This is a genomic window from Tepidanaerobacter acetatoxydans Re1, assembly GCF_000328765.2.
GTDB lineage: Bacteria > Bacillota > Thermosediminibacteria > Thermosediminibacterales > Tepidanaerobacteraceae > Tepidanaerobacter > Tepidanaerobacter acetatoxydans.
The window spans coordinates 57672-115342 of the sequence record NC_019954.2 but is presented as its reverse complement, the minus strand read 5'-3'; the positions used below and the strand labels follow the sequence as shown (position 1 = coordinate 115342).

The following is a 57671-nucleotide window of genomic DNA, read 5'->3' as shown; positions in this document are numbered from 1 at the left end:
TGGGTACTATCAGAACAAATTTATTTTTCTTATTAGCATCTTGTAGAAATATCCGGATAAAATCTTCAGGGTGATAGCGCTTGCCCTCAAGGTAAATATCATTAACATCACTTTTCCCCCTACCTAACTTTATATCCTTGACTTTTCCGGATTTTGCTAAGGATAATTTCTCTAGATTAAAGCAATTTTCTCCCTGTTTTTTTCCTAACTTGACAAGTTTCTTTTCTTCCATCTTTTTTATAAGCTTTGCAAGTTCTCCATTTTCTAGATCATTTTTTGATAAACTTATATAGAGTTCATTAAAAGTTCTGGTTAGTAAGTATCTTAGGGATTTGCTATCTCTTGTAAGATAATACTGCGCACCTGAACCTGAATTATTGCCAAAGTAGTAATACTCATTTACCGAGTCTTCGGTTAGTTTCTTATTTAGCTTAAAATAAATTTCTTCTTTTGCTAAATCCATAACCAGAAAAACTATATAAGGCGTTTCATCATCTTTGACTTTTTTAATGCTCTTCATTAGAGGGGTAAATTCATCTTGGAATCTTTCGGAAGCACTTTCCCCTATTAATGCAGTCAGTTTTGGAATACTCATTTTTAGCACTTCCTTTTAATATGTTTTTATTGTTATCTTAATATGTATTTTATACTTTATATCAAGAATTGTCAATAATTTTTAATAAGCTTTAATTTTTTTTATTAGTATTATATAATATGTATAATTAATTGCCCTAAAGGGAATTGAAATATATGATTTTATTGTTACAATTCTAGTATACCTATAAGGGTTTAAGAAGGGAGAGCTTAATTAAGCTCTTCACTTCTTTTTTAACAGAAACTATTTTAATACCTATTTAATACCTATCCTTCCACCTCCACGCACCCGAATCCTTGGCTGTTTTTGCTGCCTAGACCGCTTTCTACTGCTATTTGTAGGAGAGGAGCGGGACCTGAAAGGATAAATCTTCCTGAGTAGCCTTTTATTATTGTGTTTTTGTATTTTATTATCGAAAGTTTTGGCTGTCTTAGAGGTTCTAATTTTACATTCCCTTCAGGAGGCTCTGTTTTATGAAATGCTATGTATTTTTTCCGAAGATTTTTTTCCATGATTTCATCAAAATCTTTTTCTCCAGGTTCAAAATAGCAGGTATATTTCCTGCCATCTGGCCTCATCAAAGTGCTATAGACGACAATAGGCGATAGTGTGCTTATTTGTATTTTATCTTGGTAAATCATATCCTTTGCAAAAGAGACATTCGTAACTTGCATATTTGTATTTCCCAACCTTACAGTCGATTTGAGCAAGAGGCCGTTGGCAAGTGATGTGCAAAAATTTCTGTAAGGCGATGTTACTACTAGCGATACCGGCTTCTGCAATATGATTTTTTCCTTTCCCTTATCTATTTCATAGGTGCCCATAAGTCTGGAAAAGGCGAACATTTTAAAGGATCTTTTTTCATAAGAAAAGCCTTTCTCATGCAGAAAATTACTGATATCTTCATCCAGTGAATCATATATCACGGCCTGCACTATATGATTATAGTGAATAGGCAATGTTAGGTACTGACCGTTTTCTGGCCAAAAGTAAATTTGTTGTCTCAACTTTTAACCTCCATTATTTTTGTATTTTAAAATCGACAATAATTGTGTTTTATTTTCTCCGTGCTAAAATAATTAATAACTTTATCAAACATTGTGATTTTTTGTCTTTTATATATATTCCACCTTTTCCAAAAAACTCCTCCTTAAAAAAGGACTTTTATCTGAGTTATTAGTTAATTTTGGTATGGGAGATTTTATGGTCTAAGTTTTAACTTGGAATCTTGGCTTTGGTGTTAAAATCTGTTCTTGCGGATATGGGCAACTGATATTTGATTCTTATAAAAATAAGCCATGCATATAAGCAAGATAGCTTTTTGCTTATATGCATGGCTTTGGGTTTTTGTTATGCTGGGCTTTTATGTAACATTTAATAGCCCTTTACTTTTTGCCCTGAATTTTAATGTTCAACTTAAGAATTGGAATGTTTTTATAATTTTATCGAATAGTTCTTGTTCTTCTGAATCTAACTCCAGCGCGTAAAAGCTCATAATAAATACTTGTTTGCCGTCGGTAAGGTAGTAGGTATGCGGATACCACATCTCGATATCTCCGCCGTATGGATAAGACTTCAGTATTATTTTTACGCCGGTCAGATCCCCGACTTTTATGTTTTCACGAGATATCAATTCACACTCGCTGTTTGGCTCCCAATTATCCAACAGGCTTTGACCTTCTTTCATAATTATCGTGGGCAGCAGTTCAGCTACTTTTGCACCGTTTTCGTCGGTAAAAATGCTGTAATCCACATTCCAGTTGCCGGGAAAGTTCAGCGAATATGAGATAATCGGACTATTTTCGCGAAAGGAATATGATTCCCAATCTTCGGTAGTATAAGCATAATCTTTAACTATGAGTTCTTTCCATCCTTGAATTTGCTTTGAGTCTTGCACTTTAAACATTGTTTCACTGTCTGCATTTTCATCAGTCAAATTGCTATTTGTATCACCGATATTTTCATCGGGGGATGCTGCTTGATTGGGCACAGGTTCGTTTTCATTACCGACGGAAGAGGTATCTGGCGGTTGAGATACTACCGGTTTGCTGTCATTTTCTTTAGCACAGCCGGCAAGTATTAAAATCGTAACCAGCATAAGTATCAGAAGTCTTTTTATGAGCCGGTTCATTGTGTAATACCTCCTTTACTCCTTTATTTTTTTACTGCATTTGTTGCAATAGCCGTAAATCTCAAATCGATGTTCCGTCGGGGTAAAGCCTTTACGGCTAAGTTCCTTTTCTATATTTCCCATCGGACAGTAGTCAAGGGGAATTGACGCTCCACATTTTTTACAAATTACATGGTGGTGGTGCCCTTCCTCGCGACGAAGTTCGTATAGAATTCCACCGCTTTCCGGAGTAATTCGACACAAAATTCCTCTTTCAAGCAGCAAATCAAGATTTCGATATATTGTTGAAAAATTAATGTTTGGCAGTATTTTGATAACTTCAGTGAAAATATCTTGGGCACTTAAAACACCATCAGAGCTTTCAAGCACATTGATGATAGCCTTGCGCTGCGGAGTCACCTTTAACCGCTGTTTTTTTAAAAGTTCTTCTACATCCATTGCTTTACAGCCCCCTTTACACAAAGTACAATCATTAGTATGGCTGTAGCAATCAAAACTATGGTTCCGCCAGGGGCCAAATCGAATATGAAAGATGTATAAAGACCGGATACAACAGAAAAAATCGCTACCCCAACGGCTATAATAAAAGTCGATTTGAAGCTTTTTGCTAGTTGCATGCCAACAGCAGCCGGTATGACCATTAAGGCCGATATCAGCAAGGCTCCTACCACTCGAATGGATAAGGCTACTACCAGAGCTGTCATAAGGGTGAAATACATGTTGACCGCTTTAACCGGTATGCCGGAAAGCCTTGCTGCTTCTTCATCGAATGTAATGGAAAAAAGTTCCCTATATAATAATATCATAGAAAACATTATGATGAAACCTAATATTGCAATAAGTAGAAGATCCTGGGATGAAACAGCCACTAAGCTGCCGAATAAATATGACATCAGGTCGGCATTAAAGGATTTTCCAATACTTATGAACACTACCGCAAGGCCCATCCCTCCGGATAATACCACTGCCAAAGCCACCTCTGCGTATTTACTGAAGGCCGACCTTATAATTTCTATTAAAACGGCGGCAGCACCCGAGAAAATCAAAGCACCGTAAAACGGATAAATCCCTACAAGCATGCCGCCAGCTACTCCTGCCAATGCTGCGTGAGATAGGCTGTCGCCTACCATGGACATGCGCCTTAACACAATAAAAACGCCCATAACTGATGCCAGCAGTGCTGTAATGATTCCAGCCATAAAGGCTCTTTGCATAAAATCAAAACTAAGGATATACATCATATTCTTCCCCTTGCACCTTCCCCTATTAATCTAGACGCTAAAATTCCGGAAAGGTTCCCATTATTTTCATAAATATTTATGTTGCCATCTTCCATATAGCCAACCTTTGTAGCTCTTTTTATGGCTGCGTCAATATCATGGGTTATCATGACAATTGTCATGCGGTTTTTATGAAGTTTGGCAAGCATTTCGTAAAATTCCTGCTGCGAGACTGCATCAATGCCGGTTGTAGGTTCATCGAGAAAAAGAGCCTCCGGTTTTTTAACCAGCGCCCTTGCTAAAAATACTTTCTGTCTTTGTCCGCCTGAAAGCTGACCAATTAGTCTATTGGAAAGGTCTGTGATTTTTACCGCAGCAAGGGCTTCGCCGGTGGCTGCTTTTCTCTCGGCTTTATCAAACAACCTGCCGAATCCTGTGTAATATCCCGATGAAACTATTTCCTCCACCGTGGCAGGAAAGGATGTATTCGTATTTGCAGCTTGCTGAGATATATAGCCAATCTTGCTCCACTCCTTAAAATGCCGGACATTTTGTCCGAATATCTTAACTTCTCCGGCTTTAGGAGTAAGCAATCCCAGCATAATCTTAAGTAAGGTCGACTTTGACGAACCGTTTGGGCCGAGAATCGCTATAAAGTCGCCTTTTTCAACTGTAATATTTATATTTGTTAAGACTAAAGTACCATTGTATGAAAAATCGACATTTTTAAGGCTTATGACCTCATTGTCTTTGATTTTAGATGTATCAATGATATCCTCCATATCATCACCGGCTTCACCGTCATATACCCTTCCAAAACCCGCACATAAACTATTACTGCTCATAGCTCAACACTCGCTTTAATACTTCTAAATTTTTTTCCATAACAGAAAAATAGTCTTCTCCGGCTTTTACCTCATTCGGTTGAAGGGTTCCCAAGGGATTTATAATTAAAATTTCTGCTCCGATTTCATCGGCAAGTGTTTGTGAAAGCTTGGAAACTTCCCCCGGTTCATCCAGTATATACTTTATTTTCTTAGCCTTGCAAAACTCTACCAGCTCTGCCATCTTCTTCGGCGATGGCTCTTCCTGCGGCGAAAGGCCGGTAATAGCTGTCTGCTCAAGCCCATAGCGGCGAGCCACATAACCTAAAAAGGAATGTGATGTTACTATGTTTTTTTCAGAACTGCTTGATATTATTTCATTTAAGTTTTTATCAAGCTCATCGAATTTTTGCATAAGGTTGTTAAGATTTTCCTGATATACTTCACTGTGCTCCGGGTCTTTTGCGACAACTCCGTCAAAAATCTTTTGTGCCATCTCCTTGGCCATTACAGGGTCGAGCCAGATATGCGGATCATTGTTCTCTATGAGGCCTTTACCGGCTTCTACAACAGCAACACCCTTTTTATCCAAATCTCCTGCCATTTTTTTTGCCCATAGCTCCATGCTTTCACCTAAAAAGATAAATATATCACCATCATAAATCATCGCCGTCTGTTTGGGCGAAGGTTCAAAGTCATGAGGTTCGACTCCTGCCGGCATGAGATTTTCCACCTGAGCATTATCGCCCACAATCTTCTTGGTGAAATCATACAGCGGATAAAATGTGGTGTAGATTTTAAGACTGTTTTGCTGATCATTAGGCTGGTTGGGTAGCACCACCTGACTATTGTTAGAACAAGCTGTGGTAAGAACTGATATAGATAAGATTAATAATAACACTAAAAATGATTTTGCTATTTTCATTTTAATTCCTCCAATTGCAAAAGGTTTGCATTTGCGTTTTATATTATATATTCTTTCACATGCTTATGTCAATTATTCTTTAAAAATTTTAATATAGCAAAATGCATTGTATAAATCTCCCCTTTGCTATATCTATATATACGGGCTCTATATAGAGAAGGGATATTTTTATTTCAAATATGCTTTATGTTTTGAACCTATAAAAATAACTCCCTTAATGTACAGACAGTTTTATCGTTCTCAGCTGTCTGCCATAAAGGGAGTAGGTTATTCACATTTTGAATTTTATAGCCCGATTTCAGCTACTAGTTCCTGTTTAGGTCTAAAGCCAACCAATTTTTTTGCTACTTTGCCATTTTCAAAAAGGATGAGTGTGGGAATACTCATGACGCCATAGTTGGATGCAGTTTTGGGGTTTTCGTCTACATTGAGTTTGCCTACTTTCAAGCTGTCGCTATACTCAGCAGCTATTTCATCAATGACCGGTCCCATCATCCGGCAAGGTCCGCACCATGGTGCCCAAAAATCCACAAGTACCTTTCCTTCTGCTTGAAGTACTTCCTGAGCAAAGTTATCATCTGTAATAGTCAATGGTTTCATTTGAATTTCCTCCTCGTATAATAAAGTCATAGTTTAAAAACTATATTTCTTTTCTATCTCACTATTCTTGTGAGATAATAATTGTACAGATAGAGGTCGTAGTTTTCCTCCTTGAAGCCTAGTCTTCCTTTTCAAGGGTTACGCCTCTTCTTTACATCCATATGCGAATGAGCTGGATAGTACAAAAGTTACTGAATATCTAACGAGGTTGCATCATGTAAAGTAGAGAGGTCCTAGACTTTATCTGTAAATATATTAAAAGCTGGTGATTTTATGTTTTATGTTGGTATTGATATTGCTAAACAAAACCACGAAGCTTCTATTATTGATTCTAATGGTAAGCTTCTTGATAAAAGTATATCCTTTTCAAATTCTCAAGTAGGTTGCAATAAATTAATTGCCTTGCTTGAAAGATTTGAAGCTGATACTTCCAACACTGTTATTGGTATGGAAGCTACTGGTCATTATTGGGTTAGCCTTTATTCATATCTAATTGATCTAGGGTTTACTGTAAATGTTATTAACCCTATTCAATCAGATGCATTTAGAAAGATGTATATTAGGCAAACTAAGAACGACTCTAAGGATTCCTTTATCATTGCTCAAATTATGCGTTTCGGTGAATTTTCCACTACTTCTTTAGCTGATGAAGATGTTATGGCCTTACGCCAATTATCCAGATACCGTCTCGCTTTAGTAGATGAATGCTCTGATTGGAAACGCAAGTGTATTGCTCTTTTGGATCAAGTTTTCCCTGAATACTCTAAGCTTTTTTCTGATACCTTTGGAGTAACTTCTAGGGAGCTGCTCTCTAAATATCCTACTCCAGAGGATATGTTATCCATAGATACAGGGACTCTTTCCAAACTTCTATCCGAAGCTAGTAGAGGACGTTTTGGTATTTCAAAAGCTTCTGAAATTCAAGAGTCTGCTACTAATACTTTTGGTATTAACTTTGCAAAAGATGCATTTGCATTTCAAATTAAGCAAATTATTGCCCAAATTAATTTTATCGAAGAACAGCTAAAAGAACTTGAAACTGAAATTTCTACACTCCTTCACCAAACCAATTCAGTTATTACTACTATTACAGGTATTGGTGATGTTCTTGGTGCTATTATTATCGGAGAAATTGGTGATATTTCCCGTTTTGAAGCTGCACCCCAACTTGTTGCCTATGCAGGTCTTGATGTAGCCGTAAAACAATCTGGTGATTTTGTGGGGACACAGACTAAAATTTCTAAACGTGGTTCTCCATATCTTCGTAGGGCAATTTGGTTAGCTGCTACTGTTGCAGCCTTCAAAGACCCAGCTCTGTCAGTCTATTATCAATCACTTAGGGCAAGAGGGAAACATCATTTAACTGCCATTGGGGCTGTCGCTAGAAAGATGTGTAATATTATCTTTGCAGTCCTTCGTGATAACAAACCCTATGTGCCTGATATTAAATAGGATTGGTAAAAACTAACCTGCTTTTACAACCTAAATTTTTTATTCTATATTTAGGTTTATTTGTTTTGCCTAATTTTACATAAGTATTTATGGCAGGTTCTGTCAAGGGATGCTTTTTCCCTTGACGGGTTCTGACAGAAATTTTATAATCACAAAGGCAAAATAAATTAAATTATCTCTTGACTTTTAATAGCTGGTCTTATAAAATATGTTTTCAGTTTTTCTTGACCGTTTTTTGTGATTATACTATACTACTATTATAGTATAGTTTACATTTTGCGAAAAATATATTTTTAGATTTATTATAAATTTATCAAACCAGTATGGAAGGATGTAGCTCTCATGATAGACCATAAACTCATTCGCAGCCTTCGCCAAAAGCGGAATATGACCTTGCAGGATTTGGCACAGCAAGCGGGTCTTTCGGTTTCATATCTTAGCGAAATTGAGCTGGGCAAAAAGCAGCCTTCTTTGGAGACTATCGACAAACTTGCACAAGCCCTAAACATATCGCGCGAGGGTCTTATTTCCTCAAGCAGCGCCGGGGCCGGTGGAATTGGCGCAAAGATTGCACTCATCCGGCAGGAAAAAAATCTATCCCTTTCTGAGCTTGCGGAAAAAGTGGGTATTTCGCCCAGTTATCTTTGTCAAATTGAAAGCGGAAGGGCAATGCCCGCTTTATCTACGCTAAAGAGTATCGCCAAGGCTTTGGATGTAAAGCCCGAAAACCTCATGGCCGCTGCAAGTTTCGTAGGCTATAAGATAAAAAAGATACGTTGTGAGCGTAAAATCACTCAGGCAGAGCTTGCAGAAAAAGCCGGGGTATCTACTGGCCTTATCGGTCAGATTGAAAGCGGTAAAGTAGAGCCTTCGATTAAAACATTGGAGAAAATCGCCGCAGCATTATCACTTTCACCCTGCTTTTTCGTTTCGGAAGATGAAGAACTTTCATCAATCCTAAAACCTATGAACCCTAAGGTTAGGGAATTGCTAAATGATCCCAAGGTGCGGTCCGCTCTCGAGCTTTTGGCCGACTGCAGTGCCGAAGAGTTTAGTTTTATCTTGAAGTTTATTCAGCTTTATAAAGAGCATCGAGAAAGCTAATCTTTTGCTTTTGACTTGCAGTTGATGAAAATAGTTTCATCCTTTCTGCTTATACCTATTTTACCCTTGTATTAATCTTTTATTTGCATTTTTATTATACTATTATACTATTTCGCTGTCAATGAGTATTTTATAGTAAACTCTAAAATAAATCAATAGGGAGAAATGGATATGTCTAAAATAGATCCATTAAAAATATATGTAGTTGGCGGAGGAGCTTCAGGTATGATGGCAGCCCTTTCCGCTCGATATAGCGGTGCTGATGTGACCATCCTAGAGCGAAATCCTCGGGTGGGCAAGAAAATTCTGGCTACCGGTAATGGAAGGTGTAATTTTACTAATATCAACGCTGATGTAAAATATTATCACGGGCAAAACCCCGAATTCATATATGGTGCCCTGTCAGCCTTTGATGTATCTAGGACTATGGGTTTTTTCGAAAAACTAGGTATTGTTCCGCGAGTGGAAGACGCAGGTAAGGTGTTTCCCATGTCTGATCAAGCTTCGAGTGTTTTAGATGTGCTTTTGTACGAGCTAAATCGCATCGGCGTAAATATCATCTGTAATGCTTTTGTGAAAGAAATAAGGAAAACTAAAAATGAATTTACGCTGGTGCTTGAAGATGGCAGAATCTTCGAGGGTAATCGGGTGATTTTAGCCTGTGGCGGCAAAGCCATGCCATCCTCCGGTTCTGATGGCAGCGGTTTTGATTTGGCTAAAAATCTGGGCCATAAAATAGTGGATATTTCCCCTGCCCTTGTTCAGCTAAAACTTGCGGGGGATTTCTTCAAGCAGATTGAGGGTGTCAAGTTCGTAGGCACTGCCGAGGTTTTATCTGGTAAAAAAGTCTTGGCCAAAGATAAGGGGGATATACTTTTTGCAAATTATGGTGTGTCCGGTCCGCCCATATTGCAGATTAGCCGCAAGGCAGTGGAGTTGCTGAAGGCAAATAAGGAGGCTGTTTTAAAAATCTCTGTCATAGATAATATGACTCAAAAAGAGCTGGAGAGATTCTTGGAAAAGCGCTTTAAAAATATGCAGGAAAAAAGTTTGGATTTTAGTATGGTGGGCTTTGTAAATAAGCGGCTTATACCGGTTTTGCTTAAGCAGGCAGGCATAAAAGATATAAGAAAACCTGTCCGAGAACTTTCCTCTGCAGACAGGCAAAAGATTGCAAATATCTTAACAGATTGGAGATTTAAAATAACCGGAACTAAATCTTGGCCCAGTGCTCAAGTAACTGCAGGTGGTGTTGATACTAGTCAGATTGACCCTTTGACAATGGAGTCAGCATTAGTAAAGGGCCTGTATTTCTGCGGTGAAATCCTAGATATCGATGGGGCTTGCGGAGGCTTTAACCTCCAATGGGCTTGGTCCTCAGGATATTTAGCCGGTAAATCCTCTTCGATGTAATTTCACGATGACTATTATTTGATTTTGCTGTAAAAAGTCGATTTTAACCTAAAAATATCAATATGTTGTTTTTGTTTTGATTATAGTAGTTGCAGTGTATATTTCTGAAATATTGCTGTATGCAATAGGTTTAAAAAAAGACTATTTTGGTTTGCACGGAAAATGAGTTGATTGGCGAGGGTATTAAACTGTTTTAAATTGCCTTAGCAAGGATTATGAGCTAATCGGCGAAAGACTTCGTCACCTTTCGGCTTTCGTCAAGCCTTAAGAAATGGGCTATTAAGGAGGAAAAAATCATATGGATAAAAAAGAACTCATTGCAAAATATAAGGAGAGGCCTATTACCGGAGGAGTATTTAGGATAACAAATACCAAAAACGGTAAGTATTTGCTAGGCAGTGGTATCGATATGAAGGGTTCTAAAAACCTATTTGACTTTTCTGTTTCCACCAATTCCTGTTTCCATTTGAAGCTAAAGAAGGACTGGGATTTGTATGGAGCAAAGGCTTTTGAGTTTGATGTGCTAGATGAGATTGAAAAAGAACCTGACCAGGAAACAAAAAGCTTTGCCGAGGATTTAAAAATACTTGAACAGATGTGGCGGGAAAGGCTGGGCGGAGATGAGTATTAATTAGCGGTATTGGCGGCATGTGAATAATTCGGAACCGTTCTTAAATATTCAAAAAAAAATGCCCTGAGTGCGTGACAGAGGGCATTTAAGTGTTTAAGTGAATAATTTGGAACCGTCCCTAAATATTCGCTAAATATTCCCATTCTTTAATTGATTTATTTCGTTTTGAAGTTTATTGACCATTTCTTGAAGTGTATTTATTTTGTTTGAGATTATATCATTGTGGATTTTAACCTGGCCTAGGGAAGTATCTATTGTCATGTCGTTTAGTTCGTTTTCGCAGCGAGATTTGTAATTTTCGATAGTTTGCTTTCCTTTTTCGGCCATATTCTTGATATTGTCCATGCCCTTGTTTACAACCGGTTTTGCCATCTTTCTCATTTTAGGCACTACAACATAGGTGAGGGTTGCAGCTCCCAAGCCCCAAAAAATGCGTTTAAACATTGACATGGTTGTGCTTTTACCTCCTTGCTTAGGTCCTGCAATCTTTAATCCTTTCATCTTACATCGCTCCCAGTTGAATTTTTTGCTGAAGTCTTATGCTGTTTATTTGCAACCGATTTTGATTATGAATTTAGTTTTGCATTTATATTTTCCTCGATTTTGTTTTTATTATTCATAAAATCACAGCAGTCATTTGTCTATTTATTAATCAAAAAAAAGAAGGGTATACTAAATATACACTTCTTTTTTATATTTATACTATGCTTCAAACCCATTGTACATATTCATTGCTTGTTCAACACCATCAGATACTATGCAAAGAGCTGCCTTTGCTGCCGCTTCTATGGCAGCTTTGATTTTTTCAATTTCATCACCGTAAAACCTGCCTAAAACATGACCAACCGGGTCTTTTTGTTCATCAGGCCTGCCTATTCCTATGCGGATTCGGCAAATTTTGTCAGAAGCCAGTTGGTATATTATTGAATCCATGCCTCGATGACCGCCGCTGCCGCCCTCAGGCTTTATGCGCAAACGGCCTACTGGCAAGTCCATATCATCATAAATCACTATGAGCTGCTCTAAAGAAATTTTATAAAAATTTAAAGCATCGGCAACGCTCTGACCTGACAGATTCATAAACGTAAGTGGCTTTAGCAGTAAAATCTTCTCTTTGTTATACACAGTTTCACCCAGCAGCCCTTTAAATTTTACTTTATTTATTTTTACGTCTAGTTTTTCTGCTATGACATCAAGAGTCATGAAGCCTACATTGTGTCGGGTATTTTCGTATTCTTTCCCCGGATTTCCTAAGCCGGCTATCAAAAACAAGTCAAATCCCCCTCAACGGAAAAAAATAAGGGCGCTTCGCCCTTATTCTTCTTCCTGCTCTTCTTTATCTTCTCCAACAAGCTCCGGTTCCTCGCCTTCTTCCGGAGTTTCAATTTCTTCTTCTTCAAGTCTTGGTGCAAGCACTGAAACAATAACTTCGTCCGGGTCGTCAAGAACAGTATTCTTGTCTCCGATTTTTAAATCTGCCACTGTCAGCGTATCACCGATATCCATATCGGAAATGTCGATTTCTATGTTGTCCAACATATCATTAGGCAGCGACTTTACGGCGACTTCTCGTTTCTGATGCTGCAGTACACCGCCTTCTTTGACACCCTTTGCATCACCTTTAAGGACGATAGGTAGATTGTATTCAACTTCCTCATCCATTGATACTTTAAAAAAGTCTACATGTTCCATAGAATTTTTTAAAACATTCCTCTGAACTTCCTTTATCAGCACCGGAAATGCTTCACCGTTAAGTTCAAGATTTATAAGGGAGCTTTCACCCCTGCTTTTCAAAATTCTGGACAGTTCCTTGTCGTCAACGCTAATACTCGTGGTTTCGTATCCTTTACCATATACTACGGCGGGAACTTTGCCTTCTCTCTTGAGTTTTTTATTTTCACTCTTTGCAGCTTGGCGAACTGCCGCAGTTAAAACCGGATGTTCCATAATAGTATCCCTCCTCACTCTCTCTATTTTAGCCATATCCTCTTTTGTATCCATCAAATATTAAGGCATGGTCATCCTTCGTCCTTTGTCGGTATCCTCTATATTATACTCGTCATTTACTTCTAAGGCAAGTTTTTAATAGAAAAACGCTTCATAGTAAATACCCGTTGACTTTATAATCCTCAGTCGTCAAATAAGGTGCTGAGCGACTTATTTTCGTGAATTCTCAATATTGCTTCGGCGAAAAGAGGTGCTACCGAAAGCACTTTTATTTTGTCTAATTTTTGACTCTCACGCAGTGGTATTGTATTCGTCACAACCACTTCCTCTATAGGAGCTGCTTTCAATCTTTCTATAGCAGGGCCTGACAGTACCGGATGTGTGCAGCAGGCATAGACGGCTTTGGCTCCCCGTTCAATAAGAGCTTGAGCCCCCAAAGTAAGGGTGCCCGCCGTATCTATCATATCATCCACTATAATTACAGTTTTACCGGAAACTTTTCCTATTATGTTCATAACTTCGGCTACATTCGGCTCAGGGCGGCGCTTATCGATGATTGCAAGGGGAGTAACCAAACGGTCTGCCAACTCTCTGGCCCGAGTTACACCACCAACATCAGGGGATACAACTACTATATCTGTTAGGCCTTTACTTTTGAAATAATCCGCCAAAATAGGCATAGCTTTTAGGTGGTCTACGGGGAAATTGAAAAATCCTTGGATTTGTCCGGCATGTAAATCCATCGTGAGCACACGGTTTGCTCCGGCAGCAGTAAGTATATCTGCAAGCATCTTAGCCGTAATGGGATCACGTGAACGGGCTTTGCGATCTTGTCTGGCATAGCCATAGTATGGTATAACGGCAGTTATACGGCCTGCGGATGCCCTCATCAGTGCATCAATCATTATAAGCATTTCCATGATACTGTCATTCACCGGGTAAGAAAAGGGCTGTACCACAAACACATCTGCCCCTCTTACCGTTTCTTTTATTCTTACTTGTATTTCCCCATCACTAAAGGTACCGACCCAAGAGTCACCCAAAGATATGCCTAAGTGTTTTGCGATTTCTCTGGCAAGGTTTGGGTTGGCATTGCCCGTAAAAACCTCTAGCCTACTTTCCATCGACTTCTACTCCTCCTTTTAAATTGTTATTTCGTGTTGCAGCCCATCCTATTTTATTTTCCTGTCTTGCACGAGCTATGGCTAGGGAGTCCTCCGGCACTTCTTTGGTAATGGTGGACCCTGCCGCTACATAAGAACCGGCTTTTACGGTAACCGGTGCTACCAGGTTTGAATTGCATCCGATAAAGGCATTGTCCTGCACCACGGTCTGATGTTTTTTGTATCCATCGTAATTTACAAAAATCACACCTGCACCGATATTTATATGTTTTCCTAAAACTGCATCCCCTACATAGGAAAGATGCGGTATTTTAGTGCCTTCACCGACTTTTGAATTCTTAAGCTCTACAAAATCCCCCACTTTTACCTTCGATGAAAGTTTGCATCCCGGACGAAGATTGGAATAAGGACCAATCTTGACACCTTCTTCTAGAATACATTCATCGATTTGGCTCATGCTTATCTCGCAGCAATCCCCGACAACAGTATCTTTTATTCGGCTGGGGCCTATGATAGTACAGCCTTCTCCTATCCTGGTTTTGCCTTCTAATATAACTCCCGGATAAATGGTAGTGTCTCTCCCGATTTTGACTTCGCAATCCACCATGCATGTACCTGGGTTGATAAAAGTTACGCCTTCATCCATCCAGCCATCAATGATTTTTTTCTGCATGATACTCTGTACTTCGGCTAATTGGCGGCGGTTATTAATTCCATGGAGCTCCTCAGGATTTTCAAGCTCAAAAGCAACTACTTTTTTGCCTTCTTGATTTAAAATTTTTACAACATCAGTAAGGTAATATTCACCTTGGCGATTATTATTTCCCACCTTTGAAAGAGCGGAAAATACCGATGATGTATCAAAACAGTAAAAACCAGCATTTATCTCATTGATTGCCATTTCCTGTCTATTGGCATCTTTATGCTCTCGAATATCAAGGACTCTGCCGCCTTCCCTTATTATCCTGCCATAGCCTGTGGGATCGGCAACTTTCGCTGTCATCACCGTGGCATTAGCGTTTTGTTCTCGATGAAAGCATGCCATTTTTTCTATATTTTCTGCTGTAATCATCGGCATATCCCCGTATAAAACAACAAAATGTGTGCTGCCTTTAACAGCACTTTGTGCTTGCATTAATGCATGGCCGGTGCCTTTTTGTTCTTTTTGAACTATAAACTCAACATCCTTATTTGCGTAGGTTTCCTTTATCTTCTCGGCATCCTTGCCGACTACTACGATTATTTTGTTTGCTCCCGCATGTCTGGCTGCATTTATCACATGTGTCAATATAGGCAGCCCGCAGACTTTGTGCAGCACTTTAGGCAAATCGGATTTCATGCGGGTTCCCTCACCTGCAGCGAGAATTACAGCCGTAAAATCCTCCATCATAACCCTCCTAAGCTTTCTTAAAATCCAATTTTATAAATCGATTATGCATTTATATATATAATAACCTTTTTACAGCTTATTTCCAATGTAAATAACGTTTGCTTTTTATTTTTGAGTATTTCGAAAAACTAGGGACATCCTAAGATGTCCCAAATCTATTCTATTTCACTATGATAATGGTTTAAAATAGTTTCCTGTATCTTTGCCCTTGCTTCGGCACTAATTGGATGTGCAACATCTTTGAATTTTCCATCTGGAGTTCGCCTGCTGGGCATAGCAATAAACAGACCGTTCTGACCTTCTATGATACGAATATCATGCACCACGAACTCGTCATTGAAAGTAATGGACACAACCGCCTTCATCTTTCCCCCTTCTGCAACTTTACGTATGCGGACATCGGTAATATTCATCGGCGCTACCTCCCGGGAAAATTTTAGTGTAACTAAGCCTCGCCTCTGGCAATACATAAATTATACACTAAGTATTTTAATACTTTTGTGTTAAAATTTCTATAAAAAAGTCAAAAATCCTCCCAATATCTTCATAAGATTAAAATAAAATTATATTAACTCCTCTAAATACCTTAGCCCGCCGCAAAAGATGTAATTATTGGCTATATTGTAAAATATATCTTATAATAATTTATCATTTATATTAATATAAATCTTTCCCTCGTTTGTATCTATTCTTTCTAGAATCAAAAGTGATGTAAAATCCCTTACAAGCTTCTCTTTCGGCACGGCTGTAGTAACTACCATTGCGGTACCTATTACTTCAGCTTTGAATTCCGCCGCAAGCTCCATCATCCCGCGAGCTGTACCGCCGCCTTTCATAAAATCATCGACAATTAAAACCTTTGCATTTTCCGGCAGTGCTCGTTTAGCAAGGGACATATTATGAATTTTTTGACCGGATCCGGATACATAACTGATACTGACCGATGGCCCTTCTGTTACGCGACTGTCTCTTCGAGCTGATACCATCGGGACATTTAAAGCTCTTGCCGTCATAAGGGCTATTGGTATGCCCTTGGTTTCTACCGTCAGGACATGGGTTGGATTGCAGTCAATAAACAGTTGAGCAAAAATTTCTCCAATGATGCGCGAATATACCGGCGAAAATACGGCATCGGTCATATAAAGATAACCCCCGGGAATTATTCGCTTTTCTTCCTGCAAGATTTTACAAAAATCTTGTAAAAATTTCTGTATGTCCTGCTTGGACCTTTGAGTGCGATAGCGGACCCCTCCTGATGCTCCGGGAATAGTAACAATTTCTCCTTCCCCCGCATTTATAAAAGCGTTTTTAATAATATCCAAGTCCTCACTTATAGAGGACTTAGCTGCTCCAAGCCTTTTTGCAAAGTAGTTGAGAGAAATAACCTTGTTTGGGTTTTCAGACAGCGTTTTTGAAATCAGAGCAATCCTATCACTGCGCCTCATGTAAAATCCCCCTAGCTTAGTACTCTTTCGGCAAGTTCAAGATCACTTTCCTTATCTACATCAGTTCCAATCTCGGGATAATCACTAATCACTGCTTGTGCCTTTATGCCAAACAAATCTGAAACACGCTTTTCCAACTGTTCGATGGTAAGTGTACCCATTAAAAACCTGAATACAGTACCTATTCCCAGTATCTGTGCAAGCTTCCACGGCTTTTTTCTATAGATCATAAAGTTTTCGGCTTGTTTTATACATTTTTTTACTGTACTTACTTTTACCAGCACCAAGTTGCCACCGGTAAATGTGCCGTCTTTTATCTTCACATATGTACGCTTAACTTTCGGGTATTTTTTTTCGTTTGCCTCTTTTCGAACTATCGGATAATAAAATTCCGCATCTGATTCTAGCGATTTTTCTACAAAATCTCTGATAGCCTCAGGAGTTATCATGGGAATATCTGAGGTTGAGATTAAAATCAAGTCCTCGTCGGGAAAAATCTCGACACCCTTTAAGATATTGTCAATCATTGAAGGCCCGCCGTCAACAATTATATCCACATGATTCTCAATGGGCAAAAGCTCTTCCTTAGGTCCCACAACTGCAACAGTATCAATAAACTCCAACGCTTTCATGGCATCGATTATGTACTTTATCATTTCTTTGCCGCAAATCTTGATAAGTGCTTTATTGCAACAGGATTTGCTTAAATAGCAATCTTCTTGTGAACCGGCCAAAATAAGGGCCTTCATAATGGTTCCTCCTCAAAATCCATTTGCTTTCTAAGTATATTCATCACATTGTATTCTACTTTATAAATATGCTCTTTGGCAAGCTTTTCGGCATTTTCAATATTCCCTTGTTTTATAGCATCCAAGATTTCTTTATGCTCTGATAAAACGCTCTTTAACCGAACAGGATTGCTGAAAGATTGAACACGAAATCTGTCTATCTGTTCTTTTAAGTTATTTATCATCTGGGCAAGCCTATTATTTCTGGAAGCACTGAATAGGATTTGGTGAAATTCACCATCTTTTTTAATTACTTTATCTATATCGCCCTTCCCTACAGCTTCAGAGATTTCTTTTAATATATTATCAAGGGCTTCAACCTCTTCATCTGTAATGCGGTCGGCTGCCAAAGCCGCAGCTAAGCCTTCCAGGCTACTGCGGATTTCAAAGACCTCAGCAACATCTTTTAAGGTAAGGCCTGCCACGTAGGCACCTTTGCGTGGAACCATAACTACCAAGCCTTCAAGTTCTAACTTTCGTATGGCTTCACGCACAGGCGTTCTGGAAACTCCCATTTCTTCGGCCAGTTGAACCTCCATTAGCCTTTCACCCGGTTTTAACTTACCGCTTAAAATTGCCTCTCTCATTGCTGCGAAAACCAAATCCCTAAGGGGTTTATAGTTGTCCAATTTTATCGTAGAAAATCTATTGCTCAAAATACACCCTCCTCATTCCGTTTTGGTCACAAAAATCCAGTTATCTGTACCTGCAAAATCATCAGCCGCTCTTTTGGCATCCCGAATATTTTCAAAAATGCCGAAAACACTGGGTCCGCTGCCCGACATAACACTGCCCAATGCTCCTTTTTCTAACATGCGTTTTTTTATATCGCCAAGCTCAGGATAAAGTCTTATCGTAACTTCTTCCAAGACATTGCAAAGGCCTGAAGCTATTTTATCGATATCCTGATGCTCTATATAATCTATCATAGCTTTTGTATCTGGTCGGATTTTTATGTTTTTTACATCCAGTCTATTGTATACCTCTTTTGTAGAAATGCAATATGGTGGTTTTACAAGAAGTATGCTAAGGCCCGATAGGGATTTTAAAGGAGTCAGTTGTTCACCTATGCCGCGTGCAAAAGCGGTTTTGCCCAAAATACAAAAAGGTACATCTGCACCGATTCTTTCTCCCAAAGTCATTAACTCGTCCTTAGGTATTTTTAACTCAAAAAGCTCATTTATACCTATAATAACCGCTGCCGCATCTGAACTGCCTCCTGCCAGTCCTGCCGCCAATGGGATGTTTTTGTGTATATCGATTGACACCCCAGCATCAAGCTCATATTCTTTCATCATGAGCTCGGCAGCTTGGTAAGCCAGATTGCTTTCATCTTGAGGCAGTTTTTTGCAATTTGTGTTTAAAACTATATCACGACGTGAAAGTAATTCTATCGAGATTATATCCTTTAATGCAATTGTCTGCATAATCATTTCAACTTCATGGTAGCCGTCAAGTCTTTTAAAAAGCACATCAAGGGTCAAGTTTATCTTGCCCCTTGCATCTATATCCAATTTCTTCAACAACTTTTCCCCTCTCAACGCAAAGTAATAATAACATCCATATTTATATATTTCACAAAAAACCTTAAAATCCTGCTAGTTTAAAAAACTAAAGTGTTGTTGTGATTAAAAAATATTTTTCAGTTTTTCTATAAATGTACATAATAAGGGAGCATGGAAAACTACTTAAAAATAGTTTTAATATGCTCCCGGAAATTATATTTTTCAAACATTTTTATACTCTCGGTATGATCAACTGTTGGCCGGGCATGATCGCATCGGGATTTGCAATGTTGTTTGCGGAAACTATGGACTCTATGGTAACATTGTATCTCTTGGCTATGAGCCAGAGTGTATCTCCTTTCTGAACAATGTATATGGTCATGGAAGGCTTTTCTTTTTCTTTTTCTTTTTCTTTCTCTTCTTTTTCTTCTTTTTCTTCCTTCTCCTCTTCCTCTGGTTCTATTACATTTACAACTATATCGATTTGAATCATCTCGGTTACCTTTGCAAAAAGGCCTAGAACCGCCCTGACTTCAAACCTCCGAGGTTCATTGGGTATTGTGGATGATGAGCAGTGCTCTACCAATACGTCAAAGTCAAGCATCATATCTTCTTCGGCACCGGGAATCTCAACAAAAGTAGTAAAATCAACCTCGTGTTCCATAAAATGCAGCGGCTGCTGTGGTGCACCCTCTGGAACATTTGCTACGTAAAGGGTTTCCAGTGTAATTACTCCCTCTACAACCACTTTGCCATCCAATATCCGGGCCTCGGTAACCTTGGCCTTACAATTTGTTCTGTAAATCTGCTCAATATCAGGTTTTTCTTCAGGCACACTGAGCACATCTTTTATGACAATCTCGTTTTCATCTTCTCCAATAACTTGATCCAGTTTTAAACGGGTTTTTTCTACCTCAAGTTTCTCAGATGGGCTGAAAACATCAACAACAATCTGCATAATCCTGGTTTCGAAAACTTTTGCCCTTATTTTTAAAATTGCTTCTATTGTTATACTTCTTTCATCTTTTCTGCGCCCTTTGATATGTTCCACTTCTACTCTTACAAACTTTGCCATGCCTTCTTGTGCACCTGGTATTTCTACAAATTGAGTAAACGGTATCTCAACCTCCATAAAATGCACCGGCTGCAGAGGTTGCCCCTGTGAGGCTATTGCAACATATAAAATTCCGACTTCCAAAACACCTTCAATAATAATCTTGTTTTTAATAATTTTAGTAGATGTTTCTCGGGCTTTGGCCTCAATCTGGAGTACCTGCTCAATATCAGGCTTTTCTTCCGGTACTCCCACATCACTTTTGACAATATTCTGAGCTCGTGCTTCTCCTATGACATCCTCAATACGCAAGGTCTTTTTAAGTACCTGTAAATCTTCCGGCCCATAAGCATCGGTAACTATTTCAATTTCTACCCGTCTGGTCACTTTTACCAAGAACATAACAATAATCCTTACTTTGATTTCTCTGGGCCGATTTGGATCGAAGCTGTGCTGGATATGTTCAATTTTTGCTCTGACGCGTACATCCATATTTTTTCTGACTCCGGGAATCTTTACAAAAAAGCTGAAATCAACTTGCCCTTCTACAAAATGAACCGGTTGCTGAGGCCGGCCCTCAGGCACATCAGCTACATACATGGCATTTACATCGATATTTCCTTCAACTATAACTTTACCTATCTTGGAATCAAGAATCTCTGTATCTAATTTTTCGGTATCCAGGGTAGCATCCACCGATATTACTCGTTCTATGTCCGGTTTTCCATCTGGCAATATTATCGTACCTTCTACAATAGTTTGAGTCCTGTCTTCGCCTACTACCTGGTCAACCCTGACCCGTTCCTTAGTCAATACTACACCCATTTAAATCCTCCTTTCTCTAATAATGCACACCCTTACTCATATAATATATGTTGAGCTTGCCAAATATGTTACAGATTAAAAAAATACTCTTTTTAGCAAAGACTGGCATTATTTTTTGCTTTTACATAACATCATCAGGTTTATTTTCTTCCTTTAGGTTTACTTTTTCATCGGCTTCTTTTTTTTGCAGCAGCTTAAACTTTTTGCTTTCCTCTGAATCCCCTGGTTTATTAAAATAATCTATGAAAAGCTTTCTTGAAAACAAATAAAATACTACCAAAACGATGCCGATAAAAATAATAAATATAAGGATATCCATCTGCTTCTCTTCCTTTCCAATCGACTTTTTAAAACATAAAAATCAAGTGATACGTGTTCAATAATATAATATGAACTGATATTGAAAAGGTGAGTAAAAAAAATACGATTATAAATATTTTTAATCAGCGTAAAGTCTTGAAGTATCTTGATTTATCCACATTATCAACAAGTTATCCACATAAAATCCACAATACATGTGAGTAAATCACATCAGTAAATAAAAAAGAAGCCGCTGCACAGCAAAATAAATCAATTTGCGGTGCAGCAGCTCCTTTTTGTATATTTTCAATTTAACCGGCAAATATAATCAGCAGGTATTTATTTAATTCCGATAAAGGTCTGCGTATACATCTTGCCATATGCTCCTCCATCGACTATTCCAATACCGATGTGAGTAAAGTTAGGATTTAATATGTTTGCGCGGTGGCCTGAACTGTTCATCAAACTTGTATGAGCCTGCAGTACTGTCGGTGCACCTGCCAGGTTCTCACCTGCATATCTGTAGCTAATGCCATTATTCTTTAAGGTATCAAAAGGAGTGCCATATGTAGGAGATGTATGTGCAAAATAATTTTTTTCTATCATATCTTTACTTTTTTTGCGAGAAATTTCTACAAGCCTCATATCATTTTTAAGAGGTGCAAGACCTGCTTTTTCCCTTTCTGCATTTACCAGTTCCAGCATCTTGCTTTCATCAGCAGTAAGTCCTTCTATCTTTGATTCGTTTGTAGTTTGCTTCGGCGGTTCACTAGGTTCTGCCGGTAAGGTTTCTGTCGGTTTTACCGTATCAGGGAGCATGTTTTCTTGTGAAGTCAGTACCCACTTTCCGTCCTTATATGTATAAATAAATTTGAAAGTCTTTACCGAATCTGAAGTGATAGAGTTTAAATCGATTGGAACCTTAAAGCTTTGAGTCTGACCATTGATTGTAACTTTAACATTATACAACGTAGCAGCACTGGCAACCCCCGGCATAACCAGCACAAGTGCAAGCAGAAGAATGACTGCTGCTTTTTTGTAAACATATTGCATCATATATTGCCTCCTCTGAAGTTATTGCACAGGATTTAAGAATTTATTCAAAAATTCCATCCTATGGGTATTACTATTATATATTTTATCCGCTGTATTCGACAAACAGCGAATACCTTAATTATAGCAGCAGTCATCTTTTCAGGTGTAACAAATAGTGTATAATTTAGATTTCGTTAAAATTATTCAATTAAATGCCATGGTGGTTAATTTATCCATGTTTATCTCATCTTTTTGCCATTTTACACATCTTTTGGATAGCATCATATGCTTATATACCTTACAATTTTATTTGAAGCAGTTTTAAAACATTTGTTATTGGATTTATTAAGGTAGCCTGGTTGGAACCGGCAAACAAAAGACCTATTGCTTTCATTTCATCGTTAACTACTATTGAACCGCTGTCTCCAGGTTTTGCCATGGAACTTGCGAGAATTTGCTCATAAAAGACTGCTTCTTCTTTAGGACTTAGAATAACCTTTATCACCACATTTATAGCCTTTATTTGACCGGTAGTAACCCCTGTAGTGCGACCGCTCTTCTGAACTGCCGCTCCGATTTTCGGTTCTTCTATTCCGGCTATTTCGCCAAGGCCGACTATCTCCGAAGCCACATACTCTGCTTTAATAGGACTGGCTACAGCTGCATCTACCATATTTTTAGAAGATGTCCTTTTAATAAAATTAATTTGGTAGTCAGGCTTTACAATTTTTAGAATACTGTTTATTAATTTTTCAAAGCCGTTGGCTATGGCACAGTGGCTGGCTCCGGTACTTTTTAAAATCGGTACGAATCTTTCCAAATATGCTATTACATCGGAGGAAGTTCCGCCGTCATAAGCTCCCGGCTGCAGCACAGCATCTCCAATTGCTGATTTGCCGTCAGTTCCGTCGGTAGCATTTGCAAGCACATGATTATTTGAAAGTATGAGAGGTTTACCGGTTTTTTGGTCTTCTACCAGTGCTCCAAAAGTTCCTGCAGTAATTTTATAATGGCCTATGCTCATCCCTGGCTTAGCGGGTCTTGCTTTTTCTACCCTGGCCGCAAGAAGCCTAATCTCACCCACCTCAATCACATCAGTTGGGGTGTCCCCTAAAGTTTTGGGTATTATGTTATTTTTAGAAAGCTTTTCGCAAGGAATTTTTTCTTTTACAAGGACAATAATAGCCGGTTTGTTGCTAGTTCTGCCGCGAATCGTCTTATACCCCAACCCCAAACCTACCACATTTTCTAAGCTTAATATCTTTTTTTCGTGTTGCCTTAAAATACGCTGAAGCTGTTGCATAAAAAATCCCCCTTTCACCGCCTATATAGTTATATATATTGGTAAAAGGGGAGAATTGTGTTATTTAACCTAAAAAAAAACAATCCCAAACATTCGGGATTAAAGTGAATTACATTTTAGTTTCGGTTCGTCATTATTCAAGACCGTAAGTTCTACTGTATCAGTTAGTATGTCAGAGTAACTGTAGGAAATTCTCCTTACAAATTCCGGTGACTCGGTAACTTTCACTATAAAAATACTGGGATAAACCTGTTCAAGGATACCCTCTTTTTCAAAAGTCTTTTTACGGCCACGGTTGGCCCGGAGTTTCACTCTTTTACCTACATGTGATTCAACGTCTTTACGGATTTTTCTAAGTGCATCAGCCGAAGCCATAACCTCACCTCACAAAAAATACAAAATACAATATTTATTATAACACCTAATTGTCAAAATGTCAAATAACAGGATATTTTATCAATCATAGCGAGTTTTGTCAATACCAAGATGGCAAAAAAAATCGCTTTGTTCGTAAAATATTAATTTAATTTATTTAATCATGGTAATAATTTTTAATTCCATCTATTATTGCTTTAGCAGCTTTTTGACGAAATTGCGGTTCGGAAAGCAGTCGTTCTTCTTTCGGATTACTTAAGCAAGCTATATTTAGCATTACCGACGGGCTGTTCGTTTCCCTCAGTACGTACAAATCTGCGGGTTTAGTGCCCATATCTTTGAGCATCAATGCTGCTGTAAGCTCCCTATGAATGTATTCAGATATCTTTTTCCCTTCTGCATCGCCGGGATAGTAAAAGGTTTCAGTCCCACCTGTCTCATCATCAAAGAAAAAATTCTGTTGAATACTTATAGCAATATCAGGCTTGCTATTATTTGCAATCTGCACTCTCTCGGAAAGGCTTACAAACTCGTTTTTATTGCGAGTTAAAATTACTTTTGCCCCGCACTGCTCAAAACCCTCTGCAGCAACTTTTGCTATTTCAAGATTTACATATCCTTCCGATAAACCCATGGGCCCTGATTTACCGCTGCTGCCGCCTTGCCCCGGATCAATTACTATTGTTTTGCCTATGAGAGGTTTTAAATATGTGGGTTTTTCTACTTGCTTAAGGTCAACACCTGTAAAATAAAACTTCAAAATCTCATCTACGGGAAATCCTAATAAGGCCATACCTCGTGCACCATACTGGCAAAGCCCCAAACCATTTCCCATTCCCATCACGTCAAAAGAAAGCCCGGATACTTTCCATGTAAATTTTGTTGAAGAAAGGCCAAGCAGATTTCTTACATCCTCACCATTGAAAACCATATCGCCTATTCGGATTTTTTTAATGCGGCCCGAAGCTGTGGATTCTATGTTATCCAGCAGCCCTATAATTTCATTTTTTTCTGAAAGATTTTCGTCAAAATTAATTGCCAATCGGCGTTTTAGTTCCCGAATTGAAAAGTTTTTTGTAATATTCCAGTAAGGTGAATCCTTGCAATAAATACATTCTACTCTTCTTAAATAGCTGACCTTGTTTCCCCATACATTTTCCGAATCCTCGGTGCATCCTCCGCAAGCTTCATGGTATACTGCTTCTATAGGATTATTATTGTACACCATGATGATTTCTGATGTTTCTTCTACTGCCAACTCAATTTTTTTTGTAAACTCTTCATAGCGGCTGCCCCATGTCCTTTGCCGCTCATCTATATCAATAAAGCCCTGGCAGTGCGAGGGATCGCTGCACACATCAAATCCCGGCTGCCGTTTACACCCGCTGCCTCCGAAGATTCCCATTCGTTTTACGGCCAGTGTCCTGCAGCATATGGCTTGGGCCTTCAAGGCTTCTTTTGGAAATTCAGGAGGCATGCTCGCAGATACGGCTCCAATCACATATTCCTTTAAATCAACAAGGCGAGCTTCTTGCTTATTAGTATCATAGAGTTTTACGGTAAGTTCTTCATAGTCAAAAGTCATGTATCTCACCACCAATAGTCAAATTACTCATAAGGTGATCGCGGAAGACCTTCCCTTAATTTGCCCCGAGTTTCAACACCGCCAATGCCTTTAATACCGGTTATCGTTGCATCGATTATATCTCGTGCGGAAATGATTTTATTGATAGACGTAAAAGCTATTTTTTCAATTATAAACACCGGATCCAATGCATGTATAAACACTCTATGCGGCGAACTTGCAAAGTTAGCTCCCGCTCTAAGAATTCCTTCATAGTGTGACTGACAGGCTCCTGCAAATATCACTAGGTCATCCAGGGATGGTTCAAAACGTCTGGCATTTTGTACTGCTTCAATAAAATATTTAGAATTTCTATAATTATTCACATCGCTAAAATCCTTTTTTTCTTTAAGTAAACCATCATGACCCGTAATAACTAAAATGTCAGGATTATATTTTATTAGCAAACTGTGAATTTTCTTTGGTTGTTCTCTTTCAAGCAAGCTTATGCCATAGGCTTCTATATCCAATTGTCTATAAGTATTAAGGCACAAATCCAAATATTCCTCATCACCGTCTATATGCAGAACTATCCCCGGAACATCAAAAAAACCATTGTTCTCTTCTAATTCACTGCGAACAAAGCGCTTTTGCTTTTCCAGTTCTCTACGATAAAAAATTCGTTCCATGGATTCATTGCTTTTTTTAATATAGTCTTTTTTATATTCTCTAATTTCAGTGGATGTAGGCAAAATTAAATCATCGATAGGTGCATCGGCAAGAACTCTGACGTTAAGTCCCCTTAATGTGCAATAACCTTTTTCCTCAAAGATATCCACTACTTTAAAAAATACATCTTTGTTATAGGATGCACGTGCTACCACATCTCCTATTTTGATTTTTGCCATTCTTTTTTCCCCCCGTTTTCCTATATTTCACCTTTGATAAGCTTATTACATAATATGATGGTAGGAGGGGGGATGTGAGCATATATGTAATGAGGTGAAAAAAATGAATGTTGCCGTAGTTCCTGCAAAAAATGAGCAGGGAAGAATCGGCAAGGTTCTCACTTTGCTGCAGCAAACATCGGTAGAAAAAATCGTTGTTGTGGTAAACGGGTCAAAAGATGATACCATGCAGGAAATAAAGGCATTAAATATGGAAAATGTGGAAATTCTTTATTTTGCATCGGAGTTGGGTATAGATGTTCCAAGAGCGATAGGAGCCTACCAGGCTTATACGGGCGGTGCTACTTGTGTGGTTTTTGTCGACGGTGATTTGGTGGGAAATATACGCATTCAGATAAATGAGCTTATATATGCGGTAACAACGAATATGACGGATTTAGCCATGACTGACTGCTATCCCGAATTAGATTACAGCAGCAAGTTAGCCGAACAGACTCTATTTTTTAGAACATTGTTGAATTTAAACTTGGGTTTTTACGATAAAATCGGAGTAGCCACACCTTCACATGGCCCTCATGCCGTTTCACGTAAGCTTTTAGAACTTATAGATTTTCGGGATTTTGCCGTACCACCGGTCGTTTTAGCTTTTGCCGTACGGCAGAAGCTTTCCGTTGACGTACCAACAAAGCTGCCTCAAAAACAGCTTGGTTCAAAAATACGAAATTACTCTCACGCAAAAAAAATAGCAGATACAATAATTGGCGATACTATAGAAGCCATAAACTATTTTAGCGATAAGCCTAGAACCCGCTGTTATTTAAACAAAGAATACCAGGGTTACAACCCTTTTAGACGCTTTGATATATTGGAGAAATTCTTGGCTGTGAATTAAAATAATGAAAGCGGCATTTTCTTTGCGTAGAAAATGCCGCTTGATTTCTATTTGGTATACTTGTCAGCTACTTTAGTGGCACCACAGGCGTCAGGCTTGATTTTGACCTTGAATCCGCTGCCCATGACCCAGCCCACGACTTCTCGAATAAGCTCTTTTGTATCACCGTTTTGACCTATGTCCACATGGATTTCTACATCCATATCCTTATAGCGGGTCTTTGACATCTCTTCTTTTAACTGAGTTACCGCATCCAACGACATAGAAGTTTCTGTAAATATTTTATGGCGTAAGTTTTTAACATGTGACATGTACTTTCTGTAGTAATAGTAGCGGGCACCCTTCCCGACTCGATGAATTATCACGGCAGTAACAAAGCATGATTCTTCTCTGGACTGGGAATCGGTACCGATTATAAGCTTATATGATGTAGAAGGTTCTTCTTCCATAAAAGCTACAATATCCTGAACCATTTCTTGAATAGACATTTTTCCTTTTGTAGGGTTAATAAAGTTCATGATTATCATCCCATCCTTAATACAAAGTAGATATTTACTGCCTTTTATATATTACGAGCATCAAAAAATTTTGTTGCATAAACTAGCTCATATGTCTTTGCAGTTCTTCAGCAAGCCTTGCATATTCTTCAATCGAGAGAGTTTCACCTCGGCGCAGAGCATCTATACCCGCTGCTTCTAATGCTTTATCTATAATGTCAAGGTCTGTGCCGGCAAGAGCTAGTCTGCTCTTTAGAGAATTTTTTATAGTCTTTCTTCGCTCACCAAAGGCTGCCTCAACCACCTTGAAAAAAAAACTTTCATCTTTAAGCTGAACCCTCGGTTCCTGCCGCAGCGTCAATCGCACCACGGCCGATTCCACCTTCGGCGGCGGCAGGAACGATTCCCTGCCTATTGTACATATCATATTTACATCAGCATACAGCTTAACCGCAATGGAAAGAATACCGTAATCCTTCTTGCCCGGGCAAGCCGTCAGGCGCTGAGCTACTTCCTTTTGAACCATCAGAACTGCAAGCGTTACCATGTTGCGATTTTCTATGATTTTCATAATAATCGGATTGGTAATATAATACGGAAGATTAGCTATCACCTTAAACCTGCCGCCAAAAAGGCTTTCACTCATTTTCTCCAAATCTAATTTTAGCACATCTTCTTCTAATATACAAATATTTTTGAAATCTCTGGTCAAATCATCCAGCACCGGTATTAATTGTCTGTCTTTTTCAACAGCTACCACACGCTTGGCCCTTGTGCCAAGCTCTAGAGTAAGCACTCCCAGCCCCGGACCTATCTCCAGCACCTCATCTTCCGGCGAAAGCTGTGCCGCTTCGATCATGGATAAAAGCGGCCGACTATCTATTAAAAAGTGCTGTCCCAGACGCTTATCGGCCTTTATATTATACTTTTTCATTATGCTTTTCGTATCAATGGCTTAACTCCTCCTTCAAAAGGCTATATCTGCCAGTTGTTATGAAAAAAAGATAGGTTAACCTATCTTTTTTTCATAACGTCTAACTCTAAATTCAACACCAAGTTCTTCGGCAAGCTTGCGGCACTTGTCGATGTCTATTTCCGGTATATCTACTACCGATACCACTACTTTAGGAACATAATTTTTAGATTTACGGATAAATTCTAATATGGAATAAAACGCATCCTCCCCATGCTCGGGATGACATATTTCATTGTACTTTTCTGCATTTTCCGCATTCAGACTTACGGAAATAACATCTACCAAGCCTTCAAAATGCGGCGTCACATCTTCTCCATAAATCAGGTTGGCCTGACCGTTAGTATTGATTCTTATAGGCACATTTGGATAGTTTTTTTTCAGGTGCTTGGCCACATCGACCACTACTTGTATCCGCAAGAGAGGCTCACCATATCCGCAAAAAACCACCTCTTTATACTCAGTAGGGTCACCTATTGCATCGATGATTTCCTTGGTCGTGGGTTCTTTATCCAATATCAGATTGCATCCTCCCACATCAGCTCCATATTGTCGTATACAAAATTCGCAATTATTTGTACACCTGTTAGTAATGTTTAAATACAGCGAATCCCCCAATTTATAAGATATCATTCCTTTTGCACCGTCCAATAAAATTAAACATTAAAATATTATAAATTGATAACAAGCCTATTTTAACATAATCATCGTGAAATGACAACAAATAGTGGTTATATTGGCTATATAAAGCATTTTATGTTTTTTAATGAGGCAGATTAAATAATCTGTTAAAGTTAGAGTAAGTAGCCGCTCTTACTTCTTCAACAGATATTTCGCGAAGGTTTGCCATTTGCCCGGCAATGATTGGAATACGTGTGGGATCATTGCGCTTGCCTCTGTAGGGTTCAGGCGAAAGATATGGACAATCGGTTTCAAGGAGAATCCTGTCCAGCGGGAGCTTTGAAGCTACTTCCTTGGGCTTTTTGGCGTTTTTAAATGTGATAACTCCCCCGAAAGAAAAATAAAATCCCAGTTGGATAAATTCCTGTGCCATTTCAAGACTGCCTGAATAGCAGTGCATCAAGCCTTTGGCAGGTAGAGTTTTTTTAAGTATTTCGGCGGTATCTTTATGTGCCTCCCGGTTGTGGACTACTATGGGAAGATTTAAGCTTTTTGCAAGCTCTATCTGCTCCTCAAAAACTCTTTGCTGTATATTGCGCTCGGAAATATCGTAATAATAGTCAAGGCCAATTTCACCTATGCCGATTACCTTTGGATTGCCTGCAAGCTCTTCAAGTTCGTTTATATAGTTTTGTTCGACTTTTTGAGCTTCATGAGGGTGAACCCCTACACATGCATATATAAAGTCATATTCTTGTGCAAGTTTCACGGAAAATCGGCTGGAAGCTATATCCGAGCCGGCATTTACAACTATTATGCCGGCTTCTTTTATCTTTGCAAGAACTTCCTGTCTGTCACCGTCAAAGGCCTCATCATCTAAATGTGCATGTACATCTACAAACATTTTTTCACCTACCTCATTAAGCCTCTTTTATTCCTGCATTAAATGCCCTGATATTTAATTCGTGAAATCTTTCGGGCAGGTAATCTTTTATTATGCTTATCCAGTCTAAATCTAAAAGCCCCAATCTTTTTACCGCTGCTCCAAGCAGTACCATATTCTGAACCTTTATGTTGCCAATATTATTCGCAATTTCAGATGCTTTTATGACTACAGTGTTGGGAACGGTTGATTTGAGCATCTTTAATGCTTGTTTTGGATATTTTTCATTTCCGGTCAAAACCGGCAGTGAATAGATTTCATAGTCGTTTACTATGAGGGTTCCATCAGATTTTAGGTAATTCAAATATCTTATTGCCTCAATTTTTTCAAAAGACAATAACACATCAGCCTCTCCTGAGCTTATAATTGGCGAGTAGACCTTTTCTCCAAATCTTATCTGGGTATTGACGCTGCCGCCTCTCTGGGCCATGCCGTGAATCTCCGACATTTTCACGTCAAATCCCAGCTGCAGCAGACCTTCGGCAAGGATTTTTGAAGTTAAGATAGTACCTTGACCACCAACACCTACTAATATAAGGCTTTTTGTCATCTTACTCACCCGTCCTTTCAATGGCATCAAATCTGCAGACCTGCATGCAAAGGGTGCACCCGTTACAAGAAGCCTGATCTATCACCATTATGCCATCTTTAAATGCAATGGCGGGACATCCTATTTTAAGGCACATCTTGCATTGTGTGCATTTATCCGTATCTATGCTGCATTTGAGATTTGCTCTGTTTTTCTGAACTTCTTTTAGCAGCGCACAGGACCTCTTGGCTATGATAACAAAGGGCTCAGTAGCTTCATAGGCCTTTTGAAGTGCTTCCTGTGTTTCTAAAAGGTTGTAAGGATCTACTACTTTGATATTCTCATCCTTCACCCCAACGGCTTTGGCAATCTGTTGTATGTCAATTATCGGTGCGGCCTCACCGCTGAGAGTCTTGCCTGTACCCGGGTTTTGCTGATGGCCGGTCATGGCAGTTATGCGATTATCCAAGATTATCATAGCTAATTTACTTTTATTATAAACGGCATCCACAAGACCTGTAATCCCTGAGTGGAAAAAAGTGGAATCTCCCATACATCCAAAGACTTTCTGGTTTTTGCCTGCCTGTTGGAAAGCCTTCTCAAAGCCAATACCTGCCGATATGCCGGCTCCCATACAGATTACGGTATTTGTTATATCAAGTGGCGGCATTACAGATAGACTGTAGCACCCGATGTCCCCTGTCACTACAACATCTTTGTATTTCTTCAGGGCATAAAATATGCCTCTGTGCGGACATCCGGCACAAAGCACCGGTGGGCGTGTGGGTATTGGTACATCAAGGGTATATACGGTTCTTGATTTTTCCGGTTTGAGAGCTTTCTCAATGATTTCCGGATTTAGTTCACCACATATGGGCAAGATATCTTTTCCAATGCAATTTATGCCTAAGGATTTTACAAAGGTTTCCAGATAAGGTTCGTTTTCTTCTATGATATATAATGTTTCCACACTTTCCGCAAATTCCCGAATAAGCCTTTCAGGCAGCGGGAAACTAAGGCCTATCTTTAAATAAGATGCGTCATCTCCCATAACTTCTCGGGCATGTTGGTAGGAAATGCCGCTGGTTATAATACCGATTTTGCGGCTGCCCCATTCAATGCGGTTTAAAGGAGTTTCATCGGCGTAATCTCTAAGTTGTGCAAGTTTTTCTTCTACTATATGGTGTCTAATCTTTCCAAAGGCCGGTATCATGCAGTATTTTTTTACATCTTTTTTATATTCTTTCACACCTACGTCTTGCCTAGTGCCGATATTCACTACCGATTTGCTGTGGCAAATGCGGGTGGTTACCCTAAGCAGCACGGGCATATCATATTTTTCACTTATTTCAAATGCTGCTTTTGTATAGTCCAAACATTCCTGACTGTCCGAAGGCTCTAGCATGGCTACTTTAGCATGCACGGCATAATAGCGGTTGTCCTGTTCGTTTTGTGAGCTGTGAAGCCCCGGATCATCCGCAGTTACAACCACCATACCTCCGTTGATTCCCGTGTAGGCCAAGGTAAACAGCGGATCTGCAGCTACATTTAAGCCGACATGTTTCATGGCAGCCAAAGCTCTAGCCCCTGCGATAGCCGCTCCGCCTGCAACTTCGACGGCAACTTTTTCATTTACAGACCATTGTGAGTATATCTGCTTGTATTTAGCAATATTTTCTAAGATTTCAGTGCTGGGTGTGCCGGGATAGGCGGCCGCCACCTCACATCCTGCTTCATAGGCTCCCCGAGCGATAGCTTCATTGCCCGTCATTATCTTTTTCAATGGCTCTCCTCCCTTACTATAAAAACAAATTTAAGTCTGCTGTAAAAGCAGGCCTTCGACTGCCTGTAAGGCAACGACTCTGTTGTATGAAATTATCGATTATATACACAAGTTTTCCACATATTATTCACATTTCCACAAGTTATTCACAGTTATTGTGGATAAGTGTATGAAACTGTGGATAAATCAAGGCGGAGTCTGATTTTTTACTTTTAGAATCCGCATTGATTGAAAATTTGTGGGGTGGTGGAGCAGAATTATTTTACTTTTGCTCCGGAGGCGATGTTTGGATCTACTGTAATGAGTGTCAGGTTTTGTTCGTCGGATGCAGCCAGCAGCATGCCTTGAGATTCTATGCCGCGGAGTTTTGCAGGTTTTAAATTAGCTACTACCACTATTTTTTTGCCCACCAGTTCCTCCGGTGTATAATGTTTTGCAATTCCCGCTACTATCTGGCGCTTTTCCTCTCCGATTTTTATCTGCAGTTTCAAGAGCTTGTCAGCTCCCTTTACCTTTTCTGCTTCCAAAACTTCGGCTATGCGAAGCTCAATTTTTGCAAACTCTTCAATAGAGATAGTGTTTGCACCTTCTTCTTTTTTATCTGCTTCGACTTCTTGTTTTTTGGGCTGCTCATTCTTTTGATTTTGCTGGAAGGCTGCATGCTCTTCTTTGCTTTCTTCAATCCTCGGGAAGATAATTTCCTTTCGCAAAACTTTAATGCCTGACGGGAGTTTGCCCCACTCTTTTACACTTTCCCATGTATAAAGACTGCTGTCTGTTATGCCGAGCTGGTCGAAAATTTTTGTTGAGATATTTGGCATAATGGGCAAAATGTGGACGGCAACAACCCGCAAAGCCTCTGCCAGATTATACAAGACTGTGCCAAGTCTGTCCTTCTTGCTGAGGTCTTTAGCTAAACTCCACGGTACGGTTTCGTCGATGTATTTATTGGCCCTGCCTATAAGTTTCCAGATTTCTCTAATTGCTGCATTGAGCTGCATGCTGTTTACAAGGGTTTCCTGAGTATGCGGTAATTTTTCCGCCATGTCTATGAGTTCATCATCAGGGCTTTCTGAAAGTCCCGGAGCAGGTATAACCCCGTTGCAAAACTTTTCGATCATGGTCACCGTTCGAGAAAGTAAGTTGCCTAAATCATTTGCAAGGTCTGTGTTGTATCTTGCGATAAGATTGGCTTCACCTACAGACGCATCTTGGCCGTAGGGTATATCGCTCAAAAGATAATATCTTACAACATCAGGCCCGTATTTTTCCGCAAGGGCAAAGGGGTCTACTACATTGCCCAAGGTTTTAGACATCTTTCGGCCGTCAGGACCCATGAGGAATCCACCTACATTAAGATTTTTATAAATCGGAATACCTGCAGCTTTAAGCATGGTAGGCCAAAATATGGCATGGGGTTTGATGATGTCTTTGCCCACAAGATGTGACGCATGCTCCCAGTAGTGCTTATATTTTTCTTTATCGGGATATCCTAATGCAGATACATAATTTATCAATGCATCAAACCAAACATATGTGACATGGCTTTCATCCCACGGCAGGGGTATTCCCCAAGATACACGCTCACGAGGTCTGGATATGGATAAATCTCCTATCGGCTCTGAGAGGATGGAAAGAACTTCGTTTCGGTAGCCTTCGGGTCGAATGAAATCCGGATGTGCCTTTATATGGTCCCTTAGCCATTCTCGGTATTTTTCCATGCGGAAAAAATAGTTGCCTTCACGCCGCTTTTCAGGAACCATACCGTGGTCCGGACAGCAGCCGTCCACCAGTTCTTTTTCGGTGAGGAATCGCTCACAGCCGACACAGTAAAAACCTTCGTATTCTCCATAGTATATATCTCCTGCATCATACACCTTTTGAAGGATGTATTGGACAACTTTTTTATGTCTTGGCTCGGTTGTCCTGATGAAATCATCATATTCTATGCAGAGCTTTTCCCATGCTTCTTTAAATCGAGTACTAACACGGTCTACAAAGGCCTGAGGTTCTTCTTTCGCTTTTTTGGCTGCCTGTGCAATCTTCTCTCCATGTTCATCTGTGCCGGTCAAAAAATAGGAATCATATCCGGCAAGGCGGTGCCACCTATTTAGAAAGTCCGCTATAACAGTGGTATAAGCATGGCCGATATGGGGTTCGGCATTAACATAATAGATTGGGGTTGTAACATAAAAAGTTTTTTTGCTCAAGTTTTTCGTCCTCCTTTGAACAATGTTGTTGTTGTGTGGGGCTGCAGGTAATGCCGCTTGCTCAGAATTCTTTTTCGGCATCTCTGGTTTAGTTTTATTAGAGTATAAGTTCCGATTTAACTTTTGCCGTACAATATTAATGTTGGAAAAAAATGATTCGCTCTCCGGTATTACCTGTAACCTTGATTTTTAACTTGTTTTAATAGCAAAAACCCCCGCCCCCAATAAAAAGGGGCGAGGGACTCTCGCGGTACCACCCAAATTCGCCTAATAAAGGCCTTTGCCAGGTGCGGGAACATTTACTCTATACTCTATAGATGCCATAAGTTTCATAAATCTTCCGATACCTGAAGGATTTTAACGGTCCTTTCCCGTGACTGCCTACCTATCGGCAGTCAGACTCAGGGGCCATCTTCAGCAAGGTCTTTAGCACCGGCTTTCACCCGTCCCGGCTCTCTTTAAGCCTATCCCTCTTGCCTACTCTTCCCTTCACAGTCTTTGATTTGGCTAATTACTTGGATTAATCAAATTTATATCACATTAGGGCAAGAAAGTCAAGGAGGCTGAAGCTTAAATACCTAAAAGTAGTGTAGAGAAATCAAATATATGTGACACGCCTCTGACATTTTTAGTACATATAAAGGCTCCTAGCGCATTTAGCTAAACCTATTGTTAAAAATTTCCCTTGATTAAGCAAGGCAGACTTAAATAATGTTAATATTGAGATTACAATTTGCATGTTAATTCGGATATTTTACATATAATCTAATGTTAGTCCATGATGCTACTGGTGAATTATCTGCATTTGTTATTCCTTGAATGCTAGGACAGTCATTCCATGTATTGCCAAAATCATTTGATACTACAAAATAGGTAGAAGTAGATACGCTACCTGGAATGTGGCGCGGAGCAAGATATTCTGCAAAAAGAGGTGCCACACCCTCCCACACAGGGTCATAAGTTATATGACCATTAATGATGTAATTAGGGTCATACAGTTGTGATGGGTCAGCGCCAATATGTGCAATAATGCCCCATTGGTCACGGCCGATGAAAGAATCCTGAGAAAGATTATAATTTAAATACTTAGCATGATTTGCAGGCACAAACTGAAAACCACCGCGTAGATTTGCATTGTTGGTGAATCCAATTTTTGGACTTGTAGAAAAACAGATAACTCCTGGGTGTGCTGCGCGCAAACGACCTACCTCAGCATACTCGCTACCTCCAAAGCGACCTGTTCCTTGGACACGCTGAATAATGTCCGCAATGTGTTTAATTGTGCCATTAGAGTACTTTGCTATGACACGACCATTATTGATTTTAGTAATGCCTGCTACCGTATCGCCAGCAGCCCAGTTTTCGAACTCAATATAATCAAGTGTCCCATTAGTTGTTATAGGCTGATACACTTCAATCAGTAAACGTTTGGGCACTGCTTTGCTATAATCATCATTATAATAATTGTCCAGCGACTCCCATGTGCCGCTGCTATTTAGATATTTAACTGGATTACCTACATAAGGCGCAGTAGAGCCTCCAAAAATATTTACTCCACCAGGCACCGATGTATAAATCATTGAATTGCTATAAGAGCCGCCAGCGTATATGTAGTCTTCATTTATGCCCACGCTAATTTGTTTTGGTTTCCATGCAGTAGGATTTAAAACATCGTAGCTTGCTCGAGGACCAACTTTTAAATGTAGTGCATTAACGCCAATTGCGGTTACACATGAAAAAGTTCCATCAGATGCTTTGTCATAGTGTGCTGCCCAAAAACCATCGGATGATTCTTTGGCTAATGTTGCAGGGCGATACACTTTACCAATTACGGTATGTTTTCCCTGCTTATTTACTACACTCACAACTCCATCTGCAAAATTTTCTATATATATTTTGTGTTTAAGCTCTAAGTTTGGAGAATTTTCATCTGCTACGACCTCAGGGATAGATGCATTCGTAAAGTTATTTGATGCTGCAAAAACCGTAAATGTCGACGTAAATGCTGCAAGGCAAATAATCGACAAGAATACTGCCATTTTAGTTACCTTTTTCATATATGAGTTTCCTTCTCTCTTATAAGATATTGCCTGCACAGCTCATTGTACTGCGTAGGTTTATTAATTTTTAGCGATAAGACATCGATAAACTGGCAAATATAATTATCTAACTCCACGTTGGTAAAGGCGAATGCTGCAATTTCTCTAAAAATTGATGCGATATTAGTATGGCAATTCGGAAATACAAATTCATCAGTGGGCATCTCGAAATTCTCCTCAATAAAATGGAAAAATTCATGAATGAGAAGAGCTTGCTCTACCTTCTGCACAGACCCTAATAGTTCTTCTGCTTGATCATCTTTCTGAAAAAGAGTTAGAGCAAATTGATCATCCCAAAGTATTTGTTTGGTATCAATATCATAGTATGCTTTTTCGCTGACGTTTTTCAGCCTTAATGTTTGAAAAGTTTGTATTTCGGAAACACCGTAATCTATAAGCTCGCTTTGTATATTTTCATTTTTCAATGGATATTTACTTGCCAAAGTTTGTCCGTATTTTACACTTTCATTATACAGCTGCTCCAATTTTCTAGATTCTATTCGAGCGTACATAGGTGAAGACAGCCAAAGACAAAAATCTAATATTTTCACATTCACCGTTTCTTTATTCCACACTATGTTCACAACCAACGCTTACCCGGTATGGCACCTTGATTTACAAGAGCACTCTGAAGTTCAGATACTTTCACGTCAGCAAAATCAATGTTTTGCTTAACACTAAGGGAAGCAGCTAACCCCGCAGCCTCACCTAGTGCCATGGCAGTTGCAGAAATTCTAGCTGAAGCCAATGCTTCATGGGTTGCAGAAATGCATCTACCGGTAACAAGCAAATTCTTGATTTCGATTGGCACCATAACACCATATGGAATATCATAGCAACACTCTTTTTCTTTTCTTATCCAATTAAGTTTGTTGCCAGCTGGATCATGAATATCAATTGGAAAAGCGCAAACTGCCACACTTCTTTCACTACATGTATTGTGAATAACATCATCGTCAGTTAGAGTTTCCAATCCTTTTATGCGGCGACTTTCTCTTATGCCTATCATAGGAGCAATATTTCTTATATAGCAGTGCTCAAAGCCAGGTACATATTTTCTGAAAAACTTCAGTAGTTCTTTTATTTGCTCGTGTAAAAGAAATTCTGCAAAGGTGAGATCTTTAACATTAATAGCAGAAAGTTTAGTAACTCGTGTCATATTTACTAATACTTCACCCGGATGTACACTCTGGAAGAATAGCACTCTATCTCGGGGTATTGATAAATCGCCATTATTTTTAGCTTTAACAACCAAGTCGAAGAACCCCGAGACAGCTACGTAGTCATGAAGATTGCAATTCTTATTTAAAATGAATTGCTCGGGATTTTGATAAACATAATCTATTACTTTTTCCAAATCTACCTCTGCAAGAGTAAAAATAAGTGTCATGGGTTGAGTTAGATTGTCACTGGTGCGACCAAACCAGAAATCTGCTTTACACATGGCAGCTAAATCCCCATCCCCTGTGGCATCAATAAAAACCTTAGCTTTATAAGTAGCTAGCCCATTTTTGTTTACTACAGTAACGCTTTTTACACAATTATCTTCGCGTTCCACTGAGTAAATATAACTATGCAGAAGGGTAGTGATACTCTTTTCATTATCTAGCATTTCAAAGTATACCAACTTAAGTATTTCTGGATCTATAGGAGTAATAGTTGAAACCATCCCAATTGGATCTGGAATATGTCCCAATGTTGCATCTTTTTGAGCTAAACGATCTATAATCTCTTGAGGAATACCTTTAATGATTTGTTTTGAGCCTGAATGGAAGGTCATAATGGGACCAACCATCGCTGCAGTGTTCGTCCCACCGGGATAAGCATTTTTATCTATGAGCAGAACACTCATGCCATTGCGAGCTGCGGAAAGCGCCGCAGCAATGCCGCTTGTCCCTGCCCCTGCTACGATCACGTCATAATTTTTTTTCATAGATAAAACCTCTCCGTTCTTCTTTAAATATCATCATTTTTATATACTTCTATATCTACTTCAAAGGTTCTTGGCCAGGGCAACCTTTTTTTAAAATCTCTAGTTTCAATTGGCAAAAATCTTCTTATGAATTGCCTGTTCTTATCAAATTGGTAATTTAACATTTTGTTTGCCCTGGGAAGATCTGTAATGTTCCAAATATCTTGGCCAGCTAGCTGTAGTTCTTCTTGCAGCTCTTGACGTATAAACGCTTGATAAATAAGATCATCTAGTAAGCGTTCGGTGGTAAAGCGTTTATTTGCTGGCGTATTTTGACCATCTGCAGCTATTATCTGCGCAAGTATGGTACCTAGTGAATTACTGGCAGTATTCCAGGCAGCATAACCATATAATCTAGTAAGAGGTATCTTAGCAGCAAGAGCCTCTAAAAAAGCTAAATCTCCGCCATTGGCATATACAAGATCTAACAAATAACAGCATTTGCCCTTCTCTATCTGCTCTAAAATTTTGTTGATCATAAGTGTTCGTTGGGTAGGAGTATAATCAACCATTGGCAATTTTTCCGGACAATAATCGCCTTGCTGGTCTGCCGGGGGTAATATGAATAAGCAATTTTTGGCATGAGGATCATATATTATATTCATCATACTCATATGACTTGCAAGATTCTCTATAAATGGGCGATCTTCATACCGGGCAGTAAAATAACGATTCTCTGATAGCCACTGTATGTCACAAGTCGTCTGCCTCTGAGGTGCAATAGCTTGGACAGTAAGCTCCATACCCGCTTCATCTGTGCCATTATGGATAAATACCCTATTTTGTAAACCATATTCATTAATCGTCTTTCTGATAATGTCTTGTTCAAAAACCTGTATCGCATCTTCCGAACAATCTTCTTGCAAAATAACTAATTGCTCTAAAATTCCTTGACTTACCAAAGAGATGCATTCCATATTAATCGTATGGTTGCGACGTCTTACCTCTAAAAATTCATTCAGGATTGATGATGGAATTTCTTTTGTCAAATGAGCTAATTGAGCATTTGCTCTCTCTTTTTCCTCTTGTTCACCTATTATTGATCGATATTTTAATTGAGAATACTCCGTGATCTTTTGCCACCAAATCTGACTTTGTTTGTCAACTGCGCTTATTGAAATACGCATCAAAACGTTAAAAGCAAAAATTCGCAATTGAGGATTAGCTTTTTTAATATCTTTTAATAGCATTAACTGTGACTGAGCTTCAGAAAGAGATTTTGTGTTAGTGCGTGAGGCAATTAATCCACCATACACAAGCTGATCTATTGAAACAACCAAAACATCTGCATCGCTACAATTTATTTTTAACCAGTCAGCGATTGCCCTACTATTGGAAGGTGTTTTAAAAAAGTCCATTATGTCTATGGGGGGCTCGATCAGATTAACCCCTCTCAAATTTGCAAGCTGCTGAGGAAACCGATAATTGCAAGGTCGCGAGTCTAATGGCAATAAACAAATCTTCATTACATAATCACCTATCATTTATCAATTTGATTGCGAAATTCAGCCACAGAACGGGCAATGCTATCGGCTGTTTTGCCAGTAACTACAGCACCTAGCATTATGCCTGCAACACCACATTGACAAAGAGCTGAGACTTCTTCAGGCAAAATAGCCTTTTGAGTTGGCACTACTACCGGAATATCAGTGCCGCAACAGATATTATGATATCGCAATAAATCTTTTGCAGTTAAAGGTTGTCCATAAGCTTGAGGTTCTACAATAGAGGCTTCCAGCACATCAATACCAATGCTATTAAAGGCTTTTATATCATCCAATGTGTAGCTATAATCAATAGCAATCATTTTAGATAATGACTCACTTTGTAACACGATTATAGGCGTATGATGAGCATAGAGCGAAACAAATTCAAATCCAGCTTGAACCACATGCTTAAAATCATTCCTAGCAGACTGCACATCGCCACCTAATACTATGCCACACGGTCCTTTGGCTTCTGCAAGAATTATATTTAGTTGGTCTTTTTCTCTTTCAAAATTATAAAAAGTCGTTTTGCTAGCGCGATGTTCCACATTAATATGCACTTTTAAAACATCTGCGCCATTTTGCCATGCTGCCCTAGCAAGAACTGGGTCGTTAGATGGCAAACTCATAATAAGAGTCATCTTAGGATCTTGTAAAAGTTTAACAAATCTGTTATTCATAATACACCTCTCATTTCCTGGGTTGAACAATAACTACTACCGGTTCATCTTGTTTTAAGCCTTGCAATTCAATTTTAATAAGCTCCTTAATTTTTTCAAAATCAAGGATAGTTGAAAAGTCGGCAATGCGACTTTTATATAGAACGAAGACTTCGGGAATAATCATGCCTGCGTCATTATATATTGAGTTTTTCTCGATAAAAGCTGGGACTTCATGATCAGCTTTATGCATAACTGTTTGGAGTGCAGCTCCTGAACACTGCAGTTTAATGATGCCAAAATTGTCTATGACGCGATAATGGCAGCGTTGTCGGGTGAAAATGCCAAACAAGCCTTTTACTGTTTCACAATGCTGATAAACTAGCAAGCCATCAGTTGCTGCTACGAGTTTAATCTCATTTACATCTGTTTTAAATGATTCGGCTGCCTTCTGGGCAATTTCACTTTTGCTAAGTGGTTTTAAATTTGTAACGCTTGTATCCATGTGAAAGGCGCCAGTTGCTGTAGCTCTGAGGATATTTTTTGAATTATCTATTTCTATTTGCACCTCAATTGTTTCCGGAGCTGCTCCCATAGATTCCAAACGTCCAATCGCTTCTTTACGTATTGAAATAATATCATGCTCGGTAGGATTGACGACTGTACGCTCTACACTATCACGTAACATAGCTAATGCCACGCCAATGGCAGAAATTATTTCAGCATTCTCGGCAATAAGATACTTCATCTCCATATTTTTGCTAAGCCACGGTACAACTGTTGTTGCTCCTCCTCCACCGCCGACCAAAGATACAAGTTCTTTATCCAATTTATATTCATCTAAAAGATCTTCTACTATTGGACGCACTTTAGATATAGCCTTATTCAAAATGCTATAAGCTAATTCTTGACCACTTATCCCTAAACTTTTACCTAATTGATCAAAGGCATTGCGCACAGCTGCTTCATTGCCATAAGCATAATCACCAGGTCTTGTCATACCTGCCACAATAGATGCATCAGTAAGTGTTACAGCAAATCGTTTACCTTGCGGATTAACTGCAACAAGATAATCGTCAGGATCAGACTCCATTGGTCTAATAAATGCAGGAGTTACCTGTGCAATCTCTTTCTCATCACAAAAAGCAAGGTAGCTCAAACCGGCGATATGTGCGCTTCGAGGTCCAACTTCAGTAACTACCCTATCTCGAATGCGTACCATAGAACCTCCGCCTATACCGACAGTTCTAGAATCAAGAGTTTTTAAATAAGTTAAATGTCCACCTATATTAGCGCTTTTGATCATGGCTTTGCCGTTTTTGATGGCTGCTATATCAGTACTTGTTCCTCCGACTTCAAGAAATACTCCATCGGAAATCTTGGTATACATAATAGCTGCTGCAATACCTGCTGCAGGTCCTGACAGCATCGTAAGAATTGGTCGCTTTTTCATTTGTTCAAGATCCATAACCCCTCCGTCGCTTCTCATAATCATCAGAGGGGCAGTTATGCCGCTTTCCTTAATGCTTTTATCAGTTAGCTCTGCTGTAGATGTCATCTTTGGCAGGATACTGGCATTTATAACTGCTGTGCGAGTGCGCACCTTAAGTCCGTATAGTTGAGAAATTTCATGGCTAGCTGTTGCAGGCAAACCTTTTTTATAAGCTATCTCAAGGACAAGCTGCTCATTACTAGGATCGTCTACACTAAAAGCTTCACTAGCTACAATAACCTCGCAACCTTCTTCTATTAATGTTTCAATTGCTTGTTCAATCTTGGATAAATTAAAATTTTTTTCACTCGAATTAATAAAGACATGGCTTGTATGAAGTATTTTTCCGGGACTGAGCACGATATCCTTTATGTGTGTGTCGGCTTTTGCCTTAAACGCCTCTAATCCTTTTCCCATGCCTACAATACCAACCTTGGCAACATCTCCTTCTAGCAATGCATTGGTTGCCTGAGTCGTGCTATGAGCTACAAAAGAGACATCCTCTGGTATTGCTCCGGTTTTCTTCATGACATCTTTAAATACCTTAATAATCCCATCTGATATAGAATTTTCTGATGTATGTGTTGTAGGAGTAACAGCATGTGCCACAACAAGATTTTCAGGAGCTTGAATAGCTACTGCATGTGTAAAAGTGCCACCAACATCTATGCCAATGCGTATGAATTGCTTGCTCATCTTTCTATGATCCTCCAATATATTGTGATAAGGCAACCCATATTTGATTGAGTTGCCTTTAATCTGCTTTGACTAAGAGGCTGTCTCAGCACTAAGCTTTGTCTAGTTTTTGTCTTAGAAATACAAGATGCCTGCTATAATTAACCCCATTATTGCACCGACCCAAGCATAGGGCAAGGTTTTTCTGAGAATATCATTTACATCGGTTCCAGTTGCAGTAGCAGTCCAAACATTATGGGTGTTTGTAGGATCACATATACCTTGAAGCTGTCCAGTAGACATAAGGGCAGCCATTAAAGCCATGGCAGGTATTTTCCCAGTCGCCATCATAGTAGCACCTATACCCAAACCAAGTCCCCAAACATTCAGCGGTCCGCGATAAAGTGCTAGCGGCGCTAAAATTGCAAAGAAAATTATATATCCAATACCTGTTGTTGGTAAAATTCTTGCCAGCTGAGGACCAATGTGCTGGGTAACTCGCGGATCCATAACTACTTTAAGCAACATACCAATTCCAATAATGAGAAAAATAGCACCTGCAGAAGTTGAAATTCCATCTGTTATAGATTTTGTAAGTTGGTTAAATGTGTCTTTGTTAGCAGTAGTAATCATACAGTAAATGATAGCAGTTACAAACCCAGTTATAATATCCACATGAAGACCAATTACCATAATAAGAGGAACTATAGGGGTTAACATAGCAAGGACATTCACATTATTTGGAGCAGAATCAGTATTTTGCGAAATTTCTGGAGTTGGCCATGCTATTTTCTTTTTACTAAATAGTTTACCTCCGTGCTGGACATTAATATAGACGAATAAGATGCCGAGTACAAAGAAAATTGCCCCTAAAGGGAATGCAAAGCTGCGAATTTGTTCAACAGTAAGCCCCATAGCGTCGATATATAAACCCCAATTTGCAAGATTAAAGATCCCTCCTGTGCTGAGGGCAAAAAGAAGTATACAACCAGCATCAAGTGGCGTTATTCCTACTGAAGTCATAATGGGCAATACAATACTTCCAATCATGATAACCGATCCGAGTCCACCTAGAGTTGTAAAAAGTAAGCTAAGCACTACAAAAAATGATATGCCTAATACCAATGGACGGTCTCCAGCTAACTCAGATACTTTTCGTATAACAGCTTCAGCGATACCAGTATTTTTAACATATTGTGCAAGAATTGCACCAAAAATTAGTATCATTATAGCAGATGCTAAGCGTACAGGTCCTTCGACGAACATAAGAGTTAGAATACCAGGTTCGCCTTCAACACCATCAACAAAAGGAATTCCCGAAACTAAAGCCATTAAAAATGCCATTAGAGGAAGTGCATAAAGGGCTGACAATTTTTTCGTGTACATTAATACGCTTATAGCAATAAAGATAATAACAAGTAATGCCGTTGTCATAATAATCCCCCTTACAATATTGTTTTAATATTTACATCAGAGCATGAAATAGATAGATTCAAACCATTCAATTTCAGCAACTGTAGCCATGCCTAGTTCAATACAGTTCTCTGCTTCTGGATAGCAGATTATCTGATTTCCTAGTGATCGCACCAGTTGCCTTGTTTCTATTTCAAGCGCTTCTGTACAATATCCAATTAAGATATGGGATACGTCTACAAAGCGTTTAATAGTACTTAGATTCTTTAACAAAAATCTGGAGTCTATAGTTCCATTACAGTTTAGCTCACCACGACAGATTTTACCTGAAAGGATAAGAACAGCTTTATCTATTGCAGATTCATGTAAACATAGAATATTATTTAAGTGCTTACCATGTCCCATAAGGTTTTCACGGGCGGCTATGCCATTAGCTCTGTGATCGATATATGTAAATACCATGAACTGGCGTTCGATAATTTCCTTTAAATTCACACTATGCCAATCATAAAATGTACAACTTTTAACAATTTGCTCATCATGTTTGATTTCAGCCAAAAGACCTATGCCAATGCCAAGCAAATTTATGCAACTTTCAGCAGCCTTCTGCAACTGTTGTATAAGTTGATCAATTACGGGAACCTCTTTATTTAAATAATAAGTAAAGCTATTAAGCTTATTACTTTTGCAATCAGTAATAACAACGCGAATTGTGTTTTTGAATAAATCTACGCCTAGAAACTGACCATAATCCTTATTAATTTCATAGATTGCCGAGCGACGACCGCCAATTGAATCTTCCATACCATTGCAAACTAATAGTTTAAGCTTGAGCAGACTATTAACCGAGGAAGACACTGTCGAATTACTCAGCCCAGTCAGCTCAACTAGTTGTGTCTTGGTTGCTCTCTGCTTAGAAAATAAATTAACTAAAATATTTGTTAAATTTTTTATTTTTAATTGATCTAGCATTTATTCACCAACTATAGCTTATTATTAAGCTCGTAAGAAGTATTTATAATTTAAAATAATTATACTACTATATTTATTTATTGTCAAATTGCTGAAAATACTTCAAATCTTGCTTTCTCTTTAAGTCACATCAATGCCACAATAAACGAATATTAATTGCTATTCCTTGATTATACACTAGTTATGGCATGAGTTCGAGTGTCATTGTCACAATGAGATCGACTCAGAATTTGAAAATACTCCTGCTGCAGAACCACAAATTGTCTTTGAAAGACGTATAGCAATGTAGCTATTAAGACAGGGGTAACGCCATAATAACAATAGCAAGGAATATTATTATACAAACTGTTTATGAGCGTTGTTGTGGGATTGACGTGCACAAAAAACTTATTGTTGCCTGCTTTAGAAACGGGAAAAAAGCAGAAGTACGGGAGCTTATTGGAAACCTATCTATAACATTCTGGAATTACCAAACATTGATGTGATGGTTGTTAATGCACATCACATGAAAACTGTCCCCGGGCGTAAAACTGATATCAAAGATGCTCAATGGATAGCAGATCTTTTACAACATAGTCTTTTAAAGAGTAGTTTTATCCCTGATAAGGAACAACGCGAACTTCGTGAAATAGTACGCTGCCGTAAAAATCTAATCGAAGAGCGTTCAAGAGAACTTAATCGTCTAGAAAAAACCTTAGAAGGTGCTAATATAAAGCTAAGTTCTTTCGCTTCCAGCTTAACCGGTGTAAGTAGCCGTAAGCTGATAGAGCAACTGCTGCCGTAGCCCATTCCATGCTCATTGCAATATACCACATGTTAAAAGATAATGTTCCTTTTAAGGATCTAGGTAGCGATTATTATACAAAGTTCAATAAAGAGAAAAAAGCTAATTATTACTTTAAAAAATTACAAGAATTAAGTGTGTCATTTCCCGTTTCAGTGGCTACCTAAAATATAATTTTTTTTGGGCATTGCTCTTTGAGCTGGTCGAAGGGTGATTAATCAACCACCCTTAGTTAAGTGCGTCTTTGTTTAGGTATATATTCATAACAATGATAGAGTTACTACTTTTTTCATATAGGGTAATGCAGCACAACTTAATTTTGTTTAGAACATCATGTGTACTGCTTCGTTTTGTTTAGCATGACAGAAGCACTGCTTTGTTTACTCGGAATAACGTAGTGTGGGGATTTTTTATAATAAATTAAGAGCCAAGCATGTGCATATTTGAAGTGCTATCACTAGACATGATTCGTCAAAGTCAAACCTGCTGTTGTGATGATTAGCGGCAATTGGAGTTTTAACTTGAAAATAAAGCGCTTTACCGCCTTGTGACTGAACCTTTTCCATGAAATACGTAGCATCATCACTGGCACCAAAATAACTTTCATTTTCTATTCTCGAAAGCCCTAAGTTTTCGCCAACCTGTTTTACTATTTGGGCAAGTTCTTCATCGCCTTTGGCACTTGGTGCAGCACCGGCATCTGTAATATGGCAGCCAAGGCCGTACATCTTTGCACAAGCCTCGAGTATACTTTTTGCCTTCTCCTGCATGTAATCATTTAGGGCTGTGGTTTCGCCTCTTGTTTCGATTTTCATATGGGCACTTCCGGGTATTATATTGGCAGATGTACCTGCCGTCAACACTCCTACGTTTATACGGGTGATTCCATCGCTGTGAGGTGCTATGGCGTGCAGGTTGAGTGCTGCGGAAGCAGCTGCCAATAGAGCATTTTTCCCTTCTTGCGGGCAAGCACCAGCATGAGCAGTTTGACCTATATAATCAATATCTATTTTTGAAGTAGCTAAAAAACCTGTGGTCTTAGCTACAAGGCTTACTGAATCAGTGGCTCCAAAGCCTATATGAAAAGCAAAAAAGTAATCCACATCATCTACAACGCCTGCTTCCACCATGGCTCTGGCACCCCTTACTCCTTCCTCTGATGGCTGGAAAATAAGTTTTATGGTTCCTGATAACTTATCTTTAACTTTCATGAGCATTTCTGCCAAGCCCAGGCCCACTGCTGTATGACCGTCATGACCGCAAGCGTGCATTATGCCGTCATGCATCGAAGCAAAGCTTTCCCTAGATGGTCTGTGCTCATCATCTTGGGCTTCTGTAATACTCAGTGCATCCATATCAAAGCGAAAGGCTACCGTAGGACCCGGTTTATCGGTATGAAGGATTCCAACGACTCCCGGCAGATTTTCCATCATCTCTATGATTTTAGGACTTGCTCCTTCTTTTACTGCCCGCTCTATTTCATTTCGTATTTCCTGCTGCGGGGGCAAGCCCATGATTGCTTCTTCCTTTAGAATTTTTCTGCCAAGTTTCACTTCATAACCTAAGTCCATCAGAATTTTTGCTATTTTACTGCTTGTGCGAAATTCCGTCCAGCCCACTTCAGGGTATTTATGAAAATCTCGGCGATATGCAATTAACTTTGGTTCTATGCTCTTTGCCAATGTTTTTATATCATCCATGCTATTCCTCCTGATGCAAGAGTTCTAAGCTTAATGCTACCAAGGCCTTAATGCCAAAAGGTATGCAGCCTTCATCAAAGATTACGCGGCTATTATGTAGAGGCAGTACTTCCTTGGCATCTTTTGGGGATGAGCCTAGTTTCATATACACTGACGGCACTTTTTGGGAAATAAAGGAAAAATCTTCACCGGAAGTGTCTTGTGAAATGTTTTTTACAGCATTTTCACCTATTTTTTCAGTCAGAATATCTTTTACCCTTTGTGTAAGGCGATCATCATTTATCACCATAGGGTATCCTTTTAAATAATTCATTTCAAAAGAAGTACCATGGGCGTAAGCTATGCCTTGCCCAACTTGATTCATATATTTTCTGATTTCATCTTCATATCCCGGTGTCATGATTCTTACGGTACCTTCCATCTCCACTTTATCACATATAACATTATATCTTTGACCGCCTGTGATTTTGCCTATGGAAATAACTATGCTGTCCCTGGGATCCACTCGCCTTGATACTATGGTCTGCATGCTTGATATTATATCCGCCGCCGCTACTAATGCATCTATTCCTTGATGGGGAGCTGATGCGTGGCCGGATTTACCCGTTACTTTTAAAAAGAACCGATCCGACTTAGCCGAACAAGGTCCGGAGCATAGGCCTATTTCACCCACATAAAGCTGTGGCCATACATGCAGTGCCAAGGCATAGTCTACATCCGGATTTTCGAGTATGCCTTCTTTTATCATCTTCTGAGCTCCACCCTGTGGGCTGCATTCCTCTGCCGGCTGAAACACAAACTTTATTTGTCCCGCGATGAAATCTTTGTATTTTGACAAAACTCTAGCCACGCCCAGCAGTATAGCTGTATGGATATCATGGCCGCAGGCATGCATGATGCCTGGAATTTTTGAGCTAAAAGGAAGCCCGGTTTCTTCCTCCATAGGGAGAGCATCCATGTCGGCTCTAAGCAGCAGAGTTTTTCCCGGATGATTGCCTTCTAAAATCCCAACTACACCGTATCCTCCTACGCCTTCCTGCACGGCAAGGCCTGAGGATTTTAGCTCTTGTGCTACCAGTTTTGAGGTGGCTTTTTCCTCATAGCCCAGCTCCGGATTTTGATGAATATACCTTCTGATTGATATTATATGTTCTAAAACCTCGGATATTTGTTTGTCTAATTCTTTCATATGAGTTCGGCACTCCTTTTTAAAAGATTTACATATAAATGCCTGCTCCCGGCCCTAATGGTAAATCTAAGACCATCCACACTATCAGCTGCAATATCCACACTATCAAAAAAATCAATGCATATGGCAGCATCAAAGACATCAAGGTCCCCATTCCGGCATCTTCATCATAGTATTGAGCAAGACCCAACGCTATGGGGAAGTATGGAAAAAGCGGTGTTATAGGGTTGGTGGAAGAATCTCCAATACGGTATATCACCTGAGTCATTGCCGGAGAATAGCCGAGCAGCATCAGCATTGGTACAAATATGGGTGCAAGTATAGACCACTTGGCGGAGCCGCTGCCGATAAATATGTTTACTATAGTAGAAAGTAAAATTATTCCTATGATTAGCGGCAAACCGGTAAATCCCACAGTTTGCAAAAATTCCGCGCCTTTTACCGCTATTATGACACCTATATTAGTCCAGTTAAAGTAGGCTACAAACTGGCCTATGATGAAAACCAGCACTATATATCCAGACATGGTTTTTACGGCTTCAGCCATAAGCTTTGGTATATCGCCTGCAGTTTTTATGGTGCCGACGGTTTTCCCGTATGCTGCACCAATCGTTATAAAAAACAACATCAGAATGGGAATAATACCGTTTAAAAACGGCGAGGGTATCAGGCCGCCGGTTTCAGCATTCCTTAAAATGGCATTTTTAGGCAGTACTGCAACAGCCAAGATTGCAAGAAATACCAAGGCTGCTTTGCCCGTATTTTTTAGGGCAAGATTTTCAATAGGTGTAAGGTCTTGGTTTTCTGTAACCTTTATCTTGCCTTTGTATTCTCCAAGTCTCGGTGCTATGATTTTTTCAGTGACCCATGCTCCAACAAAAGTGAAGATAAATGTTGAGGCAAACATAAAGTACCAGTTAATAGAGGGGTTGACCTGAATACTTGGATCTATGATTTTTACCGCTTCTTGAGTTATGCCTGCAAGTAGCGCATCAGTTCCGGCTATTATAAGATTTGCAGAAAATCCGGCACAGGCTGCAGCATATCCTGCCATAAGACCTACCAGCGGATTTTTGCCCAGCGAAAGAAAGATGCTTGCCGCAAGTGTCGGTATAATGACTATGGAAGCATCTGATGCAATGTTTCCATTTATACCTACAAACATTACCGCTAAACTAATAGCCCATAAAGGCGCACCATACATGGTTTTTCTCATAAAGGCAGACAGCAAGCCCGCCTGTTCCGCAAGACCGATGCCCATTTGCATAGAAAGCACCAGCCCAAGGGGAGCAAAACCGGTAAAGTTTTTGAGGGCATTTACCAGCATCCACTCTACACCTTCTCGCGTTAAAAGGTTCTTAACCATCACCTCTTCTCCGCTGCCGGGATTTATCGCTGAAATCCCCAGCATAGACAAAATGGCAGATAAGAGCATTATAGCTATCGTCAAGTAGACAAATAAGAAAAACGGATGCGGTAGTTTATTCCCTACACGTTCAACCCAGTCTAAAAACCTCTCGAAACCTCCTTTTGATTTTAATTCCTTTTGAATCATATGCTCTCCTCCTTTTTTGGCCAAATTTTGGTTACATGACCATATATATTTTATTATGAATTCTCTTTTTTTTTCAAAAAATCCTTCTTGCTTTAAAATGTATACAGTATACTTGTTGAATACAAAAAATGACTCTACAGTAAAAGTTATTTTATACATAAAAATTACCGGTCATAAATACCGGCATACTGCTTTTGATTATTATATGAAACATATTATTATGCTGATCATAGCTTTATACACTAAGTTTTATGCAGCATAATCAAGAAATATATAAAAATATAAAGGCTCACTTTGGAAATAACTCTGCGAGCCTTTAATTATACTTCATTTCTTATATCAAGACTTGGTATACTTGACTTGGTCTGCCTTTTCCCGACATTCTTCGGATTCCCACTATCCGAGCCGCTCCTTTTTCCTCCAATTGAGCAAGGATTCGCCGGGCACTTCGCTGGCTGATGCTCATGCATGTGCTCAACTCTTTAGGTGTTACCTCGTTTTTTCCTAAACGGCGCATGGAAGCTTTAAGTTTATTAAGATTGACTACATTCATATTTAATTTTTTTGCAAGTTCTTCTAAGTTTAAATCAGAAAGGGGTTCAGTATTTAATCTGTTTTCTCGAATAGGCCCGACAATCTTACCTTCTTCGGTAACCAGAAAGCAGCAATCACTGCCGTTTTCCTTTGACAGCCTGACTGCCTGGCGAGCATTAGTTTCAGCCATCTTTGCCGTGCGCCCAAAGCCTATTCCCACAGTTACCTTAAGATGTGTATTAGCTTTTAATGCATGAAGCAGCGGCGAGCCCATGAATATATCGGTAGATTCCTCTAAACATCCCCGAGTTGTTATTATCATAAATTCCGTATCTCCTGTCTTGGTTACGGTAGCACTGGTTTCATCACCATAGCCAAGAATTACCTGATAAAGCTCCAGAAGTTGTATTTGCAGTTGATAGCTGGAACTTTCATACAAGATATCATCAAGGTCCTCAACCCTTACCAAAATAAGCGCCATCTGCGTTTCTTTAAGTTTGATGCTTTCTCCGTACATCATCGCTCTTTCCAGGCCATGGCGTACACTAGAAACAGTGGGGTATATTCTGTAAACGGGGATGCCCAGCTTTTTTAATTCTTCATATGTTTTATTAAGGCATGTTACTGCTGCACGGGTCTTGCCTTTAGCCCATAGGCTTTGGTGATAATCTACAAGTTTTTCATAAGGAAGGTATTTATCATAATCCATTGTGAATATCTCGGTAAGCGGCAGATTCAGTTCCATATAAGTCTCCTCAATATCGCGACGGCTTATAGTATCGAAGCTTAACGCGGAAACATCTTTGCCATCTCTGTAAATATCAAAAAGAACCTTATAAAGGCTTGTCCCGTTTCTAGGGATATAAACCCCAGGCACAGCAATATCAACATTGGATTTTACCCAAAAGTAAGGCGCCTGACCGCTGTAAAGTATTATATCTACATCTTGGGCTACTGATGCAATATCTCTAAGGTCTTCAAAATCTTTATAAATTTTTTCGACCACAGTAATCTCTCTGTCAAACTCATGCAAGACTTTTCTCAATAAAATCAGAGAATCTTCCGGTCCAACGATGCCTAGACGTATATTCATGAATTTTACCCTTTCTCTTTGCCCTTTATAATTATTAACTGCTTAGTATATATGATACACTAAATTAAAAGTGCAAGTCCATTAATTTTTTCATTTTAAGAAAATTTTTTTTGATTAAAATTTCTTGGCTTATTTAGATTGTAATAATTTTTAAACTACCGATTAAAGTGATTTATAAATGACGAAAAATCGGGGGCTTTTATGAGTTTATCAATTGATTCTTTATCACATAAAATTTGAACGATGCCACTATAAATTTCCATAAAAGCTTTTCGATCATCTTTGCTAACTGCTATCATAAAAACACAATTGATGTTATTATCATCCCACTTTATACCATCTTCTTCAATTAATACACAAAATTGGGTAAATTTAGCATTTAGTTCTATAGCGTGTGGGACAGCAAATGTTCCTAAAAAGCAAGTAGATGAAATTGCTTCACGCCTTAAAACCGATTCAGTAAAGCCCTTTTCACAGATATTCATTTTTTCAAGATGATTTCCGAGAAATTTTATTGCGTTAACCTTATTTTTAATACCTTTATTTTTAAAATATAATTTTTCATCAAAATAAGTCAGAAGTAAATCTTGGTTTCGCTTTTTTCTTTTCTTAATAAGCACTGCATTGATAGCATTATCAATATTCAGAGAATCTTCTTCAGTATAAAAAGGACTTATTAATACTGATTTTTTACCTAATACGTTAATTGAAGTAGTGTGTATAATTAAATCTACATTTTGTAAATCCATTGTAGGAGTTAAGTTGTTTACCACATTTATAATTCTAATTTGATTTTTATAATTTGATTTTAATTTTGATAAAATATAATCCGCAATGTGGTGGTACTCATCGCAAGCGAGTAAAATATTAACTAAATGGTTGCTAGCTGTAGATTGTTCAATAACAAACCCTATGTAAACACTCAAAAGTCCTATTTCCTCATCTGTGATTTTTATATCAAAATATTCTTCTAATGATTGGGCTAAATGTATTGCAACATCGTAAACAAATGGGCTCATTTCCTTTAAATTTTCAGAAATTAGATTTATTGCGCACTGATTGCTACGGGCTCTTACTATAAGAGCATTAATATGTTCAATAAATTTAGTTAAAAACGAATCATTATAATCCACGCTTAGCATGTAATAGTTAAATGTATTTTTAATTATTTTTAAAATTTCTACTGACTGATTTGCTTCTGTATTATCATGCGTTAAATTACTAGTATCGGCCTTAACTCGCCCCATGATAATCATTGATATATATTGAACATCATTTTCAGTTATGGAAATATACCAATGATTGCCTAATTGCTCGCAGATTTCTTTTGCTATCTGGTATTCAGTTGTATTCGGCGTAGCATCAATGCTCTGACTTTCGATAAAATAATTCTCACGAATCCTAGATAAGGCAATTAGTATATTGATAATCAAACTCGGTGCATAGCAAGATTCCACATAATAACCATGTCTTCGTATTGCTGTCATAATTATATCCTGTATCCTTTGGATATTTATGTTTATGAAATAATTTGATGCACTCTCAATATTATTAAAATTTAATTTAGTTTCCCTCATAATCATGTCATGAATAAGTTGTCGTTTATGATATTCCGATCCGTTGATTTTAACATGATTGTCCTGCCGTAATATATTAAGATTATATTTTTTTAACTTCGCATCTATTTTTTTTAATCGCTGCTGTAACGCGCTAGGACTGAGAAAAAGCTTATCTGCTAAATCGTCTAGGTTTGATATATCTTCTAAAATCAAAAGTTTTAGGATTGAAGTAAAATCATCTTCATTTGGTATCAAAAAAACAGTATTTTTTACTTTATTGCGATTTAAAGTATAACCTTTATTACTAGATTCGATAACTTTAAATCCATAAGTCTTGTTGATAACTTTAATCTCAGTTTGAATAGTTCTTACTGAAACATTAAGATATTTTGCGATTGTTTTACCTGTAACTGGATTACTAAACTTATTTAAATAAAGTAAAATTTTTTTTTGACGACTCGTTAGATACAATGAAAAAACCTCCTCAGTAGACAGCAGAAAATATTCCTACAAATTTAGTATAGAAAAATATTATTTGACTTTCAAATTTACTTTTGCGGCCTACACAGCAAAATTTACTAATTAAGTCTATTTTTATTTTTTGGTCCGTAGTTTATTAGCCTAGTTGTTTTTACCTCATTGTATTAATGAATCCAGAATAATTATTAAAGAAAATGGATCTATTTCTTTAATAGTTTTTTTTAATTGATGAATCTGTCTTTCCTTACACGCGCATAAAATTATTTCTTCTTTATCATTTTGCTTGTGTTCTCCAAATGCTTTTATAATGGCCGAACCCCAATGGCTACTATTTTTAATTATATTTGCTGATATTAACTCTCCTTTTTTAGTAACAATTAAAGCCAGTTTACTAGCATTCGCATAAAGCATTGCTTTATTAATTATATAACAAGATATATAACTAATCATTATGCCATAAATTATGCCATCTACATCATGAAATAAAATCCCACTAACTAATATAATGCCTATAGAAATTAAAAAAGCAATACTGCCTAATTCAACATGAGGTAATATTGCTTTTATAGACATAATTATGAAATCAGCACCACCTGTAGAAGAATTTTGCATATAAATCAACGCATAGCCGATTCCGCTGAGTATTCCGGTACATATAGCAGCTAAGATTCTTTCTCCTCTGTAAACAGGAAGCATCGGAACAATAATATCAATCATTGCAGATGATATAATGATACATCGAATTGAACGCCAAAAAAACTTTTTACCCAACAAACGATATGATATCAAAGCAACTGGAATGTTTAAAATTACTGTAGAAATACCTAAGGAAATACGAAATAGGCGATACAAAATTAGAGATATTCCAGAAAAACCTGTCATTGGAAATTTAGCTTGGGCTGCAAAATTATATAAACTTATTGAAATTAATGCACTGCCTAAAATTTCAAGTATTATTCCTTTATAGTCTAGCTTTTTCACTTATTGCTTCCTCCATGCCGAGAAACCTTATATATATTTAAATTTAATCTTGATAACATTTCAAATAATTTTTTGCGGCATAGTATGAAATTATAAATTAGAAATAGGGATATTTATTCGCTACAATGTATTCAATACTACAAATTATACTAAAAAGACCAAAGAATTTTGCAGGAGGACAACTTATGAAAAAGGAAGATATCCAAAAAATAGCTTTCCAAATTATTGCTTATGCTGGAAGTGCTTTTGATTATTTTAATCAAGCGATAGATTTAGCAAGTAAAAATAACATCATCGAAGCAGAAGAAAAAATTAGAAGCGGTAATGAAGAGCTTAACCGTGCGCATAATGCTCAAACATCCATTCTCGCCTGTGAAGCAAATAATGAAGACATACCATATAGCATAATTATGGTTCATGCACAAGATCATTTAACGATGGCTCTTTTTACTGAAAGAATGGCTAAACATTTCATTAATATATGGAAAGAAAAGGGGTGCTGAAATGAGTAATAATGAGAAATTTCTTTGGGGAAGTGCAACTTCTGCTTATCAGTGTGAAGGAGCTTGGAATGAAGATGGAAAAGGACCTTCACAGTGGGACATTTTTTGCCACACATCAAAATTAAATATTAATAATGTTTCAGCTGATATTTCTTGTGACCATTATCATCGTTATGAGGAAGATATTAAAATGATGGCTGAATGTGGTCAAAATACGTATCGTTTCTCCATCAGCTGGGCAAGAATTTTACCTGAAGGTACAGGAAAAGTAAATCCAAAGGGAATCGACTTTTATAATCGTCTAATCGATACTTGCTTAAAGTATAAGATAATCCCAAACGTAACACTTTTTCACTATGATTTGCCAGCAGCTATTGCTGAAAGAGGGGGATGGGAAAACAGAAAAACTGTAGATGATTTTTTGAATTACGCTAAAATCTGCTTTGAAGCATTCGGCGACAGGGTGCCGCTATGGGCTACAATTAATGAACCTAAATATTATGCTTATTGCAGTTATTTAGCCGGTGTTTACCCTCCAAATGTTCAAGATTTTAATCGCTTTGCATGTGTCGGGTATCATTTATTGCTCGCCAGCGCAAAAGCTATCAATGAATTTCATAAGCATAACTACATTGGCAAAATAGGTTTAGTTCACGCTACCGGTAATGTAGAAGTGCAAGGAAATGATGAAGCAAGTAAAATTGCATATCGTAATGCAGACTTATTTTATAATAAGTGGGTTACTGATACTTGTATTAAAGGTTACTTTCCAGATGATTTATTTCCAAAACTTAAAGAAAGTAATATTGATTTATCTTTCGTCAAAGAAGAGGATAAGCCAATTTTCATGAATGGAACTGTTGATTTTTTAGGAGCTAATATATATAGTCGTTCTTATGTGAAACCTTATACTTCCGGAGAAACAAGAATTAATATAAATAATGTTGGGGCAAACTCTAACATAAGAGAGGGGGTTGTTATCAAGGGATGGTTCGAAACCGCTTATGATGAGAATGTTAGACGCAATCTTTGGGGACGTGAAATATATCCGAAGTGCATGTATGACGAACTTATGGAATTAAAGGATAAGTATGGTAATATTCCCATTTATATCACAGAAAATGGCCATGGTTGCTATGATGAAATTGTAGATGGAAAAATCCATGATGATGAAAGAATAGAAATACTTCAAGAATTTATCAGTTGGATGCTAAAAGCAATTCACGATGGTGCAAATGTAAAAGGTTACTATGTTTGGTCTTCAATGGATTTATATAGCTGGGTAAATGGTTATAAAAAACGTTATGGATTAGTATACGTAGATTTTGAAAATGACAATAAAAGGATACCTAAAAAAAGCTATTTTTGGTATAAAGACTTAATTGCAAAATTCGAGGGGAGGAATATAAATAATGAGTAGTAATATTATGAATTGGATAGAAAAAACTATATTACCCTTTGCTGGAAAAATTCAACGTAATAGATATTTGCAAGCAATCCAGGCTGGCTTTATGATGTGTATGCCTATAATGTTAGTTGGTAGCATTAGCATTATTTTAACAAGACCCCTAGTCGATTATACAACCATGGCAGTTACAGAAAGCGGTTATACTTTCTT

Annotated in this window: 54 protein-coding genes, 1 pseudogene and 1 other annotated feature (2 of these 56 cut by a window edge); of the genes and pseudogenes, 9 read left to right on the top strand and 46 right to left on the bottom strand. The window is 38.5% G+C overall.

From position 1 onward, the window contains the following. From TEPIRE1_RS00530 to trxA, 8 genes are all read right to left on the bottom strand, one after another. Positions 1 to 595, bottom strand: partial view of a TM1802 family CRISPR-associated protein gene (locus TEPIRE1_RS00530; RefSeq protein WP_013777242.1) — the 5' portion only. It extends 1505 nt beyond the left edge of the window; the window shows 595 of its 2100 coding nt (coding positions 1–595); it begins with the start codon at positions 593 to 595; its stop codon lies off the left edge, out of view. A gap of 266 nt (positions 596 to 861) precedes the next feature. Next, positions 862 to 1602: a CRISPR-associated endoribonuclease Cas6 gene (gene cas6 / locus TEPIRE1_RS00525; protein WP_013777241.1), complete on the bottom strand. Its 741-nt coding sequence runs from the start codon at positions 1600 to 1602 to the stop codon at positions 862 to 864. 404 nt (positions 1603 to 2006) lie between these two features. Beyond that, positions 2007 to 2726 carry a hypothetical protein gene (locus tag TEPIRE1_RS00520; RefSeq protein ID WP_013777240.1) on the bottom strand — a complete coding sequence of 240 codons (720 nt, stop codon included), beginning with the start codon at positions 2724 to 2726 and terminating at the stop codon, positions 2007 to 2009. Positions 2727 to 2741: 15 nt separating this feature from the next. Continuing rightward, positions 2742 to 3164 (bottom strand): Fur family transcriptional regulator, encoded by a 423-nt coding sequence (locus tag TEPIRE1_RS00515; RefSeq protein ID WP_013777239.1) that lies wholly within the window; start codon positions 3162 to 3164, stop codon positions 2742 to 2744. Then, positions 3155 to 3967, bottom strand: a complete 813-nt coding sequence (locus TEPIRE1_RS00510; RefSeq protein WP_013777238.1) for a metal ABC transporter permease — start codon at positions 3965 to 3967, stop codon at positions 3155 to 3157. The genes TEPIRE1_RS00515 and TEPIRE1_RS00510 overlap by 10 nt, the downstream gene beginning before the upstream one ends. Continuing rightward, entirely contained in the window at positions 3964 to 4791 is an 828-nt protein-coding gene (locus TEPIRE1_RS00505; RefSeq protein ID WP_013777237.1) for a metal ABC transporter ATP-binding protein, read from the bottom strand. The genes TEPIRE1_RS00510 and TEPIRE1_RS00505 overlap by 4 nt, the downstream gene beginning before the upstream one ends. Continuing rightward, complete coding sequence (locus tag TEPIRE1_RS00500; RefSeq protein ID WP_013777236.1) at positions 4781 to 5695, bottom strand: metal ABC transporter solute-binding protein, Zn/Mn family; 915 nt, start codon at positions 5693 to 5695, stop codon at positions 4781 to 4783. The genes TEPIRE1_RS00505 and TEPIRE1_RS00500 overlap by 11 nt, the downstream gene beginning before the upstream one ends. 285 nt (positions 5696 to 5980) lie before the next feature. Further along, positions 5981 to 6295, bottom strand: coding sequence for a thioredoxin (trxA, locus tag TEPIRE1_RS00495; protein WP_013777235.1), 315 nt, complete (start codon positions 6293 to 6295; stop codon positions 5981 to 5983). Positions 6296 to 6568: 273 nt separating this feature from the next. On the opposite strand from trxA, the gene TEPIRE1_RS00490 reads away from it, so the two are divergent. The 4 genes from TEPIRE1_RS00490 (at position 6569) to TEPIRE1_RS00475 (ending at position 10895) form a co-directional block, all read left to right on the top strand. Continuing rightward, complete coding sequence (locus TEPIRE1_RS00490; protein WP_013777234.1) at positions 6569 to 7747, top strand: IS110 family RNA-guided transposase; 1179 nt, start codon at positions 6569 to 6571, stop codon at positions 7745 to 7747. Positions 7748 to 8089: 342 nt separating this feature from the next. After that, a complete protein-coding gene (locus tag TEPIRE1_RS00485; protein ID WP_013777233.1) occupies positions 8090 to 8851 on the top strand; it encodes a helix-turn-helix domain-containing protein in 762 nt (253 codons plus the stop codon). A 171-nt stretch (positions 8852 to 9022) separates the two neighbouring features. Beyond that, entirely contained in the window at positions 9023 to 10264 is a 1242-nt protein-coding gene (locus TEPIRE1_RS00480) for a BaiN/RdsA family NAD(P)/FAD-dependent oxidoreductase (RefSeq protein WP_013777232.1), read from the top strand. Between the two features lie 298 nt (positions 10265 to 10562). Continuing rightward, positions 10563 to 10895 (top strand): GIY-YIG nuclease family protein, encoded by a 333-nt coding sequence (locus TEPIRE1_RS00475; protein WP_013777231.1) that lies wholly within the window; start codon positions 10563 to 10565, stop codon positions 10893 to 10895. A gap of 129 nt (positions 10896 to 11024) precedes the next feature. Here TEPIRE1_RS00475 and TEPIRE1_RS00470 read toward each other — a convergent pair whose 3' ends face one another. The 17 genes from TEPIRE1_RS00470 to yabG all read right to left on the bottom strand — a co-directional run bounded on the left by TEPIRE1_RS00470 (position 11025) and on the right by yabG (position 26458). After that, a complete protein-coding gene (locus tag TEPIRE1_RS00470; protein ID WP_013777230.1) occupies positions 11025 to 11396 on the bottom strand; it encodes a hypothetical protein in 372 nt (123 codons plus the stop codon). A gap of 201 nt (positions 11397 to 11597) precedes the next feature. Beyond that, a complete protein-coding gene (gene pth, locus TEPIRE1_RS00465) occupies positions 11598 to 12167 on the bottom strand; it encodes an aminoacyl-tRNA hydrolase (protein ID WP_013777229.1) in 570 nt (189 codons plus the stop codon). 42 nt (positions 12168 to 12209) lie between these two features. Then, on the bottom strand, positions 12210 to 12842 hold the full coding sequence (locus TEPIRE1_RS00460; protein ID WP_013777228.1) for a 50S ribosomal protein L25/general stress protein Ctc: 633 nt from the start codon (positions 12840 to 12842) through the stop codon (positions 12210 to 12212). A 182-nt stretch (positions 12843 to 13024) separates the two neighbouring features. Further along, positions 13025 to 13966: a ribose-phosphate diphosphokinase gene (locus tag TEPIRE1_RS00455; RefSeq protein ID WP_013777227.1), complete on the bottom strand. Its 942-nt coding sequence runs from the start codon at positions 13964 to 13966 to the stop codon at positions 13025 to 13027. Next, positions 13956 to 15353 carry a bifunctional UDP-N-acetylglucosamine diphosphorylase/glucosamine-1-phosphate N-acetyltransferase GlmU gene (glmU, locus tag TEPIRE1_RS00450; protein WP_013777226.1) on the bottom strand — a complete coding sequence of 466 codons (1398 nt, stop codon included), beginning with the start codon at positions 15351 to 15353 and terminating at the stop codon, positions 13956 to 13958. The genes TEPIRE1_RS00455 and glmU overlap by 11 nt, the downstream gene beginning before the upstream one ends. Before the next feature lie 158 nt (positions 15354 to 15511). After that, complete coding sequence (gene spoVG / locus TEPIRE1_RS00445) at positions 15512 to 15769, bottom strand: septation regulator SpoVG (RefSeq protein ID WP_013777225.1); 258 nt, start codon at positions 15767 to 15769, stop codon at positions 15512 to 15514. A gap of 222 nt (positions 15770 to 15991) precedes the next feature. Beyond that, positions 15992 to 16801, bottom strand: coding sequence for a pur operon repressor (purR, locus tag TEPIRE1_RS00440; protein WP_013777224.1), 810 nt, complete (start codon positions 16799 to 16801; stop codon positions 15992 to 15994). A gap of 11 nt (positions 16802 to 16812) precedes the next feature. After that, a complete protein-coding gene (locus tag TEPIRE1_RS00435; RefSeq protein WP_013777223.1) occupies positions 16813 to 17550 on the bottom strand; it encodes an NTP transferase domain-containing protein in 738 nt (245 codons plus the stop codon). After that, a complete protein-coding gene (locus TEPIRE1_RS00430) occupies positions 17547 to 18245 on the bottom strand; it encodes a GntR family transcriptional regulator (RefSeq protein WP_013777222.1) in 699 nt (232 codons plus the stop codon). The genes TEPIRE1_RS00435 and TEPIRE1_RS00430 overlap by 4 nt, the downstream gene beginning before the upstream one ends. A gap of 12 nt (positions 18246 to 18257) precedes the next feature. After that, a complete protein-coding gene (ispE, locus tag TEPIRE1_RS00425; protein ID WP_013777221.1) occupies positions 18258 to 19112 on the bottom strand; it encodes a 4-(cytidine 5'-diphospho)-2-C-methyl-D-erythritol kinase in 855 nt (284 codons plus the stop codon). Between the two features lie 214 nt (positions 19113 to 19326). Then, positions 19327 to 20973, bottom strand: a complete 1647-nt coding sequence (locus TEPIRE1_RS00420) for a DUF3794 and LysM peptidoglycan-binding domain-containing protein (protein ID WP_013777220.1) — start codon at positions 20971 to 20973, stop codon at positions 19327 to 19329. A gap of 121 nt (positions 20974 to 21094) precedes the next feature. Then, positions 21095 to 21292 (bottom strand): hypothetical protein, encoded by a 198-nt coding sequence (locus TEPIRE1_RS00415; protein WP_013777219.1) that lies wholly within the window; start codon positions 21290 to 21292, stop codon positions 21095 to 21097. Between the two features lie 320 nt (positions 21293 to 21612). Further along, positions 21613 to 22329 (bottom strand): CAP domain-containing protein, encoded by a 717-nt coding sequence (locus tag TEPIRE1_RS00410; RefSeq protein ID WP_023211300.1) that lies wholly within the window; start codon positions 22327 to 22329, stop codon positions 21613 to 21615. 277 nt (positions 22330 to 22606) lie between these two features. Continuing rightward, positions 22607 to 23611, bottom strand: coding sequence for a chymotrypsin family serine protease (locus TEPIRE1_RS00405; protein WP_013777217.1), 1005 nt, complete (start codon positions 23609 to 23611; stop codon positions 22607 to 22609). A 99-nt stretch (positions 23612 to 23710) separates the two neighbouring features. Continuing rightward, the gene (locus tag TEPIRE1_RS00400; RefSeq protein ID WP_013777216.1) at positions 23711 to 23986 is read right to left on the bottom strand and encodes a Veg family protein; all 276 of its coding nucleotides are present in this window, start codon (positions 23984 to 23986) and stop codon (positions 23711 to 23713) included. A 157-nt stretch (positions 23987 to 24143) separates the two neighbouring features. Then, positions 24144 to 25571: a stage II sporulation protein D gene (spoIID, locus tag TEPIRE1_RS00395; protein WP_013777215.1), complete on the bottom strand. Its 1428-nt coding sequence runs from the start codon at positions 25569 to 25571 to the stop codon at positions 24144 to 24146. 23 nt (positions 25572 to 25594) lie between these two features. Beyond that, entirely contained in the window at positions 25595 to 26458 is an 864-nt protein-coding gene (gene yabG / locus TEPIRE1_RS00390; protein ID WP_013777214.1) for a sporulation peptidase YabG, read from the bottom strand. Between the two features lie 103 nt (positions 26459 to 26561). Between yabG and TEPIRE1_RS00385 the strand changes: the two genes are divergently transcribed. Continuing rightward, entirely contained in the window at positions 26562 to 27350 is a 789-nt protein-coding gene (locus TEPIRE1_RS00385) for a glycosyltransferase family 2 protein (RefSeq protein ID WP_013777213.1), read from the top strand. A 47-nt stretch (positions 27351 to 27397) separates the two neighbouring features. Here the strand turns inward: TEPIRE1_RS00385 and TEPIRE1_RS00380 are convergent, their stop codons facing one another. The 15 genes from TEPIRE1_RS00380 to TEPIRE1_RS00310 all read right to left on the bottom strand — a co-directional run bounded on the left by TEPIRE1_RS00380 (position 27398) and on the right by TEPIRE1_RS00310 (position 45675). Then, positions 27398 to 27868 carry a ribonuclease H-like YkuK family protein gene (locus tag TEPIRE1_RS00380; RefSeq protein ID WP_013777212.1) on the bottom strand — a complete coding sequence of 157 codons (471 nt, stop codon included), beginning with the start codon at positions 27866 to 27868 and terminating at the stop codon, positions 27398 to 27400. A gap of 82 nt (positions 27869 to 27950) precedes the next feature. Continuing rightward, positions 27951 to 28781 carry a 16S rRNA (adenine(1518)-N(6)/adenine(1519)-N(6))-dimethyltransferase RsmA gene (gene rsmA / locus TEPIRE1_RS00375; RefSeq protein ID WP_013777211.1) on the bottom strand — a complete coding sequence of 277 codons (831 nt, stop codon included), beginning with the start codon at positions 28779 to 28781 and terminating at the stop codon, positions 27951 to 27953. Positions 28782 to 28856: 75 nt separating this feature from the next. After that, positions 28857 to 29453: a TatD family nuclease-associated radical SAM protein gene (locus tag TEPIRE1_RS00370; RefSeq protein WP_013777210.1), complete on the bottom strand. Its 597-nt coding sequence runs from the start codon at positions 29451 to 29453 to the stop codon at positions 28857 to 28859. Positions 29454 to 29583: 130 nt separating this feature from the next. Then, positions 29584 to 30345 (bottom strand): TatD family hydrolase, encoded by a 762-nt coding sequence (locus tag TEPIRE1_RS00365; RefSeq protein WP_013777209.1) that lies wholly within the window; start codon positions 30343 to 30345, stop codon positions 29584 to 29586. A 16-nt stretch (positions 30346 to 30361) separates the two neighbouring features. Next, positions 30362 to 30934: an indolepyruvate oxidoreductase subunit beta gene (locus TEPIRE1_RS00360; protein ID WP_013777208.1), complete on the bottom strand. Its 573-nt coding sequence runs from the start codon at positions 30932 to 30934 to the stop codon at positions 30362 to 30364. Position 30935: 1 nt separating this feature from the next. Then, positions 30936 to 32696 carry an indolepyruvate ferredoxin oxidoreductase subunit alpha gene (iorA, locus tag TEPIRE1_RS00355; protein WP_013777207.1) on the bottom strand — a complete coding sequence of 587 codons (1761 nt, stop codon included), beginning with the start codon at positions 32694 to 32696 and terminating at the stop codon, positions 30936 to 30938. A gap of 257 nt (positions 32697 to 32953) precedes the next feature. Then, the gene (gene metG, locus TEPIRE1_RS00350; RefSeq protein WP_013777206.1) at positions 32954 to 34906 is read right to left on the bottom strand and encodes a methionine--tRNA ligase; all 1953 of its coding nucleotides are present in this window, start codon (positions 34904 to 34906) and stop codon (positions 32954 to 32956) included. Positions 34907 to 35133: 227 nt separating this feature from the next. After that, positions 35134 to 35408 (bottom strand) — a binding site (T-box leader). 238 nt (positions 35409 to 35646) lie between these two features. Next, positions 35647 to 36963 carry a hypothetical protein gene (locus TEPIRE1_RS00345; RefSeq protein ID WP_013777205.1) on the bottom strand — a complete coding sequence of 439 codons (1317 nt, stop codon included), beginning with the start codon at positions 36961 to 36963 and terminating at the stop codon, positions 35647 to 35649. Beyond that, positions 36960 to 37580: a hypothetical protein gene (locus tag TEPIRE1_RS00340; protein WP_015294772.1), complete on the bottom strand. Its 621-nt coding sequence runs from the start codon at positions 37578 to 37580 to the stop codon at positions 36960 to 36962. The genes TEPIRE1_RS00345 and TEPIRE1_RS00340 overlap by 4 nt, the downstream gene beginning before the upstream one ends. A gap of 5 nt (positions 37581 to 37585) precedes the next feature. Next, positions 37586 to 38938 (bottom strand): FAD-dependent oxidoreductase, encoded by a 1353-nt coding sequence (locus TEPIRE1_RS00335; protein ID WP_013777203.1) that lies wholly within the window; start codon positions 38936 to 38938, stop codon positions 37586 to 37588. A gap of 23 nt (positions 38939 to 38961) precedes the next feature. Beyond that, the gene (locus tag TEPIRE1_RS00330) at positions 38962 to 40443 is read right to left on the bottom strand and encodes a DUF4127 family protein (RefSeq protein ID WP_015294770.1); all 1482 of its coding nucleotides are present in this window, start codon (positions 40441 to 40443) and stop codon (positions 38962 to 38964) included. Between the two features lie 14 nt (positions 40444 to 40457). Continuing rightward, positions 40458 to 41144, bottom strand: a complete 687-nt coding sequence (locus TEPIRE1_RS00325) for a hypothetical protein (protein WP_013777201.1) — start codon at positions 41142 to 41144, stop codon at positions 40458 to 40460. 10 nt (positions 41145 to 41154) lie between these two features. Next, on the bottom strand, positions 41155 to 43311 hold the full coding sequence (locus TEPIRE1_RS00320; protein ID WP_013777200.1) for a hydantoinase/oxoprolinase family protein: 2157 nt from the start codon (positions 43309 to 43311) through the stop codon (positions 41155 to 41157). 114 nt (positions 43312 to 43425) lie between these two features. Beyond that, positions 43426 to 44724, bottom strand: a complete 1299-nt coding sequence (locus TEPIRE1_RS00315) for a citrate transporter (RefSeq protein ID WP_013777199.1) — start codon at positions 44722 to 44724, stop codon at positions 43426 to 43428. Positions 44725 to 44760: 36 nt separating this feature from the next. After that, positions 44761 to 45675 (bottom strand): ROK family protein, encoded by a 915-nt coding sequence (locus tag TEPIRE1_RS00310; RefSeq protein WP_013777198.1) that lies wholly within the window; start codon positions 45673 to 45675, stop codon positions 44761 to 44763. 338 nt (positions 45676 to 46013) lie between these two features. Here TEPIRE1_RS00310 and TEPIRE1_RS13960 point away from each other — a divergent pair. Next, positions 46014 to 46453: pseudogene (locus TEPIRE1_RS13960) on the top strand (IS110 family transposase); the annotation flags it as partial. Positions 46454 to 46869: 416 nt separating this feature from the next. Here TEPIRE1_RS13960 and TEPIRE1_RS00300 read toward each other — a convergent pair. From TEPIRE1_RS00300 to TEPIRE1_RS00275, 6 genes are all read right to left on the bottom strand, one after another. After that, positions 46870 to 48159: an amidohydrolase gene (locus TEPIRE1_RS00300; RefSeq protein WP_013777197.1), complete on the bottom strand. Its 1290-nt coding sequence runs from the start codon at positions 48157 to 48159 to the stop codon at positions 46870 to 46872. 1 nt (position 48160) lies between these two features. Then, a complete protein-coding gene (locus TEPIRE1_RS00295) occupies positions 48161 to 49348 on the bottom strand; it encodes a M20 metallopeptidase family protein (RefSeq protein ID WP_013777196.1) in 1188 nt (395 codons plus the stop codon). Between the two features lie 28 nt (positions 49349 to 49376). Next, positions 49377 to 50903 (bottom strand): AbgT family transporter, encoded by a 1527-nt coding sequence (locus TEPIRE1_RS00290; protein WP_013777195.1) that lies wholly within the window; start codon positions 50901 to 50903, stop codon positions 49377 to 49379. A gap of 334 nt (positions 50904 to 51237) precedes the next feature. Next, a complete protein-coding gene (locus tag TEPIRE1_RS00285) occupies positions 51238 to 52530 on the bottom strand; it encodes a helix-turn-helix domain-containing protein (RefSeq protein ID WP_013777194.1) in 1293 nt (430 codons plus the stop codon). A 155-nt stretch (positions 52531 to 52685) separates the two neighbouring features. Continuing rightward, positions 52686 to 54560 carry a BglG family transcription antiterminator gene (locus TEPIRE1_RS00280; protein WP_013777193.1) on the bottom strand — a complete coding sequence of 625 codons (1875 nt, stop codon included), beginning with the start codon at positions 54558 to 54560 and terminating at the stop codon, positions 52686 to 52688. Positions 54561 to 54725: 165 nt separating this feature from the next. Further along, positions 54726 to 55550: a YitT family protein gene (locus tag TEPIRE1_RS00275; protein ID WP_013777192.1), complete on the bottom strand. Its 825-nt coding sequence runs from the start codon at positions 55548 to 55550 to the stop codon at positions 54726 to 54728. A gap of 185 nt (positions 55551 to 55735) precedes the next feature. Here TEPIRE1_RS00275 and TEPIRE1_RS00270 point away from each other — a divergent pair, with 185 nt between their 5' ends. The 3 genes in view from TEPIRE1_RS00270 to TEPIRE1_RS00260 are tightly spaced (at most 1 nt apart) and all read left to right on the top strand, a layout consistent with a single transcriptional unit that may run on beyond the window. Next, a complete protein-coding gene (locus tag TEPIRE1_RS00270) occupies positions 55736 to 56053 on the top strand; it encodes a PTS lactose/cellobiose transporter subunit IIA (RefSeq protein ID WP_013777191.1) in 318 nt (105 codons plus the stop codon). Between the two features lies 1 nt (position 56054). After that, positions 56055 to 57473 carry a glycoside hydrolase family 1 protein gene (locus TEPIRE1_RS00265; protein ID WP_013777190.1) on the top strand — a complete coding sequence of 473 codons (1419 nt, stop codon included), beginning with the start codon at positions 56055 to 56057 and terminating at the stop codon, positions 57471 to 57473. After that, positions 57466 to 57671: the start of a PTS sugar transporter subunit IIC gene (locus tag TEPIRE1_RS00260; protein ID WP_013777189.1), read on the top strand. It continues 1111 nt past the right edge of the window; 206 of the gene's 1317 nt are visible here — the first part of the coding sequence; the start codon lies at positions 57466 to 57468; its stop codon lies off the right edge, out of view. Before TEPIRE1_RS00265 ends, TEPIRE1_RS00260 begins: the two co-directional genes overlap by 8 nt.

Coding starts and splice junctions, on each gene's coding strand:
- TEPIRE1_RS00520 (WP_013777240.1), bottom strand. CDS start 2,726: ATGAACCGGCTCATAAAAAGACTTCTGATACTTATGCTGGTTACGATT.
- TEPIRE1_RS00515 (WP_013777239.1), bottom strand. CDS start 3,164: ATGGATGTAGAAGAACTTTTAAAAAAACAGCGGTTAAAGGTGACTCCG.
- TEPIRE1_RS00510 (WP_013777238.1), bottom strand. CDS start 3,967: ATGATGTATATCCTTAGTTTTGATTTTATGCAAAGAGCCTTTATGGCT.
- TEPIRE1_RS00505 (WP_013777237.1), bottom strand. CDS start 4,791: ATGAGCAGTAATAGTTTATGTGCGGGTTTTGGAAGGGTATATGACGGT.
- TEPIRE1_RS00500 (WP_013777236.1), bottom strand. CDS start 5,695: ATGAAAATAGCAAAATCATTTTTAGTGTTATTATTAATCTTATCTATA.
- trxA (WP_013777235.1), bottom strand. CDS start 6,295: ATGAAACCATTGACTATTACAGATGATAACTTTGCTCAGGAAGTACTT.
- TEPIRE1_RS00490 (WP_013777234.1), top strand. CDS start 6,569: ATGTTTTATGTTGGTATTGATATTGCTAAACAAAACCACGAAGCTTCT.
- TEPIRE1_RS00485 (WP_013777233.1), top strand. CDS start 8,090: ATGATAGACCATAAACTCATTCGCAGCCTTCGCCAAAAGCGGAATATG.
- TEPIRE1_RS00480 (WP_013777232.1), top strand. CDS start 9,023: ATGTCTAAAATAGATCCATTAAAAATATATGTAGTTGGCGGAGGAGCT.
- TEPIRE1_RS00475 (WP_013777231.1), top strand. CDS start 10,563: ATGGATAAAAAAGAACTCATTGCAAAATATAAGGAGAGGCCTATTACC.
- TEPIRE1_RS00470 (WP_013777230.1), bottom strand. CDS start 11,396: ATGAAAGGATTAAAGATTGCAGGACCTAAGCAAGGAGGTAAAAGCACA.
- TEPIRE1_RS00460 (WP_013777228.1), bottom strand. CDS start 12,842: ATGGAACATCCGGTTTTAACTGCGGCAGTTCGCCAAGCTGCAAAGAGT.
- TEPIRE1_RS00455 (WP_013777227.1), bottom strand. CDS start 13,966: ATGGAAAGTAGGCTAGAGGTTTTTACGGGCAATGCCAACCCAAACCTT.
- glmU (WP_013777226.1), bottom strand. CDS start 15,353: ATGGAGGATTTTACGGCTGTAATTCTCGCTGCAGGTGAGGGAACCCGC.
- spoVG (WP_013777225.1), bottom strand. CDS start 15,769: ATGAATATTACCGATGTCCGCATACGTAAAGTTGCAGAAGGGGGAAAG.
- purR (WP_013777224.1), bottom strand. CDS start 16,801: ATGAGGCGCAGTGATAGGATTGCTCTGATTTCAAAAACGCTGTCTGAA.
- TEPIRE1_RS00435 (WP_013777223.1), bottom strand. CDS start 17,550: ATGAAGGCCCTTATTTTGGCCGGTTCACAAGAAGATTGCTATTTAAGC.
- TEPIRE1_RS00420 (WP_013777220.1), bottom strand. CDS start 20,973: ATGGGTGTAGTATTGACTAAGGAACGGGTCAGGGTTGACCAGGTAGTA.
- TEPIRE1_RS00415 (WP_013777219.1), bottom strand. CDS start 21,292: ATGGATATCCTTATATTTATTATTTTTATCGGCATCGTTTTGGTAGTA.
- TEPIRE1_RS00410 (WP_023211300.1), bottom strand. CDS start 22,329: ATGATGCAATATGTTTACAAAAAAGCAGCAGTCATTCTTCTGCTTGCA.
- TEPIRE1_RS00405 (WP_013777217.1), bottom strand. CDS start 23,611: ATGCAACAGCTTCAGCGTATTTTAAGGCAACACGAAAAAAAGATATTA.
- TEPIRE1_RS00400 (WP_013777216.1), bottom strand. CDS start 23,986: ATGGCTTCGGCTGATGCACTTAGAAAAATCCGTAAAGACGTTGAATCA.
- spoIID (WP_013777215.1), bottom strand. CDS start 25,571: ATGACTTTTGACTATGAAGAACTTACCGTAAAACTCTATGATACTAAT.
- yabG (WP_013777214.1), bottom strand. CDS start 26,458: ATGGCAAAAATCAAAATAGGAGATGTGGTAGCACGTGCATCCTATAAC.
- TEPIRE1_RS00385 (WP_013777213.1), top strand. CDS start 26,562: ATGAATGTTGCCGTAGTTCCTGCAAAAAATGAGCAGGGAAGAATCGGC.
- TEPIRE1_RS00380 (WP_013777212.1), bottom strand. CDS start 27,868: ATGAACTTTATTAACCCTACAAAAGGAAAAATGTCTATTCAAGAAATG.
- rsmA (WP_013777211.1), bottom strand. CDS start 28,781: ATGAAAAAGTATAATATAAAGGCCGATAAGCGTCTGGGACAGCACTTT.
- TEPIRE1_RS00370 (WP_013777210.1), bottom strand. CDS start 29,453: ATGATATCTTATAAATTGGGGGATTCGCTGTATTTAAACATTACTAAC.
- TEPIRE1_RS00365 (WP_013777209.1), bottom strand. CDS start 30,345: ATGTTTGTAGATGTACATGCACATTTAGATGATGAGGCCTTTGACGGT.
- TEPIRE1_RS00360 (WP_013777208.1), bottom strand. CDS start 30,934: ATGACAAAAAGCCTTATATTAGTAGGTGTTGGTGGTCAAGGTACTATC.
- TEPIRE1_RS00345 (WP_013777205.1), bottom strand. CDS start 36,963: ATGAAAAAGGTAACTAAAATGGCAGTATTCTTGTCGATTATTTGCCTT.
- TEPIRE1_RS00335 (WP_013777203.1), bottom strand. CDS start 38,938: ATGAAAAAAAATTATGACGTGATCGTAGCAGGGGCAGGGACAAGCGGC.
- TEPIRE1_RS00330 (WP_015294770.1), bottom strand. CDS start 40,443: ATGAAGATTTGTTTATTGCCATTAGACTCGCGACCTTGCAATTATCGG.
- TEPIRE1_RS00325 (WP_013777201.1), bottom strand. CDS start 41,144: ATGAATAACAGATTTGTTAAACTTTTACAAGATCCTAAGATGACTCTT.
- TEPIRE1_RS00320 (WP_013777200.1), bottom strand. CDS start 43,311: ATGAGCAAGCAATTCATACGCATTGGCATAGATGTTGGTGGCACTTTT.
- TEPIRE1_RS00315 (WP_013777199.1), bottom strand. CDS start 44,724: ATGACAACGGCATTACTTGTTATTATCTTTATTGCTATAAGCGTATTA.
- TEPIRE1_RS00310 (WP_013777198.1), bottom strand. CDS start 45,675: ATGCTAGATCAATTAAAAATAAAAAATTTAACAAATATTTTAGTTAAT.
- TEPIRE1_RS00300 (WP_013777197.1), bottom strand. CDS start 48,159: ATGGATGATATAAAAACATTGGCAAAGAGCATAGAACCAAAGTTAATT.
- TEPIRE1_RS00295 (WP_013777196.1), bottom strand. CDS start 49,348: ATGAAAGAATTAGACAAACAAATATCCGAGGTTTTAGAACATATAATA.
- TEPIRE1_RS00290 (WP_013777195.1), bottom strand. CDS start 50,903: ATGATTCAAAAGGAATTAAAATCAAAAGGAGGTTTCGAGAGGTTTTTA.
- TEPIRE1_RS00285 (WP_013777194.1), bottom strand. CDS start 52,530: ATGAATATACGTCTAGGCATCGTTGGACCGGAAGATTCTCTGATTTTA.
- TEPIRE1_RS00270 (WP_013777191.1), top strand. CDS start 55,736: ATGAAAAAGGAAGATATCCAAAAAATAGCTTTCCAAATTATTGCTTAT.
- TEPIRE1_RS00265 (WP_013777190.1), top strand. CDS start 56,055: ATGAGTAATAATGAGAAATTTCTTTGGGGAAGTGCAACTTCTGCTTAT.